Annotated in this window: 50 protein-coding genes, 1 other RNA gene and 2 pseudogenes (1 of these 53 running past the window's edge); 27 read left to right on the forward strand and 26 right to left on the reverse strand. The window is 64.1% G+C overall.

Translation table 11 applies throughout. The features are described from left to right. Positions 1 to 338, reverse strand: the beginning of a protein-coding gene (locus AC0L23_RS02615) for an efflux RND transporter permease subunit (RefSeq protein WP_473356769.1). Its footprint begins 2,767 nt before the window's first position; 338 of the gene's 3,105 nt are visible here — the first part of the coding sequence; the start codon lies at positions 336 to 338; its stop codon lies beyond the left edge, outside the window. A 1,476-nt stretch (positions 339 to 1,814) separates the two neighbouring features. Between AC0L23_RS02615 and AC0L23_RS02620 the strand changes: the two are divergent. Further along, positions 1,815 to 1,975 (forward strand): annotated as a pseudogene (locus tag AC0L23_RS02620) (IS256 family transposase); the annotation flags it as partial. 739 nt (positions 1,976 to 2,714) lie between these two features. Further along, a complete protein-coding gene (locus tag AC0L23_RS02625) occupies positions 2,715 to 4,418 on the forward strand; it encodes a recombinase family protein (RefSeq protein WP_259217620.1) in 1,704 nt (567 codons plus the stop codon). Here the strand turns inward: AC0L23_RS02625 and AC0L23_RS02630 are convergent. The 6 genes and pseudogenes from AC0L23_RS02630 to AC0L23_RS02655 form a co-directional block, all read right to left on the reverse strand. Then, positions 4,400 to 4,480, reverse strand: a pseudogene (locus AC0L23_RS02630) (acyl-CoA thioester hydrolase); the annotation flags it as partial. The gene AC0L23_RS02625 and the pseudogene AC0L23_RS02630 overlap by 19 nt on opposite strands. Before the next feature lie 69 nt (positions 4,481 to 4,549). After that, complete coding sequence (locus AC0L23_RS02635) at positions 4,550 to 5,467, reverse strand: metallophosphoesterase (RefSeq protein ID WP_085351778.1); 918 nt, start codon at positions 5,465 to 5,467, stop codon at positions 4,550 to 4,552. Between the two features lie 128 nt (positions 5,468 to 5,595). Continuing rightward, positions 5,596 to 6,630, reverse strand: a complete 1,035-nt coding sequence (gene ruvB, locus AC0L23_RS02640; protein ID WP_198957650.1) for a Holliday junction branch migration DNA helicase RuvB — start codon at positions 6,628 to 6,630, stop codon at positions 5,596 to 5,598. Between the two features lie 20 nt (positions 6,631 to 6,650). Continuing rightward, positions 6,651 to 7,268, reverse strand: coding sequence for a Holliday junction branch migration protein RuvA (ruvA, locus tag AC0L23_RS02645; protein ID WP_018454590.1), 618 nt, complete (start codon positions 7,266 to 7,268; stop codon positions 6,651 to 6,653). Continuing rightward, a complete protein-coding gene (gene ruvC, locus AC0L23_RS02650) occupies positions 7,265 to 7,792 on the reverse strand; it encodes a crossover junction endodeoxyribonuclease RuvC (protein WP_018454591.1) in 528 nt (175 codons plus the stop codon). Before ruvC ends, ruvA begins: the two co-directional genes overlap by 4 nt. A gap of 71 nt (positions 7,793 to 7,863) precedes the next feature. Next, positions 7,864 to 8,610, reverse strand: coding sequence for a YebC/PmpR family DNA-binding transcriptional regulator (locus AC0L23_RS02655; protein WP_085361596.1), 747 nt, complete (start codon positions 8,608 to 8,610; stop codon positions 7,864 to 7,866). 205 nt (positions 8,611 to 8,815) lie between these two features. Between AC0L23_RS02655 and AC0L23_RS02660 the strand changes: the two genes are divergently transcribed. Both AC0L23_RS02660 and AC0L23_RS02665 read left to right on the forward strand, forming a co-directional pair. Then, positions 8,816 to 10,564, forward strand: coding sequence for a methyl-accepting chemotaxis protein (locus tag AC0L23_RS02660; protein WP_085361597.1), 1,749 nt, complete (start codon positions 8,816 to 8,818; stop codon positions 10,562 to 10,564). Between the two features lie 109 nt (positions 10,565 to 10,673). After that, complete coding sequence (locus tag AC0L23_RS02665; RefSeq protein WP_085361598.1) at positions 10,674 to 12,098, forward strand: methyl-accepting chemotaxis protein; 1,425 nt, start codon at positions 10,674 to 10,676, stop codon at positions 12,096 to 12,098. Between the two features lie 739 nt (positions 12,099 to 12,837). On the opposite strand, the gene AC0L23_RS02670 is transcribed toward AC0L23_RS02665, so the two are convergent. After that, entirely contained in the window at positions 12,838 to 13,227 is a 390-nt protein-coding gene (locus AC0L23_RS02670) for a hypothetical protein (protein WP_240543344.1), read from the reverse strand. Then, positions 13,193 to 13,456: a hypothetical protein gene (locus tag AC0L23_RS02675; protein ID WP_083926371.1), complete on the reverse strand. Its 264-nt coding sequence runs from the start codon at positions 13,454 to 13,456 to the stop codon at positions 13,193 to 13,195. The genes AC0L23_RS02670 and AC0L23_RS02675 overlap by 35 nt, the downstream gene beginning before the upstream one ends. 176 nt (positions 13,457 to 13,632) lie before the next feature. Between AC0L23_RS02675 and AC0L23_RS02680 the strand changes: the two genes are divergently transcribed. From AC0L23_RS02680 to AC0L23_RS02700, 5 genes are all read left to right on the forward strand, one after another. Then, entirely contained in the window at positions 13,633 to 13,968 is a 336-nt protein-coding gene (locus tag AC0L23_RS02680; protein ID WP_083926372.1) for a hypothetical protein, read from the forward strand. Between the two features lie 367 nt (positions 13,969 to 14,335). Further along, positions 14,336 to 16,240, forward strand: a complete 1,905-nt coding sequence (locus AC0L23_RS02685; protein WP_085351773.1) for a sensor histidine kinase — start codon at positions 14,336 to 14,338, stop codon at positions 16,238 to 16,240. Positions 16,241 to 16,675: 435 nt separating this feature from the next. Next, positions 16,676 to 17,140, forward strand: coding sequence for a (2Fe-2S)-binding protein (locus tag AC0L23_RS02690; protein ID WP_018454596.1), 465 nt, complete (start codon positions 16,676 to 16,678; stop codon positions 17,138 to 17,140). A gap of 8 nt (positions 17,141 to 17,148) precedes the next feature. Next, the gene (locus AC0L23_RS02695) at positions 17,149 to 19,326 is read left to right on the forward strand and encodes a xanthine dehydrogenase family protein molybdopterin-binding subunit (RefSeq protein WP_085385092.1); all 2,178 of its coding nucleotides are present in this window, start codon (positions 17,149 to 17,151) and stop codon (positions 19,324 to 19,326) included. After that, a complete protein-coding gene (locus AC0L23_RS02700) occupies positions 19,323 to 20,666 on the forward strand; it encodes a c-type cytochrome (protein WP_085351771.1) in 1,344 nt (447 codons plus the stop codon). Before AC0L23_RS02695 ends, AC0L23_RS02700 begins: the two co-directional genes overlap by 4 nt. A gap of 190 nt (positions 20,667 to 20,856) precedes the next feature. On the opposite strand, the gene AC0L23_RS02705 is transcribed toward AC0L23_RS02700, so the two are convergent. The 5 genes from AC0L23_RS02705 to AC0L23_RS02725 form a co-directional block, all read right to left on the reverse strand. After that, positions 20,857 to 21,681: a TIGR00282 family metallophosphoesterase gene (locus AC0L23_RS02705; protein WP_085385086.1), complete on the reverse strand. Its 825-nt coding sequence runs from the start codon at positions 21,679 to 21,681 to the stop codon at positions 20,857 to 20,859. Beyond that, on the reverse strand, positions 21,659 to 22,255 hold the full coding sequence (locus AC0L23_RS02710) for a 5-formyltetrahydrofolate cyclo-ligase (protein ID WP_085361600.1): 597 nt from the start codon (positions 22,253 to 22,255) through the stop codon (positions 21,659 to 21,661). The genes AC0L23_RS02705 and AC0L23_RS02710 overlap by 23 nt, the downstream gene beginning before the upstream one ends. A 207-nt stretch (positions 22,256 to 22,462) precedes the next feature. Continuing rightward, positions 22,463 to 22,622, reverse strand: a non-coding RNA gene (gene ssrS / locus AC0L23_RS02715) — 6S RNA. 48 nt (positions 22,623 to 22,670) lie between these two features. Next, positions 22,671 to 23,054: a cell division protein ZapA gene (locus AC0L23_RS02720; RefSeq protein WP_007599950.1), complete on the reverse strand. Its 384-nt coding sequence runs from the start codon at positions 23,052 to 23,054 to the stop codon at positions 22,671 to 22,673. Further along, entirely contained in the window at positions 23,051 to 23,371 is a 321-nt protein-coding gene (locus tag AC0L23_RS02725) for a DUF4164 domain-containing protein (RefSeq protein WP_026232773.1), read from the reverse strand. Before AC0L23_RS02725 ends, AC0L23_RS02720 begins: the two co-directional genes overlap by 4 nt. Here AC0L23_RS02725 and AC0L23_RS02730 point away from each other — a divergent pair. The 9 genes from AC0L23_RS02730 to AC0L23_RS02770 all read left to right on the forward strand — a co-directional run bounded on the left by AC0L23_RS02730 (position 23,340) and on the right by AC0L23_RS02770 (position 33,261). Next, on the forward strand, positions 23,340 to 23,498 hold the full coding sequence (locus tag AC0L23_RS02730; protein ID WP_158091727.1) for a hypothetical protein: 159 nt from the start codon (positions 23,340 to 23,342) through the stop codon (positions 23,496 to 23,498). The genes AC0L23_RS02725 and AC0L23_RS02730 overlap by 32 nt on opposite strands. Before the next feature lie 185 nt (positions 23,499 to 23,683). Further along, positions 23,684 to 25,669 (forward strand): transketolase, encoded by a 1,986-nt coding sequence (tkt, locus tag AC0L23_RS02735; RefSeq protein ID WP_085351770.1) that lies wholly within the window; start codon positions 23,684 to 23,686, stop codon positions 25,667 to 25,669. Between the two features lie 147 nt (positions 25,670 to 25,816). Further along, positions 25,817 to 26,824, forward strand: a complete 1,008-nt coding sequence (gene gap / locus AC0L23_RS02740; RefSeq protein WP_085361601.1) for a type I glyceraldehyde-3-phosphate dehydrogenase — start codon at positions 25,817 to 25,819, stop codon at positions 26,822 to 26,824. Positions 26,825 to 26,976: 152 nt separating this feature from the next. After that, a complete protein-coding gene (locus AC0L23_RS02745) occupies positions 26,977 to 28,173 on the forward strand; it encodes a phosphoglycerate kinase (protein WP_085361602.1) in 1,197 nt (398 codons plus the stop codon). Positions 28,174 to 28,240: 67 nt separating this feature from the next. Continuing rightward, entirely contained in the window at positions 28,241 to 29,308 is a 1,068-nt protein-coding gene (fba, locus tag AC0L23_RS02750; RefSeq protein WP_085361603.1) for a class II fructose-bisphosphate aldolase, read from the forward strand. Positions 29,309 to 29,583: 275 nt separating this feature from the next. Then, entirely contained in the window at positions 29,584 to 30,609 is a 1,026-nt protein-coding gene (locus AC0L23_RS02755; RefSeq protein ID WP_085361604.1) for a class I fructose-bisphosphate aldolase, read from the forward strand. A 3-nt stretch (positions 30,610 to 30,612) separates the two neighbouring features. Then, positions 30,613 to 31,287 (forward strand): thiamine phosphate synthase, encoded by a 675-nt coding sequence (locus AC0L23_RS02760; RefSeq protein ID WP_018454607.1) that lies wholly within the window; start codon positions 30,613 to 30,615, stop codon positions 31,285 to 31,287. Between the two features lie 8 nt (positions 31,288 to 31,295). Beyond that, entirely contained in the window at positions 31,296 to 32,390 is a 1,095-nt protein-coding gene (locus AC0L23_RS02765) for a tetratricopeptide repeat protein (protein ID WP_018454608.1), read from the forward strand. Positions 32,391 to 32,475: 85 nt separating this feature from the next. After that, positions 32,476 to 33,261 (forward strand): inositol monophosphatase family protein, encoded by a 786-nt coding sequence (locus AC0L23_RS02770; protein ID WP_018454609.1) that lies wholly within the window; start codon positions 32,476 to 32,478, stop codon positions 33,259 to 33,261. A 33-nt stretch (positions 33,262 to 33,294) separates the two neighbouring features. Here the strand turns inward: AC0L23_RS02770 and AC0L23_RS02775 are convergent, their stop codons facing one another. The 4 genes from AC0L23_RS02775 to AC0L23_RS02790 all read right to left on the reverse strand — a co-directional run bounded on the left by AC0L23_RS02775 (position 33,295) and on the right by AC0L23_RS02790 (position 40,303). Continuing rightward, positions 33,295 to 34,434 carry an AAA family ATPase gene (locus AC0L23_RS02775; protein ID WP_085361605.1) on the reverse strand — a complete coding sequence of 380 codons (1,140 nt, stop codon included), beginning with the start codon at positions 34,432 to 34,434 and terminating at the stop codon, positions 33,295 to 33,297. A gap of 262 nt (positions 34,435 to 34,696) precedes the next feature. After that, positions 34,697 to 37,852 (reverse strand): multidrug efflux RND transporter permease subunit, encoded by a 3,156-nt coding sequence (locus AC0L23_RS02780; protein WP_473356770.1) that lies wholly within the window; start codon positions 37,850 to 37,852, stop codon positions 34,697 to 34,699. 6 nt (positions 37,853 to 37,858) lie between these two features. Further along, positions 37,859 to 39,052 (reverse strand): efflux RND transporter periplasmic adaptor subunit, encoded by a 1,194-nt coding sequence (locus AC0L23_RS02785; RefSeq protein WP_085351844.1) that lies wholly within the window; start codon positions 39,050 to 39,052, stop codon positions 37,859 to 37,861. Positions 39,053 to 39,283: 231 nt separating this feature from the next. Then, a complete protein-coding gene (locus AC0L23_RS02790) occupies positions 39,284 to 40,303 on the reverse strand; it encodes an SAM-dependent methyltransferase (protein WP_085385084.1) in 1,020 nt (339 codons plus the stop codon). Between the two features lie 218 nt (positions 40,304 to 40,521). Between AC0L23_RS02790 and AC0L23_RS02795 the strand changes: the two genes are divergently transcribed. The 4 genes from AC0L23_RS02795 to AC0L23_RS02810 all read left to right on the forward strand — a co-directional run bounded on the left by AC0L23_RS02795 (position 40,522) and on the right by AC0L23_RS02810 (position 43,349). Further along, complete coding sequence (locus tag AC0L23_RS02795) at positions 40,522 to 41,541, forward strand: flagellar motor protein MotA (RefSeq protein WP_018454614.1); 1,020 nt, start codon at positions 40,522 to 40,524, stop codon at positions 41,539 to 41,541. A 4-nt stretch (positions 41,542 to 41,545) separates the two neighbouring features. Further along, positions 41,546 to 42,574: a peptidoglycan -binding protein gene (locus AC0L23_RS02800; RefSeq protein ID WP_085361609.1), complete on the forward strand. Its 1,029-nt coding sequence runs from the start codon at positions 41,546 to 41,548 to the stop codon at positions 42,572 to 42,574. Beyond that, positions 42,574 to 43,020: a GNAT family N-acetyltransferase gene (locus tag AC0L23_RS02805; protein WP_085361610.1), complete on the forward strand. Its 447-nt coding sequence runs from the start codon at positions 42,574 to 42,576 to the stop codon at positions 43,018 to 43,020. The genes AC0L23_RS02800 and AC0L23_RS02805 overlap by 1 nt, the downstream gene beginning before the upstream one ends. A gap of 110 nt (positions 43,021 to 43,130) precedes the next feature. Continuing rightward, complete coding sequence (locus tag AC0L23_RS02810; RefSeq protein WP_018454617.1) at positions 43,131 to 43,349, forward strand: hypothetical protein; 219 nt, start codon at positions 43,131 to 43,133, stop codon at positions 43,347 to 43,349. Between the two features lie 15 nt (positions 43,350 to 43,364). Here AC0L23_RS02810 and AC0L23_RS02815 read toward each other — a convergent pair whose 3' ends face one another. From AC0L23_RS02815 to AC0L23_RS02830, 4 genes are all read right to left on the reverse strand, one after another. Beyond that, positions 43,365 to 43,535, reverse strand: a complete 171-nt coding sequence (locus tag AC0L23_RS02815; protein WP_157642917.1) for a hypothetical protein — start codon at positions 43,533 to 43,535, stop codon at positions 43,365 to 43,367. Positions 43,536 to 43,682: 147 nt separating this feature from the next. Further along, entirely contained in the window at positions 43,683 to 43,856 is a 174-nt protein-coding gene (locus tag AC0L23_RS02820; protein ID WP_162847278.1) for a hypothetical protein, read from the reverse strand. A gap of 25 nt (positions 43,857 to 43,881) precedes the next feature. Next, positions 43,882 to 44,091, reverse strand: coding sequence for a hypothetical protein (locus tag AC0L23_RS02825; protein WP_085361611.1), 210 nt, complete (start codon positions 44,089 to 44,091; stop codon positions 43,882 to 43,884). Between the two features lie 413 nt (positions 44,092 to 44,504). Then, positions 44,505 to 46,331: an ABC transporter ATP-binding protein/permease gene (locus AC0L23_RS02830; protein WP_085351760.1), complete on the reverse strand. Its 1,827-nt coding sequence runs from the start codon at positions 46,329 to 46,331 to the stop codon at positions 44,505 to 44,507. Between the two features lie 212 nt (positions 46,332 to 46,543). Here AC0L23_RS02830 and rpmE point away from each other — a divergent pair, with 212 nt between their 5' ends. After that, on the forward strand, positions 46,544 to 46,771 hold the full coding sequence (rpmE, locus tag AC0L23_RS02835) for a 50S ribosomal protein L31 (RefSeq protein WP_018454622.1): 228 nt from the start codon (positions 46,544 to 46,546) through the stop codon (positions 46,769 to 46,771). 88 nt (positions 46,772 to 46,859) lie between these two features. On the opposite strand, the gene rcdA is transcribed toward rpmE, so the two are convergent. Next, complete coding sequence (gene rcdA, locus AC0L23_RS02840) at positions 46,860 to 47,369, reverse strand: protease adaptor protein RcdA (RefSeq protein WP_085361612.1); 510 nt, start codon at positions 47,367 to 47,369, stop codon at positions 46,860 to 46,862. A 532-nt stretch (positions 47,370 to 47,901) separates the two neighbouring features. After that, a complete protein-coding gene (locus AC0L23_RS02845) occupies positions 47,902 to 48,093 on the reverse strand; it encodes a DUF1192 domain-containing protein (protein ID WP_007605502.1) in 192 nt (63 codons plus the stop codon). A 111-nt stretch (positions 48,094 to 48,204) separates the two neighbouring features. On the opposite strand from AC0L23_RS02845, the gene AC0L23_RS02850 reads away from it, so the two are divergent. Both AC0L23_RS02850 and AC0L23_RS02855 read left to right on the forward strand, forming a co-directional pair. After that, complete coding sequence (locus AC0L23_RS02850) at positions 48,205 to 49,203, forward strand: NAD(P)H-quinone oxidoreductase (protein WP_085385083.1); 999 nt, start codon at positions 48,205 to 48,207, stop codon at positions 49,201 to 49,203. Between the two features lie 154 nt (positions 49,204 to 49,357). Then, positions 49,358 to 52,234 (forward strand): EAL domain-containing protein, encoded by a 2,877-nt coding sequence (locus AC0L23_RS02855; RefSeq protein ID WP_026232774.1) that lies wholly within the window; start codon positions 49,358 to 49,360, stop codon positions 52,232 to 52,234. A gap of 12 nt (positions 52,235 to 52,246) precedes the next feature. Here AC0L23_RS02855 and AC0L23_RS02860 read toward each other — a convergent pair whose 3' ends face one another. Next, the gene (locus AC0L23_RS02860; protein WP_018454627.1) at positions 52,247 to 52,516 is read right to left on the reverse strand and encodes a DUF7662 domain-containing protein; all 270 of its coding nucleotides are present in this window, start codon (positions 52,514 to 52,516) and stop codon (positions 52,247 to 52,249) included. A gap of 144 nt (positions 52,517 to 52,660) precedes the next feature. Here AC0L23_RS02860 and AC0L23_RS02865 point away from each other — a divergent pair, with 144 nt between their 5' ends. Next, positions 52,661 to 54,157, forward strand: a complete 1,497-nt coding sequence (locus tag AC0L23_RS02865) for a sensor domain-containing diguanylate cyclase (protein WP_085385082.1) — start codon at positions 52,661 to 52,663, stop codon at positions 54,155 to 54,157. 106 nt (positions 54,158 to 54,263) lie between these two features. Here the strand turns inward: AC0L23_RS02865 and AC0L23_RS02870 are convergent, their stop codons facing one another. Continuing rightward, positions 54,264 to 55,139: a UTP--glucose-1-phosphate uridylyltransferase gene (locus tag AC0L23_RS02870; protein ID WP_085351843.1), complete on the reverse strand. Its 876-nt coding sequence runs from the start codon at positions 55,137 to 55,139 to the stop codon at positions 54,264 to 54,266. A gap of 203 nt (positions 55,140 to 55,342) precedes the next feature. Between AC0L23_RS02870 and AC0L23_RS02875 the strand changes: the two genes are divergently transcribed. Continuing rightward, positions 55,343 to 56,740 (forward strand): lytic murein transglycosylase, encoded by a 1,398-nt coding sequence (locus AC0L23_RS02875; protein WP_198957649.1) that lies wholly within the window; start codon positions 55,343 to 55,345, stop codon positions 56,738 to 56,740. Positions 56,741 to 56,746 lie beyond the last annotated feature (6 nt).

Here is a 56,746-nt window from a genome sequence, read left to right on the forward strand (position 1 = left end):
TTGACCTTGGAGAGCACTTCAGTGAGCGCCTCGTTGGGCTCGAAATTGAGCTTGATATAGACCTGGATCGTCGAGGCACCGAGCACCGAGGAGGACGTAATGTAATCAACGCCTTCGGCCGAAGCGAGCGCTTGCTCAAGGGGCGTGGTGATGAACCCCTGGATCATGTCGGCGGAGGCGCCAGGATAAGAGGTTGTGATATTGACGACCGTGTTGGTCAGCTTAGGATACTGCCGGATTGGCAAAACGGTGGCCGCACCAATGCCGGTCAGCAGGATCAGGAGACTGACGACGATAGACAATATCGGACGTTTGATGAAGAGCTCGGTAAATGCCATCGCGATGCTCGCATTCAAGAGACTGACGGAAATTCGCCAGTAAGCCAGGCTACAGCAACAGTCATCAACGCGGCGACTGTGGCTAGGGGACCTTCTCAGGGTAGAGCCCCATGTTTCTCTTAAGCTAGCAACCGCCCCGGGGGATCCGGCTCGAACCAGTAGAGCTGAGCCTCTGGGCAAAGCCGCAGACAATGTAAAGAGTCAGCTCCGTCGTAGCAGCCGATGTCCAAGATCACTGGGTCCTGCTTCTGGAGGGAGCACACAATGTGCTGATGGACCTCCAACGCGGAAGTGGGCTGACGTATTTCCATTTAACCTCGTCCCACGCCTCAATGGCAGCAATGCCTTGCAGCACACTTATCAACTCAGCTTAGGATTTCGCGCCGCCCCACCCTTCGGACGATCCAGCTTCGACGCTGAAACTACAGACAAGCCGACGGGCAGCTCAACTCTACAGAGGTAAGCCGGGGATATAGAACGGGTTGCATAACCTATACCAACGTTTGTCGACGAGCGACGCCCGCATGAGCCGCGCGAGACTTGTGATGTTGCTCGAGAGCACAGGCGTTTCCCTTCGGTCTTGTGCTTCACGATGAACCGGCCATCTTGGGTCCGCCCGCAAAGTAAGTGAACCCCAGGAAGGCGAAGGTCTCGGCCACCGCTCGCTGCGCGGCTGACGCGGGACGGCCGCGAACCGCGCCCAACTCGATCAACCGGGTTTTGTCCGCATGGAGCGCCGGCCAGTCGCGCCTTGAGGGCCAAGAGCATTTCCTGGGCATCTGCCTTGCTCTCGAAGCCGATGACGAAGTCGTGCGCAAAGCGCACGGTCACAACGCGACCGCGTGCATGGCGACCGCTCCAGTGGTCGACCCAGCGATCGAGGAGGTAATGCAGGAAGATGTTGGAAAGGAGCGGACTGATCCTGCCCTTTGCGGCGTGTGTCCTGCTTCTCGCCGCTCTCACGAACGCTAGCTCGCAGCCGCATCTCGATGAGCTGCAGGATACGAGGATCGGCAATCCTGTGCGCCACCATCCGCAGCAGCCACTCGTGGTCGACCGAATCGAAGACACTGGATATGTCATGATAGCCGGATCCAGGGCATCAAGCTCCATCTGAGGATCCCGCCCCGGCCGGAGGCCGTAGGAGAACCCGAGGAATTCGGGCTCATAGGCGGCGCTCAACACCTCGGCCACCGCGCTTTGGACGATCTTGTCCTCTAGCGGCCGGCACACCGAGAGGCCGCCTACCCCCGTCGGCTTGGGGATGTAGACGCGCCGCACCGGCTGTAGCCGGTAGGGACAGTGTGGACCCGTGCGCAGAGATCGCGGATAGGTCCGTGAGCCCCTCTTCGTACTTTGCCTCCCTTATCGCATCGACCTCCGCGCCGGCCTGCGGGCTTTTGTCGTCGAAACGCCCGAAGCAGAGCGTCTTTCTCGATGTGGTGCAGCAAGGCTGTGAACCGGTTTGGACATATGGTCGGCATGTTCCCCAACGAGGAGGCCATGGTTCGCCTCATTGGAGCGGTCCTGCTCGAACAGAACGACAATGGGCCGTCCAGCGCGCCCGTTACATGACGCTAGAAACCATCGCGCCTTTGAGCGATGATTCGAGCGTCAGCCTTCCGGCCGCCAGCTGACCGGCCCGGCCCTCTTGCCGGCGAACCGGTTGCCCGAGCGCCAGTTACAGCATGCTGAGGAACACGAGTATTTCTGACAGTGCTTTTCGCGCCCTACTGCGGAGCTCACGAAGACGCGATTGCTGGCTCTTGGAGCCTCGACGCAAGAGCGATCGAACAAGCGGAATAAGAAAAGACCCAATCATCGAAGGGTCCTTGGGGTCGGACCACCGCGTCTGGGCTGAACGTTACAGTTCGCCGGGGCTCTGCGGCAGCCACTACAATCTGTGGGGAACCGAGGACGGCTCCTACGCACCGGGCACCCGCACCCGCACCCGCACCCGATAACAAACTTACGCCGCCGACAGTATTTTTACTCCGCTTTGCTTAGCATTTCTGCTCTGGACTACGCGCCTCATCGCCAGGAATGCCCTCACGCACGCTGCGGCACTTGACGAATTTCATTTTCATTCGACGCTGCCGAAGCCAGCATGAGGACGCGTTGCGAGTAATCGCTGCGGCTTGGCCGTAGCGCAGCGCGGAAATTTACGCTAGCTTCCGCTCGCGAGTTTGCAAATGCCTACCCGCATTCGATCTTTCCGAAGACAACGAGCGACCATTCGACCGCTTGCCCCCTCCCATCCTCAGAGCTGGGATAATCCGGACAATGAGGAAATCTGGTTTGAGTTGGCGCGCGCCATCGGACGTCAGATCGCACGGGATGAAAATCATGGCTCGGGGCAGCCGATAGAGGACCGGCATGACGACACCGTCATCGAAGAAAACGGCCGTAATATACGCGCGCTATTCGAGCGACATGCAAAAGGCGAGCTCGATTGACGGTCAGCTGTTACTCTGCCGCAAGGTCGCATTGCGCAACAACCTCGATGTCGTCGGCGAGTTTGTGGATGCCGCAAAATCTGGTCTTACCGAAGGTGCGCGGGACGGCTATCAGCGCTTGCTCAACGGTGTGCGAAGCCGGCAGTTTGACGTAGTCGTCGTTGAGCATTTCGACCGCTTGTCGCGCGATCCCGCAACCATCCAGCGTCTCAAGCAGGTTTTCGAGTTCAACGGCGTTGAGCTGATGGATCAGAAAGGAGTCTACGCGACCGCCACTGACATTAGCATCGCAAGCCTGTACAACACGATTTACAAGCCGCAGCTCGCCGAAAAGGTTCGGCGCGGCCATGACAACGCTGTTGCGAACGGAAGAATTCCGGGCTCATACGCCTATGGTTATCGGCCAAGGCCGGGCGCGCCCGGCGAGCGCGTAATCGATGAGAACGAAGCAAAGATTGTGCTCCGCATCTTCAAAGAATATGCAGCGGGCCGCTCGACCCGAACTATCGCCGCTGACCTCACCCGCGAAGGCGTGCCCTCACCAGGGGCAACTCGTCACAAGAACAAGGCGGGTCGCACCACCTGGAACCATCAGTGCATCACAGGCGGTCGGCATGGTCGCGGCATTATCGGCAACGAACTATACATCGGCGAGATACATTGGAACGTTCGCTCGACAATTCTTAACCCAGAGACGCAGAAGAAACAGAAGCGCCGCAATCCGGCAGAACGCCACATTATCGTCAAAAAGCCAGAGCTGCGGATCGTTCCGCAAGGGCTCTGGGATCTAGCGCAGAAGGTTCGTAGGGTGCGCGCGGTGTCTATGTTCGGACCGACTGGCCAGCCGCGGCGTCGCGCCGTGAGTCCGCGCAACAATGAGCACCCGCTTGCCGGTGTGCTCCGGTGTGGCGTCTGCAATGGCCATATGCGAATCGCTCAATCCTCGCGTAACGGTGCGCCGCGCGCGGCATGCGCGAGCGCGCATCAGCGGGGCACCTGCGAGCACACCCGTAGCTTTGATATGGACGTTCTGCTCGAGGATGCCTCCGAAAAAATCCAGGTGAAATTGCTTTCGCCGAAAGCCATTGAAGAGGCGATGCGTACTTGGAAGGAGGAGCGCAAAAACGATCGGAACAATGGTAGCGAACACAATAAGCTAGAGCGTCGACGCCGCGTATTGACTACCGAGATCGAACGCCTCTCTTATGCCATCGCAAATAGCCGCCGCAAGCCGGACGAATTGCTCAAGCGGATCGATGAGTGCGACCTGGAGCGGGAAAGCGTTGAAGAGCGCTTGCGGCTGCTGGGCGGTGGCGGCGAAAATATAGTTGGCTTCGATCGCCCGAAATTCAGTGACCGATACTCCTCGGAGGTTAGAAGGCTTATCACCGCGCTCAAAACCAATCCGAAGGCGATCGAAACTCGCATTGCCTTCCGCAACTTGATTGAATGCATAGTAGTGCATCCGGTTCGCAAGCGGATGCCCTACGAATATACGCCCTACCTGAACAGCTCCGCGCTTTGCGGAAAGAACCTTTTTCCCGAAAACCGCAGCAAGGAGCGAGAGATCAGCACGTTTGCATACTACGACAATGGCAAGTCAGGGAAATCCGTGTCCTCGTAATAGACGCGGACCTGCATATGGTGGCGGCCGTCGCGGATCTCGCCGTCGAGATGAGCTGTCACGTCGCGAGCCTCTTCGCTTTTCGGTAACCAGCCCGTTTTGCGCAAAAACGGCCGGCTGCGCAAGCGCGGCTAGACCACCGCCGGCCCACGCCCCAGCGTCACCTCGACGATCTCCGGCGGCACGCCGACGCGGAGCGGCATGATGCTGCAACCGAGGCCGCCGGAGATGATGACGTCGCATTTGAGCCGGACATGGCCATAGGCGAGCCGGAGGCCGTGCTGTGGCGGAACCGCCGGCGACCAACCGAGCAGGCGGACCTGGCCGCCATGAGTGTGGCCGGACAGTTGCAGCGCGATGCGGGCGGGCACGCGCGGCGCGATATTGGGCTCATGCGCGAGCAGGATGATCGGCGCGTCGTCGGTGACCTTGGCAAGCGTCGCGTCGAGATCGTCGGCGCCGAAGCGTCCCGTGCTCCGGAAGCGTCGCGCCGGCAGAAAGGCGAGTTGATCGCCAAGGCCGGCGAGCCAGAATGCACGGCCATCCTTGGCGAGCCGCACGACGTCGTTCTCGTAGACGGGAATGCCGGCCGTCTCCAGCGCGCGATGCGCGACCGTCGGCCCGTGTCCAGCCTGCTGGACGATCCTGTCCGCCCAATAGTCATGGTTGCCCATGACGGCATGGACGCCGAGCGGCGCTTTCAGGCCGGCCAGCACCTTGGCCCATTCGCTCGCCGGAATGATGCGCGTGACCTGGTGCAGACCGGCAACATAGTCGCCGAGCAGCACGATGATATCCGCATTCAGCGCATTGGTGCGATCGACGATGGCTTCGATCCGCTCCAGCGACATCCAGGGATCGCAGGCATGGATGTCGGCGATCACGGCGATCTTCAGCGGGAAATCCGCCGGCCATTGCCGCGGGGTTGGATGATAGCGGGTGACGCGAAGCCGCAGCACCGGCTCGACGCCGACGCCATAGGCCGCGGTCGATGCGCCGAGGGCGGACAGTCCGCCGATGGAACGGATGAGGTGACGGCGCGTGATCATGGCAGCCTGATCGTGATGCAGCTTGTTGATGCGACCCTATTGAAGCGGAAATGGGGTGCTTTTGTGCAGACCCTCTGCACGAAATCACCGGAAATTCATGACGGCCCGACCGTCCGTACTTGCGCAGATCAGTCGTCGCTCTCGTCGGTGCCGAACAGGCCGAACTGTGCCGCCGTATCGCGCGATGGCTCGCTGATGCCGAGATGGCGAAAGGCGTGCGAGGTGAGCAGGCGGCCGCGCGGAGTGCGCTGCAGATAGCCGCACTGGATCAGATAGGGCTCGATGATGTCTTCGATCGCATCGCGCGGCTCCGACAGAGCGGCGGCCATCGTCTCGACGCCGACCGGGCCGCCGCCATAGTTCTGCGCGATGGTCGTGAGGTAACGGCGGTCCATCGCGTCGAGGCCGGCGGCATCGACCTCGAGCGCGCTCAGCGCGTGGTCGGCAATCTTGCGATCGATCCTGTCGGCATCGGCCGCCGAAGCAAAATCGCGCACGCGGCGCAGCAGCCGGCCGGCGATACGCGGCGTGCCACGCGCGCGTCGCGCGATCTCGTTGGCGCCATCCGCGCTCATGCCGACGTTGAGCACGCGGGCACCACGGGTGACAATGCTTTCCAGCTCCTCGATGGTGTAGAAATTCAACCGGACCGGAATGCCGAAGCGGTCGCGCAAGGGATTGGTGAGCAGGCCGGCGCGGGTAGTGGCGCCGACGAGGGTGAATTTCGACAGCTCGATCTTCACCGAGCGCGCCGCCGGACCCTCGCCGATGATGAGGTCGAGCTGGAAATCCTCCATCGCGGGATAGAGCACTTCTTCCACCGCCGGGCTCAGGCGATGGATCTCGTCGATGAACAGCACATCGCGCTCTTCGAGATTGGTGAGCAGCGCGGCGAGATCGCCGGCCTTGGCGATCACCGGGCCTGATGTCGCGCGAAAGCCAACGCCGAGTTCCTTGGCCACGATCTGCGCCAGCGTGGTCTTGCCGAGGCCGGGGGGACCGACGAACAGCACGTGATCCAGCGCCTCGCCGCGCTTGCGCGCCGCCTCGATGAAGATGGACAGATTCTTGCGCGCCTGCTGCTGGCCGACGAAGTCGGACAGCGATTGCGGACGCAGCGCAGTGTCGCCGACATCGTCGCTGCGGCGCTCGGGCGTGACCATGCGGTTGGCCTTAGGATCGCTCACTTCGCGAGCTCCTTCAGGCCAAGGCGAATGAGCTGCGCGGTCTCCGCATTCTCACCCGCGCTGCGCGATGCAGATGCAATGGCCGCGGCAGCTTGCGGCTGGCCGTAGCCGAGATTGACCAGCGCGGAGATCGCGTCCGCCACGGGCCGTGGCGCGCGCTGGTCGTCGACGGCGCCGGCGAGGTGCACGACCGCCGGATCGACATTGGCAAAGGCCGGCGCCTTGTCCTTCAACTCGGTGACGATGCGCTCTGCGACTTTGGGGCCGACACCCGGCGTGCGCGCCACCGCAGCCTTGTCGCGCAACGCGATCGCGTTGGCGAGGTCGGACGGCCCAAGCGTGCCGAGCACGGCGAGCGCGACCTTGGCGCCGACGCCCTGCACGGTCTGAAGCAGGCGAAACCATTCGCGCTCCTGATCGCTGCGGAAGCCGAACAGCTTGATCTGATCCTCGCGAACATAGGTCTCGATCGACAGCACGGCGGCCTCGCCCGGCGAGGGCAGATGCTGCAGCGTGCGCGTCGAGCAATGCACCTGATAACCGACCCCGCCGACGTCGAGGATGACGAAATCCTCGCCGTAGGAATCGATCAGGCCCTTGAGCTTGCCGATCATAAGCCTGCCACCTTCAGCCGCAGCGCGGTGCTCTGGCGATGATGGGCATGGGTGATGGCGATGGCGAGCGCGTCGGCGGCGTCCGCGGACGGCGGATCGGCCTTCGGCAGCAAAATCTTGAGCATCATCGCGATCTGCTGCTTGTCGGCGTGGCCGGCGCCGACCACCGTCTTCTTCACCTGGTTCGGCGCGTATTCGGCAACACTGATGCCGAACATCGCAGGCGCGAGCATGGCGACGCCGCGGGCCTGGCCGAGCTTCAGCGTCGCGACGCCGTCCTTATTGACGAAAGTCTGCTCGACCGCGGCTTCCATCGGCTTGTGACTGGACAGGACGGCGGCGAGCCCCTCATGGATCGCGAGCAGCCGGCTCGCCAGCGGCAAATCGTCCGGCGGCTCCACCGAGCCGCAGGCGACGTAGATCAGGCGGTTGCCCTCGGCCTCGATCACGCCCCAGCCGGTGCGGCGCAGGCCAGGGTCGATGCCGATGATGCGAACGGGGCCACGAATCGGGAGCGTCGTCATGAGCCAGTGATAGCGGCTGGCCGCCGTGGGGGAAACAGAAACAGAACGGAAGTAACAGGGGAAGTGCCCCCCTACCCGCCCATCTTCGCCAGCAGCGCGTCCGACACCTCGAAATTGGCGTAGACGTGCTGGACGTCGTCGTGCTCGTTGAGCAGGTCCATCAGCTTGAGCAGCTTCTCGCCCGTCTCGTCGTCGACTGCGACCGTGTTCTGCGGCTTCCAGATCAGCGCGGCCTTGCGCGGCTCGCCGAACTTGGCCTCCAGCGCCTTGGCGACGTCGCGATAGCCTTCGGTCGAGGCGTAGATCTCGTGGCCGCCTTCGCTCGAGATCACGTCGTCGGCGCCGGCCTCGATCGCGGCATCCAGCACCGCATCGTCGGAGGCGATGCTGCGGTCGTATTCGACGATGCCGGTTCGGTCGAACATGAAGGAGACCGAGCCGGTTTCACCGAGATTGCCGCCGGACTTGGTGAAGAAGGAGCGGATGTCGGAAGCCGCGCGGTTGCGATTGTCGGTCAGCGCCTCGACGATGACGGCAACGCCGCCTGGGCCGTAACCCTCGTAGCGGATCTCGTCATAATTCTCGCTGTCGCTGCCGAGCGCCTTCTTGACGGCGCGCTCGATATTGTCCTTCGGCATGTTCTCCTGGCGCGCCGCGGTGATGGCGGCACGCAGGCGCGGGTTCATGTTGGGGTCGGGCGTCCCCAGCTTGGCCGCGACGGTGATTTCCCGTGCCAGCTTGCCGAACAGTTTCGACTTCTGGGCATCCTGCCGCCCCTTGCGGTGCATGATGTTCTTGAATTGGGAATGTCCGGCCATGCGTGATCTTCTCTAGGGACTCGTGCGCCAAGGTGAGCGTGGGAAGCGCGGCCTTATAGGCCGCCACCCCCTTGGAAAGAAAGAGGCTCTACGACTTTAAGGTAACACCGTACGGGCCCGTGCCTAGATGTCAGGCATCGTTAACCCTGATTTCATTCCAGCCTGCGAAAATAGCCTCCGACCGTCCCGCGACAAGAGAGACCTGATGGCATTCGGACTATTTCGGAAGCGTCTGCCGGACATGGCTGCACCTGCGGCTGCCCCGCAGGCTGCGCAGCCGGCGGCCCATTCCGAGCCTGCCGCGGCCGTCGAAAGCGATTCGGCCAAGGAAATCCTGGAACTGCTGGAACTCGAACTGGGCGCCATGATTCGCCAGCTCGAGCGCGCCGCCAATTCGGTGGCCGGCGGCGCCGAGGCGACCGCCACGACACTTGCCGCCATCCGCGACCGCACCGACGCCCTGACCGGCCGGACCAACGCCGCGCAATCGAATGCCTCCACCTTCGCCCATGCCGCCGACAAATTCACCCAGTCGGCGCTGGGCATCGGGGCGCAGGTTCGCGAGGCCGGCAAGCTCGCCGACGAGGCCAGCGCCGCGGCACAGGAAGCCCGCGCCAATGTCGATCGCTTGCGCGAATCCTCGGCCGCCATCGGCAACGTGGTCAATCTGATCGCACAGATCGCGCGGCAGACGACGCTGCTCGCGCTCAACTCGACCATCGAGGCCGCGCGCGCGGGCGCTGCGGGAAGAGGCTTTGCGGTCGTCGCCACCGAGGTCAAGGCACTCGCGGTGCAGACCCAGGGCGCGACGGAGGAAATCACCAAGAAGATCGACGCGCTGCAGCGCGACGCCGCCGGCTCCGCGGATGCGGTGCACCGCATCTCGCAGGCGATTGAGGCCATCCGCCCGGTGTTCGAGACCGTCAACGGCGCGGTCGCCGAACAGAACGCCACCACCAGCGAAGTCTCCGGCAACGCGACCAGCGCGTCGCAGTTCATCATCTCGGTCGGCGACAGCGCAGCCGAGATCGATGCTGCGACCAAGGCGGCCGAGAGCCACGGCGAGAGCGTCGCCAGCGCAGGCAAGGCCGTGACCGCCTTCGCACAGAAACTGAAATCGCGCTGCGCCGTGCTGCTCCGCCAGAGCGAGCACGATGACCGCCGCAAGACCGAGCGGCTGCCCTGCCATCTCAAGCTAAAAACCGCCCGCGGCGTGCTGCCGGTCTACGAGATAGCGATGGACGGCGTGCTGATCGGCGGCGCGGACGCGGGCCGCCTTGCATCGCAAGCCATGGTCGAAGGCACCCTCGAAGGCGTCGGCGCCTGCCGCCTGCGCGTGGTCGAGCAATCCAAGGCCGGTGCCCGCGCGCAATTCGTTAGTCCCAATGACGAGCTCCGCGAGAAGATCGAGGACAGGCTGTGGTCGATCCACGAGGAGAACACGGAGTTTGTCACCCGCGCCATGGAGGCGGGTAACGCGCTGACCGCGATCTTCGAGCAGGCGGTTGCCCGCGGCGAGGTGAAGATCGACGACCTCTTCGACACCGATTATGCCGAAATCGCCGGAACCAATCCGCAGCAGTACCGCACCAGATATCTGGACTGGGCCGACCGCGCGCTGCCGGCGTTCCAGGAAGCCTTTCTGGCGAAGGACCCGCGCATGGCATTCTGCGCCATGGTCGATCGCAACGGCTTCCTGCCGGTGCACAACAGGATCTATTCGCACCCGCAGCGGCCGGGTGATGCCGCCTGGAACACGGCCAACAGCCGCAACCGGCGGATGTTCAACGATCCGGCGGGGTTGGCTGCCGCGCGCAACCTGCGCTCGTATCTGGTGCAGAGCTATGCACGCGACATGGGCAACGGAAATACGGTGATGATGCGCGAGATCGACGTTCCGATCCGCGTGCAAGGCCGGCACTGGGGCGGATTCAGGACGGCCTACAAGCTCTAGTGCGCGCTCAGGCAAGACGCCAAAGCGCGAATCACCTCCTAAGATCGATATTGGAATGGGAATGCCGCGGAGAGCCGGCGAACGGCTCTGACTGGAGGACTCTCAAGACATGTCCGTCGTACAACTTGCAGTACTGGACACTGGCTCCAACCGAACGCTTGCCGAACGGCTGATCGATCAGCTCGCCGACCGCATCGGCGGACTCGGCGTGGAACTCGCTGACATCGCCGGCAACGTCCAGGAAGTCGCAAGCCGCGTCGCGAACCAGTCGGAACGTTTCCACCACCTCCAGGAAACTGCCGAAACGATGGTGTCGGCCAATCACGACATCGCCAATGCGTCACAGGCGGTGCAAACGACCACGTCAGCGGCGGTGGGCGAGATCGCGCAGTCGCGCGGCGCAGTCGATGCCGCGGTGAGCCACATCTCCGAGCTCGTTGCAGCGGTGGAGCGGATCGAGGCGCGCTTGAGCGCCGTCGGCTCCGCGCTGGCACAAGTGGCAAAAGTGTCCGGCTCGATCGAGGCGATCGCAAAGCAGACCAACCTGCTCGCGCTCAACGCCACCATCGAGGCGGCACGCGCCGGCAATGCCGGCCGCGGCTTCGCGGTGGTCGCAAGCGAGGTCAAGAACCTCGCGGAAGCCACCCGCCAGGCCACGCACCAGATCTCCGACACCGTGCGCGATCTCGACGGCCAGATCGAAGGTCTGATCGGCGAGAGCAGCGATGCCTCGCAGCGCGCGAAGACGGCCGGCGAAGGCGCCCAGCGGATCTCCGGCATCATCTCGCGGGTCCAGCAGGGCTTCGCCTCCGTGGAAGCCGAGATCGGCAGCGTCACGCGCGCGGCAACCTCCAATCTCGGACATTGCGACACCGTCATCAGCGAGCTCAACGAGCTCGCCAAGGGCGTCGACCTCTCCTCACGCGATCTCAAGAACGCCGATCAACGCGTGACCAAACTGCTCGACACGTCCGAAGGGCTGATTGCGCTGATCGCCGACAGCGGCGTCGAGACATCGGATGCGCCGCTGATCCGAATTGTCGTCGAGACCGCAAAGCGGATCTCGGACGAGTTCGAAGCCGCCATCGGCCGCGGCGAGATCACGCTCGACCAGTTCATGGACGAGAACTATCGGGAAATCCCCGGCACCGATCCCAAGCAGTACAACACCAACTATGTCGACTTCACAGACCGCGTGCTGCCCCCGATCCAGGACCCGATCCAGAAATCCGATCCCCGCATCGTGTTCTGCGTCGCCTGGGCCAAGGGCGGCTATCTGCCGACGCACAACCCGAACTACCGCCTGCCGCAGGGCAAGGACCCGGTCTGGAATAACGCCAATTGCCGCAACCGCCGCCTGTTCACCGATCGCGCGGTGCAGAAGGCCGCGGCCAACACCAAGCCGTTCCTGCTGCAGACCTATCGCCGCGACATGGGCGGCGGGCAGTTCGTGCTGATGAAGGACCTGTCCTCGCCGATCATGATCCGCGGCAAGCACTGGGGCGCCTTCCGGATGGGCTTTCGGCAGAGCTGAGGGTCGTCGCGACGCGCTTGCGGCGGGCGCATGGCCTCCCTGAATCAAAAACCTCGAAAACAACCCCATGCACAGTAGCCGGGGCGAGTAGAATCAACGGCTTAAGCGCCAGATGAATCCGTCGATCCAGGCGCCTCTGAAGCGCTTGCGCCGTCGGGCAAAACAGGCGTATACTGCTATTATTCCGAAATCTCCACCCCTCCTCCTCTCCCCTCGCGAGAGAAGCCGATTTCCATAGCCCCGCCCCGCTTTCCGTAGACGGCGCTGGCCGCGCGCTGTACGGCCTTCCGGGCCTACGCTTGGGCGGCCCGGTAGCTGTGCTTGGCAATGAACGGACTACTTCTTTTGCTCGGTGGTCGTCGTGGCGGCCGGGGTGCCGTCGCGAGCGTCCCGTCGCTCGTCGCGTCCCGTACGCCTCTCTTGGCGCCGCTCTGTGCGTCCCGTGCGGCGTTCCTGGCGGCGCTCTGTTCGCCCGCTGCGCCGCTCCTGGCGGCGTTCTGTGCCTGACTTCGGCGCGTCCGCTGGCGGCGTGGTAGGCGCGGCGGCTGGCGCAGTGGTTTGAGCAACAGCCTCTGAGGCCGCCAAAATTGAGGACGAAACCACAAGCCCAAACACCCCTGCGTATCCAAGGAAGGTTAGTGCGTTGCGACGACAGACCTGTTTCGGCTCCGAACGTTCATTCATGGTCAGGCTCCCGGTTGCTGCCCCTTAGAGCATGTCACCAGCGTCGGTGGCCTAGTTATTGATCTGGATCAACTTGGTTCGGTGCTTCGAGCCACGTTGGGATTTCGGCCGATGGGATCGACACTCTCGGAAAGTGAGGGATGACAGTCCCTGCACTGACGATCAGTCCGTCGTTGAATTTGGTTCGCGCAAAATCCTTGGCTGCTGCTTCGCTTTCAAACGTGTTGGTTAGCCGCGGATGTCGCCGTCTTGACAGTGTGCCATCCAGCGGCACTTCAAAAGTGACGTACCAAGTGTGTTTCATGCCTAAAGCCGCCCCGTCGGTACGGTGGCCTATCCCCGCCAGACAAAGCAAAGCCGCCACCGGGACGAGGCGATGGCGGCTTCTTCCTGGCTTGCGAAACCGGCCTTTACCGCCTGGCTCCGACACGATTGACGCCACCATTCGCATTGCCGCCGGCGTTATGACGGACTGCGGCGCGCGCCACCGGGCGGGGCCTGAGCACGACGCCTGCCCGAGCAACGCAACCCGCTGGGTAGGCAGTGTATTGGCAATACACGACCGCATTGGCTGGGCCTGGATTGAGCGTGAGACCTGCAAGGCCCAACAGGGCGCTGGCAGCAATCCCGGCAACAGTCGCTGACCTGATCGAAAGATGCTTGCTCGGATGCATGGCGGACCTCTCTCTTGGAACTTGCGCAACTGAGGCTCATCGCCCTTCTCAGGTGCGGCAGAACATAGCGTAGTCGCCGCAGTGGGCGGGTTCGATTGATCTACATCAAGCTCCTGCGCGGAGAGAGCCGCAATCTCGCGAGCGGGGCTTAAGGAATTCATGGAAGGGTTTCTGTCATGCTCCGCTTCATTCTTGCTTCTCTTGCCGCTTTCGTTTTGCTCACCGCCTGCTTGATCCCCGATGATGCCGAGGCTCGGCGCGGCGGAGGTGCCTATCGGGGTGGCGGCGGTTATCGCGGCGGTGCGGTCGCAGTTCGAGGACCGCGAGGCGGCGGCGCTGTTGCGGTGCGCGGCGCAGGCTACCGGGGCTACGGCTACCGGGGCGGCTATCGCGGCTACGGCTATCGGGGCTACGGTGTGGGAGCGGCAGCGGTAGGCGCGGCTGCCGTTGGCACTGCTGCGTACCGCCGCAGTTGCTACGATGCTTACGGAAACTATATTTGCGCCTATTAACCCGTCGACCGCGACTTCCATCGCCTCGCGCTCAAGTCCGCGCCTGATCGAGCGAATAGGCGTGAACGGCGAAGAGCGGGCTTCGGGCTTTAGCCGGGACCGGCTGATAGACGGTGAACGGCTTCGGGCTTCGCATGGCTTGCTCCTGTTGAAGCTCGGGCGAACCCCGAGCTTCAACTTTCAGCCACCGTTAGCGCGTGCAGTAAAACCAAGATTTCGGCTGGAATTCATTGTCCCCGGAATCGTTGCGGTCCGCTGCCGCTGGGTCCAGTCCTGATCGCTCTCCCCGGCCAAGCCGCCGACAGCCGTTTTTCGGCCTATTAAACATTCGGCCGTGCCATTAGGCTCCGGGACCGAGGGGACTAGGATGGCAATGCGGTTTTGCCTGTTCTCACTATCCTGGCGATCCTTTTGCAGGCGGACCTTCGCCGCCCCGCTGGTCGTCGCATTGTTGCTGGCAACACTGGGGCCGGGTCGGGCGGCTGATCCTGAGCCCAAGCGCGTTTTGATGCTGCAATCATTCGGCCTCCGCTTCAAACCGTGGACCGATTTCGCTGAGTTTCTTCGCCCCCAAATGATCAAGCAATCGAAAGTCCCAATCGACTTTCAGGACCACTCGCTGCTAAGCGCCCGTGTGGACGACGACAAGGCGCTCGCACCCTTTATCGGTTACCTCCAAGCATTGTACGGGGCCAAACCTCCCGACCTCATTGTCGCCCTCGGTGCGCCAGCTGCCGAGTTTGTGCAGCGGTATCGCGCTCAGCTTTTCCCCAAGACACCCATGATGTTTACTTCCGTCGAGGCGCGACGGGTCCAATACGACAAGCTGACCGAGTATGACACCGTGGCCGCTGCGGCTCATAATTTTCCTGCCGCCATCGAAACTATTCTGAAGGTGTTGCCCGACACGAAAGTGATCGCCGTCGTGAATGGGGCTTCGCCCAATGAAACATTTTGGCAAGGGGTATTGGAGCGAGAACTCGCACCGTTCAGCGGGCGGGTTGAACTACGATGGTATAACAAGCTGTCATTTGAAGATATCCTGAAAGACGCGGCACATCTTCCACCTCACAGCGCCATCTTCTGGCATCTGATGAGCGTTGATGCGGCGGGTGTTACACATGAGGGCGCTGCCGCATTGCACAGGCTCTCGGCTGCCGCCAATGCTCCCATATTTTCTTATCTTGACGGATTTTTTGATGGCTCGATTGTCGGCGGCTCCATGCATTCGACTGAGAAGGGCATGACTATCGCAGCCGCGGCGGCAATCCGTATTCTAAACGGTGAAAAAGCTGGCGACGTAAAGGTCGCACCCAGCCAATTCGAGCTGCCAAGGTTCGATTGGCGGCAAATGCAGCGGTTCGGGATCAGCGACAGCCACCTGCCGCCCGGCAGCACGGTCTACTTCCGCGAGCCATCGGTGTGGGAACGGTATTTATGGCTGATCGCATCCGTCGTCGCGGTTTTTCTCATACAAGCCGGGCTTATTGCTATCCTGCTACGTGAGCATCGCCGTCGTCAATTCGCCGAAGTACAGTCGCGACAGCGCATGACTGAACTCGCCCACGTTAATCGCTTCGCGACCGCTGGCGAACTGACCGCCTCGATTGCTCACGAGATCAACCAGCCGCTTGGGTCTATTCTGACGAACGCCGAAACCGCAGCCGCGATCCTGCAATCGCAGCGTCCCGATATCGCTGCACTTTCCGATGTCGTTGAACTCAGGGAAATTGTGAACGATATTCTACAGGATGACCGGCGTGCCACCGAGGTCATTCGCAGGATGCGCAGCCTCCTAAAAAAGGCGCCGTTCGAATTGAAGCAACTGGACCTCAATGAGGTTGTGCAAGAGACGGTCAGATTTCTTTTGGCGCTAACCGTCAGCCGAAAATTCGAAATGGTCAACGTGATCACGCCCGATGCGCTACCGATCCTCGGCGACCGCATTCAGCTTCAACAAGTCATTTTGAACCTTGTGCTGAACGGGGTCGAGGCTATGAAGGACACGTCTCACGAAAGCCGCACTATCAGCATCCGGACTGCGCGCGTCGATCAATTCGCCGAGCTATCCGTGTCAGATCGCGGACCCGGCATTCCAGAAGACAAATTGAAACAGGTTTTCGAGCCGTTTTACAGCAGTAAAGCGGAAGGCATGGGCATGGGCTTGTCCATTGCGCGCACCATTATCGAAGCACACAACGGGTTCATATCAGCGAGCAATCGGGAGCATGGCGGTGCCTCGTTCACGATCAGGCTTCCCTTTGTCGCTTGATCCAAAACGGCGCCCGTACGCGGAGACGGACCCCTCACCCGAATGAGCCTGCGTCTACCAGCGTCGCTGCCCTCTCCCACAAGGGGAGAGGGCACAACAATGAGTCGCGGCAATTGATCGCGCCGTCGATCGACTTCCACAATCGCACGACTTTCGTCATCGCATGATTTTGCGCATTCGCACGATCATCTGTGGCCATCAATGACGCTTGTGAGCAAAATGCGTCAGAAAATGACGATTATCATATCAATTAGCCCAAAATTACTGCAGTGATCGCCGCACAAATTCGTGAACGTCATGGCCTGACGCGCTCACTGCGCAAAAATGCATTGCCGGACATGTCGACGCTTCATCGTTTCGCATCGATATGATTATTGTGCGCGCAAATTCGCTGACTAGATCGCCGCAAGCGATCGAGCGAGCAAGGGGATGCATATGGCAACTGTTCTCACCATCAACGGCGAAACGAAATCGTTCGACGCGCCACCTGACATGCCGCTGCTGTGGGTGCTGCGCGACGTCCTTGGGATGACCGGCACCAAGTTCGGCTGCGGCATTGCGCAGTGTGGCGCCTGCACCGTGCACGTCGACGGCAAGGCAGTCCGCTCCTGCGTCTTGCCGGTCAGCGCGGTCGCGAACCGCGCCATCACCACGATCGAGCATGTCGGCAGCACGCCAGCGGGCGCAAAGGTGCAGAAGGCCTGGCTCGATGCCGAAGTGATCCAGTGCGGCTACTGCCAGTCCGGCCAGATCATGTCGGCCGCGGCACTGCTGGCGGCAACGCCCAGCCCTGACGATTCCGACATCGACGCCGCGATGGCCGGCAACATCTGCCGCTGCGGCACCTATGTGCGCATCCGCGAGGCCATCAAGCAAGCCGCCTCCGGCCGTCAGTCGTGAGGTCCGCCATGATCACCGACAAGACTCTTCCTGACGTCTCCCGCCGTGCGGTTCTGACCGGCGGTCTCGCCACCGGCTTCCTGCTCGCCTTCCATCTGCCGCTCCGCGCCGCCGTCAACGAGCCGGAGCAGCCGAAGGACACGACCGACGGCAAATTCGCGCCGAACGCCTTCATCCGGGTCGAAGACACCGGCCGCACCGTGCTCCTGATGCCGCAAGTCGAGATGGGCCAGGGGGTCTATACCTCGATTGCGATGATCCTGGCCGAAGAGCTCGACGCGGATTGGGCAAAGGTTGCGGTGCTGCACGCGCCGCCCAACGACAAGCTCTACGCCAATCCGGCGTTCGGCCTGCAGGCCACGGGTGGTTCGACCTCGATCCGCGCCTGGTGGAATCCGTTGCGCGCCGCCGGCGCCAGCGCGAAGGCGATGCTGGTGCAGGCCGCAGCGGCGCAATGGCAGGTCGAGCCGGCAAGCTGCACGACATCGAAAGGCGAGGTCGTGCATGCCGCAAGCGGCCGCAAGCTCGGCTATGGCGAACTGGCACTGGCCGCACAGGGCCAAACGCCGCCGAAGGACGTCCGGGTGAAGGACCCCAAGGACTTCGTCATCATCGGCCAGCCGCTGAAGCGGCTCGACACGCCGGACAAGGTCAATGGCAAGGTCGTCTACGGCATCGACGCGATCCTGCCCGGCATGAAGATCGCCGCGATCGCCAATTGCCCGGTCTTTGGCGGCAAGGTCGGCAAGGTCGACGACAGCGCGGCGGTCAAAATTGCGGGCGTACGCAAGGTCGTGGTGCTCGAGGATGCGGTCGCGGTGATCGGCGATCACATGTGGGCCGCAAAGAAGGGCCTCGATGCGCTCAAGATCGAGTGGAACGAGGGACCGAACGCGAAGCTCAGCACGAAGGACGTCTGGCAGCATCTGCGCGCCGCCAGCGAGAAGGACGGCGTGGTCGCGAAATCGGTCGGCGACATCGCCAAGGGGCTCGCCAGCGGCGACAGGTTCGAGGCAAGCTTCGAACTGCCGTTCCTTGCGCATGCCTCGATGGAGCCGATCAACGCCACCGTTCACGTCAGGCCGGATGCCTGCGAGATCTGGACCGGCACGCAGATCATGACGCGCGTGCAGTCGGAGGCGGCGAAGGCTGCGGGCCTCCCGGTCGACAAGGTGATTGTCAACCAGCATCTGCTCGGTGGCGGCTTCGGCCGCAAGCTCGAGCCGGATATGGTGGTGGCCGCCGTGAAGATCGCAAAGCAGGTCGACTATCCCGTCAAGGTGATATGGACCCGTGAGGAGGACATCCAGCACGACGTCTACCGTCCGGTCTATCGCGACCAGGTCACGGCGTCGCTGGTCGACGGCAAGGTCGCGGCCTGGAAGTACAAGGTCGCCGGTTCCGCCGTGCTGGCGCGCTGGCTGCCGCCGGCGTTCCAGAAGGGTATCGACATCGACGCGGTCGATGCCGCCGTGGATGCACCCTACGACTTCACCAACTTCCATGTCGAATATGTCCGCGCCGAACCGCCGGCGGTGCCCACCGGCTTCTGGCGCGGCGTCGGTCCGAACAACAACGTGTTTGCGGTCGAATGCGCGATGGACGAGCTCGCGCGCAAGGCCGGCAAGGATCCGGTCGAATTCCGCCGCTCGATGCTGACGAAGAATCCGCGCATGCTCGCGGTGCTCAATCTTGCCGCCGAGAAATCCGGCTGGGGCCAACCGCTGCCACCGCGCGTCGGCCGCGGCGTCTGCGTCCAACCGTCGTTTGCAAGCTTCCTCGCCACCGTGGTGGAAGCGGAGATCGACGATATCGGCGAGATCGCGCTCCGCCGCATCGTCTCGGTGGTCGACACCGGTATCGCGGTCAACCCCGACACGGTGAAGGCGCAGATCGAGGGAGGCCTGGTGTTCGGCCTCACCGCCGCGCTCTATGGCGAGATCACCATCGAGAAGGGCCGCGTGCAGCAGTCGAACTTCCACGACTACCGCATGATGCGCATCAATGAGACACCGAAGATCGAGGTCTTCGTCGTCAGGAGCGGCGAGGCGCCCGGCGGCATCGGTGAGGCCGGTGTCAATGCCGGACCGCCGGCGCTGCGCAACGCTATCTACGCGGCAACCGGCGTTGCGCTGCGGCGCCTGCCAATCGATCGGAAACTGCTGGCTGCGGGGAAAAAGGCATGAGCGGCAAGATGCGTATCCTCACAAGCCTGGTCGTGATCGCCATCGTGCTGGCGGGACTCGGCCTCTGGTTCATCCGCGGCCCCGGCCCGCTCGACTTTGCCGGCGGCACCAAGGTGGCGCTGGCGGATTACCGCGCGGGCAAGCCGGCCGGCGTGCCGGCCAAGCTCGAGAAGGCTGGCATGGTCGAACGCGGCGAATATCTGACGAAGGCGGCCGACTGCATGGTCTGCCACACCAAGCCCGGCGGGACGGACTATTCCGGCGGGCTCGGCTTCAAGCTGCCGTTCGGCACGCTCTATTCCACCAACATCACGCCGGACAAGGACACCGGCATCGGCAATTACAGCGACCAGGATTTTCTCAACGCGGTCCAGCGCGGCAAGCGCCACGACGGCGCCCGGCTCTATCCGGCGATGCCGTACACGTCGTACACCTACATGACCGACGAGGACGTGCTGGCGGTGAAGGCTTATCTGTTCAGCCTGCCTGCGGTGCGTGCGAAGTCGCCGGAGAACACGCTGTCGTTCCCGTTCAACCAGCGCTGGGCGATGATGTTCTGGTCGGCCGTGTTCAATCCGGACACGCGCTTTGCGCCTGATACGTCGAAGAGCCCGGAGTGGAATCGCGGCGCCTATCTCGTGGAGGCGCTGGCGCATTGCGGCGAATGCCATACGCCGCGCAATCTCGGCTTTGCGCTGGACAACCGCAAGAAATTTGCAGGCGCGATCACGGCGGGGTGGCGCGCCTTCAACATCTCCTCCGACAAGGCCACCGGCCTCGGCAATTGGAGCGACGAGGACCTGGTCTCCTATCTGTCGCTCGGCCATGCGCCGGGCCACGGCTCGGCGTCGGGTCCGATGGGCGAAGCGGTCGACCACAGCTTTAGCCAGTTCGCGCCTGAGGACATAAGCAGCATCGTCGCTTATCTGCGCAGCGTGCCGCCGCAGCCCTCGCCCGACTTGCCCGCAATCACCGCGCCCGTCGCACCCGCCTCGCACAAGGACGGCGTCACGGCGGATGCGCGCGGCAAAATGGTGTTCGCCAGCGCCTGCGCCAGTTGCCATGGCTGGAGCGGCGAAAGCCCGGTCTCGCCGATGGCGACGCTGACCGGCACCTGGGCCGTCAACGACCCCGCCGCCACCAACGTCGCGCAAATCGTGCTGTCAGGCACCAAGCGCGACACGCCGGACGGCGCGCTGTCGATGCCGGCGTTCGGCAACGCCTATAGCGACGACGAGATCGCGGCGGTGGCGAACTACGTGACAGCGCGGTTCGGCGCGAAGGGCTCGAAGCTGACGGCGAAGGATGTTGCGGAGTTGCGGGAGCAGACGGCGGAGTAATTCTCGCGCCGACTGACGCTGCACCCTCTCCCCTTGCAGGAGAGGGTGGCTTCGCGAAGCGAAGCCGGGTAAGGGGTTGTCTCCACGCATCCAACTCGCATTTGAATTCGCGGAAGCGACCCCTCATCCGGCGCTTCGCGCCACCTTCTCCCACAAGGGGAGAAGGTGCAGCGGGATCTGCCGCTGCAATTCAGCTCAGCCAGAATTTCGGCGTCGTCGGCTCCAGCCTGCCGCCGGCGCGCACCGGCGCAATACGGAGCGCAAGCCCCGTCTCGTCATCCGTCTCGACCGCAACGCCGCTGAGCGTCGCAGCGCCCGCTGCCGGCTCGAAGCGGCCTGAGGGGATCCCGGAGGTGAACCTGCGCAACGGCTCCTCCTTCTGCATGCCTATGATGGAATCGTAGTCGCCGGTCATGCCGGCATCGGTCATGTAGGCGGTGCCGCCCGACAGGATCTGGTGGTCGGCGGTCGGCACATGGGTGTGGGTGCCGACGACCAGGCTGGCGCGGCCGTCGCAGAAGAAGCCGATGCCCTGCTTCTCGCTGGTCGCCTCGCAATGGAAGTCGACGACGATGGCGTCCGCGGCAATGCCGAGCGGGCAGGCGCCGAGCTCGCGCTCGAGGGCCGCGAAGGGATCGTCGAACGGGGTCATGAAGACGCGGCCCAAAGCGTTGACGACGAGCGCGTGCTTGCCGTTCTTGGTCTCGACCAACGCGGCGCCACGGCCGGGCGTCCCGCGCGGATAGTTCGCCGGCCGCACCAGGCGCTCCGCGCGCTCGATGAACACCAGGGCTTCGCGCTGGTCCCAGGAGTGATTGCCGAGCGTCACCGCGTCGGCGCCGGCGTCGAGAAACTCCTGATAGATCGCTTCCGTGATGCCGAAGCCGCCGGCGGAATTCTCGCCGTTGACGACGACGAAATCGAGCGACCAGTCTTTGACCATGCCGGGCAGATATTCGGCGATGGCATTGCGCCCGGCACGGCCGACGACATCACCCACGAAGAGAATGCGCAACTTCAGAACTCCGGAAATCGAATACGTCCGATTCCGTTAGCACATAATCCAGCGCCACGTCGTGGGCTAGTGCCGGAACCGCCTTGATCTCCTGCGCTGCAAAAGCGAGCCCGATGCCGACGATGGTCTTGGTTTTTCGCAGATGCGCGAAGGTGTGGTCGTAGTGCCCCGCGCCATAGCCGATGCGATGGCCGAGACGATCGAAGGCAGCGAGCGGCGTCAGCATGATGTCGGGAATGACTTCAGCGGCCCCAGGCGACGGCTCGGGAATGCCGAGCGGGCCGAGCATCAGGCGATCGTTCGGATGGAAGATGCGGAAGATCAGCGCCTGGCCGCGCGCAGTGACGCAAGGCAGCGCAAGCCTGGCGCCCTGCTCGGCGAGCTTCTTCAGCAGCGGTATCGGATCGATCTCGCTGCGGATCGGCGAATAGCCCGATACGATGCTGCCAGGCAGAAGCTGGAACGGCAGCCCGCGCTTGGCGAGCTTGGCGGCGGCGGCGATGCGTTTCTTTTCGCTCAGCGCATCGCGCGCCGCGAGGGCTTTGGCACGGAGTTCGGCTTTTGAATTCGACATGCGCGTGTTCCCCCGAGGCAGAACTAGTCCCGCTGTCATCACCCGCGAAGGCGGGCGATCCAGTATCCACAAACGCCACTGCTAGAACCTCAACGCCGCGGCGTACTGGATGCCCCGGTCAAGCCGGGGCATGACACCGAGACTGAACCGCGAGCGTGTCGGGGACGCAATTTCGACGGGTACGAACCAGAAGAAGAAAGACAAAAGTGCGAAGCCGCGAACGCCGTTGAAGCACTCGATCCCGGAGTTCCCTACGAAAGTAGGTGGGCACCATATGTCCGAGCCCACGGGCTCGGCCAGGGACAGTTCCCTAAAGGATCGATAAGGCCCCGGGGATAATGGCTCCTGACGCGCGTCGCAGCCCCGCTCGGGCAATGTAACAACGATGCTGACGAATCGCCAGCCCGGTGAACGATCAGCCGATGGCGATCCCGTTGCCGACGGTCCGGTTCAGGACCTGGGTCGACTTCTCGATGCGCTCGGCGGCAGAGTTCAGTGCGTTCACGACCGCGGTCTGGGTCAACCGGGCGCGCTCGACGGCGGCGTTGCGGAAATCCCGCAATTCGGTCAGCTCCTGCTCCATGGTCCGGATGCGGTTGCCGGCATCGACCAGTTCGTCGCAGACGGTCAGCGCTGCCATCACGGTGAGCCTGGCATCACCGATCTCGCCGAACTTTCCGCGCAGCGACTGGATCCGCGTCTCCAGGCTTTCAGCGAGCTTGAGCAGCCGCACCTCCTGGCCCTCCTCGCAGGCCATGCGGTATTGCCGGCCGTTGATGGTGACGTTGATGTGGCTCATCCGTCCTCTCCGGTATCGAGCACCGAGCGTATCGTGACGATCGCGGAATCCAGCCGATCGGATATCTCGCGGCTGGAGCGCTCGAGCTTGCGCGCCTTCACCAGCGCGCCGTCGAGCTCATCGGCAAGCCGCGAGCGGTCCGCGCCGAGCGCCTGAATCCGCGCCGCGAGCTCGTTCTCGTCGCGATCGGCATCGCGCCGCCGCTCCACCGCGCTTTCGAGCGAGTCGAGCGCCGCCATGAGCCTGCGGGTCGCGATCTCGATCTCGACGGCCGAGGACTCGGTCATGGCAGAGCTGTTGGATACGCGATCGTTCATGCAGTCAGCGGCGGAACCTGTGGCCTTGCCCTTGGGGTTTTCCTTTGGGCTTTTCCTGGGGCTTGCCGTCCGGCAAAAGACTCGGTTCGGCAAGCGGTTAGAAGCAGAAATTTACGTGGCAAGCTAGGGAATCGCAACGCCGCCGCGAAACCTATGCACTGCTAAGCAACTTTTGCGGCCAAACCGGCGTTTGATTGCCTTGGCCTGTCGGAACCGAGATGCTATCCCAGCCGCGACCCCAGCGGCCGAAAGGCTCCTTCCGGCGCGGCCAAATCCAGCCACAAGCGCCTCATTTCAGACGGATTTTCAGACATGACGCAGGTCGATCACAACCGTATGGCCAATGCGATCCGCGGCCTTGCCATGGACGGCGTCGAGAAGGCGAAATCGGGTCATCCGGGCCTGCCGATGGGCGCCGCCGACATGGCGACCGTACTGTTCACCCAATTCCTGAAATTCGACGTCGCCGCGCTGGACTGGCCGGACCGCGACCGCTTCGTGCTTTCGGCCGGGCACGGCTCGATGCTGATCTATTCGCTGCTGTATCTGATCGGCAGCCCCGAGATGACGATCGACCAGCTCAAGAACTTTCGCCAGTTGGGATCGCTGACACCCGGACATCCCGAGCACGGCCACACCAAGGGCATCGAGACCACCACCGGTCCGCTCGGCCAGGGCATTTCCACCGCCGTCGGCATGGCGCTCGCCGAGAAGATGCTCGCCGCCGAGTTCGGCAAGAAGATTGTCGATCACCATACCTATGTGATCGCTTCCGACGGCGATTTGATGGAAGGCGTGTCGCAGGAAGCGATCGCGTTGGCCGGGCACTGGAAGCTCAACAAGCTGATCGTGCTCTATGACGACAACGGCATTTCGATCGACGGCCCGACCTCGCTTTCCGACTCCGTCGACCAGGTGAAGCGGTTCAAGTCGGCGGGCTGGGCCGCCGAAAAGATCGACGGCCACGACCAGGCCGCAATCGCCGCCGCGATCACGCGCGCGCAGAAATCAAACAAGCCGACGCTGATCGCCTGCCGCACCACCATCGGCTTCGGCGCCCCGCATAAGGCCGGCACCAACAAGGTGCACGGCGAAGCGCTCGGCGCCGACGAGCTCAAGGCCGCCAAGGAAAATCTCGGCATTTCGCTGGAGCCGTTCTCGGTGCCCGACGACGTGCTCAAGGCCTGGCGCGCGGCCGGCAGCCGCGGCGCGGCGGCACGACAGGAATGGGAAGCAAGGCTCGGTGAACTCGGCAGCCGCAAGCGCGCCGAGTTCGAGCGTCGCCTGCGCCACGAGCGCCCGGCCGCGCTCGCGAAGGCGGTGCGCGCCTACAAGAAGGAGCTGCTGGAAAAGCCGATGAATGCGGCGACCCGCAAATCCTCCGAAGCCGTGATCGAAGTGATTGCCGGCGCGATGCCGATGGAATTTCTGGCGGGCTCGGCCGACCTCACCGGCTCCAACAACAACAAGGCGAAGTCCGCAACCGCGTTCTCGGCCAAGACGCCGAAGGGCCGCTTCATCCATTACGGCATCCGCGAGCACGGCATGTGCGCGGCGATGAACGGCATCTTCCTGCACGGTGGTTTTGCGCCGAACGGCGCGACCTTCCTGGTGTTCACCGATTATGCGCGGCCCGCGATGCGGCTCGCCGCATTGATGGGGACCGGGGTCGTTTATGTCATGACCCACGATTCCATCGGCCTCGGCGAAGACGGCCCGACCCACCAGCCGGTCGAGCATCTCTCAGCACTTCGCGCCATTCCCAACATGCGCGTGTTCCGTCCGTGCGATTCCATCGAGGTTGCCGAGTGCTGGGAGCTCGCGCTCAACCGCATCGACGGCCCGACGGTGCTGGCGCTGACCCGGCAGAACCTGCCGCAACTGCGCACCACCGCACCGAACGAGAGCCCCTGCCGGTTTGGTGCCTACGAGCTGGTGGCCGCCCAGGGCGAAGCCAAGGCGACGCTGTTTGCCTCGGGCTCCGAAGTGGAGATGGCGGTGGCTGCGCAGAAGCAGCTCGCCGAGCGCGGCATTCCGACCCGGGTGGTTTCGGTTCCCTCGCTCGAGCTCCTGCTAGCGCAACCAAAGGAGCGCCGCGACGAGATCATCGGCAATGCCCCCATCAAGGTCGCGATCGAGGCCGCCGTGCGCTGGGGCTGGGACGCCGTGATCGGCCAGGATGGCGAGTTCATCGGCATGCACTCCTTCGGCGCCAGCGCCCCTCTCAACAAGGTATTCCAGCACTTTGGCATTACCGCCGAGGCCGCGGTTAACGCCGTTCTGAAACGCGTTTCCTGAGAGTTGAGATTGCCGAAAAAAAGGACTACCTAACTTCCCATATGATCAAGCCCCGCCCGGCCGAACCGGGCGTCCGCCCTAAAAAAACCCTCGCAGGCGCGCTAGCGCGTTGTGCGGGATGACAACGGTCATTGAAGGAGACGAAACATGGTAGTCCGCGTCGGAATCAACGGTTTTGGCCGTATCGGCCGCAACATCCTGCGGGCCATCGCCGAGTCCGGCCGCAAGGACATCGAGGTCGTCGGCATCAACGACCTCGGCCCGGTCGAGACCAACGCCCATCTGCTTCGCTTCGACAGCGTCCATGGCCGCTTCCCCGGCACCGTGACCGTCGATGGCGACACGATCAGCCTCGGCGGCAACAAGATCAAGGTGACCGCCGAGCGCGATCCCTCGAAGCTGCCCTGGAAAGATCTCGGCATCGACATCGCGATGGAATGCACCGGCATCTTCACCTCGAAGGACAAGGCCTCCGCGCATCTGACTGCCGGCGCCAAGCGCGTTCTCGTTTCTGCGCCCGCCGACGGCGCCGACGCCACCATCGTCTACGGCGTCAACCACGACACGCTGACCCGGGAACATCTGGTCGTCTCCAACGGCTCCTGCACCACCAACTGTCTTGCGCCGATCGCCAAGGTGCTGAACGACCTCGTCGGCATCGAGACCGGCTTCATGACCACGATCCACGCCTATACCGGCGACCAGCCGACTCTCGACACCATGCACAAGGATCTCTATCGCGGCCGCGCGGCTGCGATGTCGATGATCCCGACCTCGACCGGCGCCGCCAAGGCGATCGGCCTCGTGCTGCCGGAACTGAAGGGCAAGCTCGACGGCGTCGCGATCCGCGTGCCGACCCCGAACGTCTCGGTCGTCGATCTCAAGATCGTGGCCAAGCGCGCCACCGATCCGAAGGAAATCAACGAGGCGATGAAGCGTGCCTCCGAGCAGCAGCTCAAGGGCATTCTCGGCTACACCACCGCGCCGAACGTCTCGATCGACTTCAACCACGACCCGCACTCCTCGACATTCCACATGGACCAGACCAAGGTGCAGAACGGCACGCTGGTGCGCGTGATGTCCTGGTACGACAACGAGTGGGGCTTCTCGAATCGTATGGCGGATACCGCCGTCGCGATGTCGAAGGTGATCTAACTCCGCTCTCGTGTCCCGGACGCGACGTAGCGTGAAGCGCTGCGTCGCAGAGCCGGGGCCCGTTTAACTAACCGCGGGACTCGCCGCAATTTGGGTCCCGGTTCTGCACGGCGGCACTACGCGCCGCAGTGCGCCCGGGACAAGGGCCTCCGATGACGAACAAATTCCGTACCCTCGACGACGTCGATGTGAAGGGCAAGCGCGTGCTGCTGCGTGTTGACCTCAACGTGCCCATGGAGAACGGCCGCGTCAGCGACGCGACCCGGCTCGAGCGCGTCGCGCCGACCATCACCGAAATCTCCGACAAGGGCGGCAAGGTCATCCTGCTCGCGCATTTCGGCCGGCCGAAAGGGCGCGATGCCAAGGACTCGCTCAAGCCCGTGGCCGAGGCGCTGTCGAAGGTCGTGAAGAAGACCGTCGCCTTCGCCGACGACTGCATCGGCGAGCCCGCGGTCAAGGCCGTTGCCGGCTTGAAGGACGGTGACATCCTCTGTCTCGAAAACACCCGCTTCCACAAAGAGGAAGAGAAGAACGATCCGGCCTTTGTCGCGGAGCTCGCAAAACTCGGCGACATCTGGGTCAATGACGCGTTCTCGGCCGCGCACCGCGCCCACGCCTCGACCGAAGGCCTCGGCCACAAGCTGCCCGCCTATGCCGGCCGCACCATGCAGGCCGAATTGGTCGCGCTGGAGAAGGCGCTGGGCTCACCGACCAAGCCTGTCATCGCTATCATCGGCGGCGCCAAGGTCTCGACCAAGATCGACCTGCTCGAAAACCTCGTGACTAAGGTCGACGCGCTCGTGATCGGCGGCGGCATGGCCAACACCTTCCTGCACGCCCAAGGCGTCGGCATCGGCAAGTCGCTGGCCGAGAAGGATCTCGCCGCGACCGCGTTGCGCATCATGGAAAAGGCCGAAGCCGCCAACTGCGCCATCATCCTGCCGGTCGACGCTACCGTCGCCTATCATTTCGCGGCCAACGCGCCGTCGCACGCCTATGGCCTCGACGCGATCCCGGCCGACGGCATGATCCTCGACGTCGGTCCGCAGTCGATCGCACGTGTCCATGCCGCCATCGACGATGCGGCGACGCTGGTCTGGAACGGACCGCTTGGTGCGTTCGAGATGCAGCCGTTCGACCGCGGCACGATGTCCGCCGCCAAGCATGCCGCCGAGCGCACCAAGGCCAAGAAGCTGGTCTCGATTGCGGGCGGCGGCGACACCGTGGCAGCCCTCAACCAGGCCCATGTGGCCGGTCAGTTCACCTATGTCTCGACCGCCGGTGGCGCATTTCTTGAATGGATGGAAGGCAAGCCCCTGCCCGGCGTCGAAGTTCTGCGCACCAAGTAATCGGTCGGCAAGTCGTCAGCCGCCTTCAAGCAGTGGCCTTGCAGGCCCAAACGGGAGAAAAACACAGATGGCTCGGATCACGTTGCGTCAATTGCTCGACCATGCGGCGGAGAACGATTACGGCGTCCCGGCCTTCAACATCAACAACATGGAGCAGGCGCTGGCGATCATGGACGCGGCCAACCAGGTCGACGCGCCCGTCATCATCCAGGCCTCGCGCGGTGCGCGCTCCTACGCCAACGACGTCATGCTCAAGCACATGATGGACGCGGTGACCGAGATCTACCCGCACATCCCGGTCTGCGTGCATCTCGACCACGGCAACGAGCCGGCCACCTGCATGACCGCGATCCAGGCCGGCTTCACCTCGGTGATGATGGACGGCTCGCTCAAGGCCGACGGCAAGACCCCCGGTGACTGGGGCTACAATGTCGGCGTCACCAAGACCGTAACCGACATGGCCCATCTCGGCGGCATCTCGGTCGAGGGCGAGCTTGGCGTGCTCGGCTCGCTCGAGACCGGCATGGGCGACAAGGAAGACGGCCACGGCGCCGAGGGCAAGCTCAGCCACGACCAACTCCTGACCAATCCGGATGAAGCCGTGAAGTTCGTCCAGGAGACCCAGGTCGACGCGCTCGCGATCGCGATGGGGACGTCTCACGGTGCCTACAAATTCACCCGCAAACCCGACGGCGACATCCTCGCCATGAACGTGATCGAGGAGATCCACCGCAAGCTGCCGAACGTGCATCTCGTCATGCACGGCTCCTCCTCGGTGCCGCAGGACCTCCAGGACATCATCAACGCCTATGGCGGCAAGATGAAGCCGACCTGGGGCGTGCCTGTTGCCGAGATCCAGCGCGGCATCAAGAACGGCGTGCGCAAGATCAACATCGACACCGACAACCGCATGGCGATGACCGGCCAGATCCGGAAAGTGCTCAAGGACAATCCCGAAGAGTTCGATCCGCGCAAGTACCTGAAGCCCGCGATGGAAGCGATGACCAGGCTGTGCAAGCAGCGGCTCCAGGAATTCAATACCGCGGGCCAAGCCTCCAAGATCAAGAAGGTGCTGACCACGGCCGAGATGGCCAAGCGCTACGCCAAGGGCGAGCTCGCCCCGAAGGTGGCGTAAGCTGCTCTATCCTTCCCCTCTCCCCGCCCTTCGCGGGGAGAGGGTTGGGGTGAGGGGCTCTCTCGGCAGATGAGATGACTGGGGGACCTGTACCCCCCTCACCCGGATCGCAAGGGCGATCCGACCTCTCCCCGCAAGCGGGGCGAGGTGAAGAGTCGCCCGGCCGGCCCAACGCTGCCCCAGCCCTTACCCTGCGACGAACGTTAACTCGGCATTTGCCCGAGAACGGTCTATTTTCACCGGCAAGGGCAGAATCGTTTTGGGAGGACATCTCGATGAATCTGACTGAGCTGAACAGGATCGCGACCGCCCTGGTCGCGCCCGGCAAGGGCATCCTTGCCGCCGACGAATCCTCCGGCACCATCAAGAAGCGTTTCGACGCGATCGGCGTGGAATCGACCGAAGAGAACCGCCGCGACTATCGCGAGATGCTGTTCCGCTCGAACGAAGCCATGAGCCGCTACATCTCCGGCGTCATCCTCTATGACGAGACGATCTGGCAGAACGCGAAGGACGGCACGCCCCTGGTCAAGCTGATCGAGAGCAGCGGCGCCATCCCCGGGATCAAGGTCGACGAAGGCACCCAAGCCCTGCCGATGTGTCCGGGCGAGCTCGTCACCGTCGGGCTCGACAAGCTCGCCGAACGGCTGAAGAAATATCACGAGCGCGGCGCACGCTTCGCCAAATGGCGCGCGGTGATCGACATCGGCAGTGGCATCCCTTCCATGACTGCGATCAGCGTCAACGCCCACGCGCTGGCGCGCTACGCAGCGCTGTGCCAGGCCGCGCAGATCGTGCCGATCGTCGAACCCGAAGTGTTGATGGACGGCGATCACGACATCGATCGCTGCTATGAGGTGACGAGCCGTGTGCTCAACAAGACGTTTCAGGAATTGCGCGTGCAGCGCGTCGCGCTCGAGGGCATGGTGCTGAAGCCGAACATGGCCATCTCCGGCAAGAAGTGCGCGAAGCAGGCTTCCGTCGAGGAGGTTGCGGAGAAGACGATATGGCTGCTCAAGGCATGCGTGCCCGCGGTGGTGCCCGGCATCGCCTTCCTCTCCGGCGGCCAGTCGGATGAAGAGGCAACGGCGCATCTCAACGCCATGCACAAGCTCGGCCCGCTGCCCTGGGGCCTGACCTTCTCCTATGGTCGCGCACTCCAGGCCGCGCCGCAGAAGGCCTGGTCGGGCAAGGCCGAGAACGTCGCGGCCGGACAAAGCGCATTCAGTCACCGCGCGCGCATGAACGGCCTCGCCTGCAAAGGCGAATGGCAAAGCAGCCTGGAACAGAAAGCGGCCTAGATCTTGTCGAACAAATCTCCTCCGCCGCGCCCGGCGCCGCGCCTTTATCTCGCGACGCCTGTCGTCGACGATCCCGCTTCGCTCCTGGCCGAGCTGCCCGGCCTGCTCGCCGCCGCCGATGTCGCGGCCGTGCTGCTGCGGCTGAAGCAGACCGATCAGCGCACCATGATCTCGCGGATCAAGGCCTTGGCGCCGCCGGCTCAGAAAGCGGGCGCGGCGCTGCTTGTCGATGGCCATCCTGAGCTCGTCGCACGCGGCGGCGCCGACGGCGCGCATCTGCCCGGCATCGCCGCGCTGAAAGAGGCGCTGCCATCGCTGAAGCCGGATCGCATCGCGGGCGTTGGCGGGCTGACAACGCGGCACCATTCCATGGATGCGGGCGAGATTGGCGCGGATTACGTGCTGTTCGGCGAACCCGACGCAAAGGGCCAGCGGCCGTCGTCGCAAGCGATCGCTGAGCGGCTGGACTGGTGGGCCGAGCTGTTCGAACCGCCCTGCGTCGGCTTTGCCATCTCGCTGGAGGAGGCCCACGAATTCGCCGCCAGCGGCGCCGATTTCGTGCTGGTGGGCGACTTCATCTGGGCCGATCCGCGCGGACCCAAGGCTGCGCTGATCGAGGCCGACGCTGCGATCAAGAAGGCTCATGCGACTGCGCTTGCAGACCAGGAGCACGGCTAGCGCCCGACATGAAGCTCCCGCGCATCATCATGCTGGCCACGCTGCTGCTGACGGCGCCCGCGGCCGCGCAGCTCCAGATCACGCCGCCGGTGGCAACGCCGGGCGCTTCGGCCGAGAAAACCAAAGACAAGCCGAAGGCCACGCCGCACACCATCACCAAGAAGAAGGAAGCGCCGCCGGCACCCAAACCTTCAGCCTCCCCCAAACCTTCCGCGTCCCCAAAGCCTGCTCCGGCCGCGACCGTGATTCCGGCGCCGCCGACCGACAACCCCAACGTCGATCTGGTGTACGGCGCCTATCAGCGCGGCCAGTACAAGACCGCCTTCGAACTCGCCACGGCCCGTGCCGAAACCGGCGATGCCAAAGCGATGACCATGCTGGGTGAGCTCTATTCCAACGCCATGGGCATCCGACGCGACTACACCAAGGCGCTGCAATGGTACAAGCGCGCCTCCGACGCCGGCGACCGCGAAGCGATGTTCGCGCTCGCCATGCTCAGGATGACCGGCCGCGGCGGCCCGGTCGACAAAAATGAGGCGGTCAAGCTGATGGCGTCCGCCGCCAAGCTCGGCGAACCCAAGGCGGCCTATAATCTCGCGCTGCTCTATCTCGACGGCCAGACCCTGCCGCAGGACGTCAAGCGCTCCGCCGAGCTGCTGCGCCAGGCGGCTGATGCCGGCCTGCCCGAGGCGCAATACGCGCTCGCGACCTTCTACAAGGAAGGCACTGGCGTGCCGAAGGATTTGGAACGGGCGGTGCGTCTGCTCCAGGTCGCCACGCTGACCGACAATGTCGATGCCGAGGTCGAATACGCCATTGCGCTGTTCAACGGCACAGGCACGCCGAAGAACCAGCCGGCGGCCGTCGCCCTGCTCCGCAAGGCGTCCCGCCAGGGCAGCGCGATCGCGCAGAACCGGCTGGCCTGGGTGCTGATCAACGGCATGGGCACGGCCGTGGACAAGGTCGAGGGCTTCAAATGGCATCTGGTGGCCAAGACCTCCGGCAAGGGCGATCCGGAGCTGGACAAGCAATTGTCCGATTTGCCGGCCGAGGACCGGGCCAAGGCCGAGGCCGCCGCCAGGAAATGGCTCGGGGCCAAATGACTTGACGTTGAGGCCCCCGCAGGGCACCCCATCCCTCAAACAGGCGCGATTTCGCGCCATTTCCCCCGATCAAGACCGGAAGCTCATGCTGTATTCCGCAACTATCAACGTCATGGTCAAGGCCGCGCGCCGCGCCGGCCGCAGCCTCAAGCGCGATCTCGGCGAGATCGAGCATCTCCAGGTCTCGCTGAAAGGACCGGCGAATTTCGTCTCGCTGGCCGACAAGCGCGCCGAGGAGATCCTCTACCAGGACCTCGCCAAGGCGCGGCCCGGCTACGGCTTCATCGGCGAGGAAGGCGGAACACGCGAGGGCTCCGACAAGAGCCATACCTGGATCGTCGATCCGCTCGACGGCACCACCAACTTCCTGCACGGCATCCCGCAATTCGCGATCTCGATCGGGCTTTCGCGCGAGGGCACGATCATCGCCGGCGTGATCTACAATCCCGCCAATGACGAGCTCTACATCGCCGAGCGCGGCAAGGGCGCCTTCCTCAACGACCAGCGGCTGCGCGTAGCCGGCCGCCGTCAGCTCAACGAATGCGTGGTGGCCTGCGGCCTGCCTCATATCGGCCGCGGCGACCACGAGGAATTCCGTCGCGAGATGACCGCGATGCAGGAGCGCGTCGCCGGCCTGCGCCGCTTCGGCGCCGCCTCGCTCGACTTGGCCTTCGTCGCCGCCGGCCGCCTCGACGGCTACTGGGAGCGCAATTTGCAATCCTGGGACATCGCGGCGGGCCTGATCATGCTGCGCGAAGCGGGCGGAACGATCACCGACATCGATACGCCGGGCGACGCGCTGGTGACAGGCAATGTCGTGTGCGGGAATGAATACGTGCACGGGGAACTGGTGAAGATCTTGCGGAAGTAGGCCGCAGCAGCACGACGGCTCGATCGACGACGGTTAGGAATCGTCGTCCTCATCGTCCTCGTCGGCTTCGTCGTCGCGATATTCACCGCCGATGGTCAGGCCCTCGATCGCCGTGGCGCCTTTCGACTTGATCACCCGGCGGAGCGGGACCGAACTCTCGCTTCGCAGTGCGTCCATCAACTGTTCCGAATGGGTGACAATCCAGATGTCGGCGCGGCGCGATGCCTTGGCGATGAGCCGGGCCAGCGGCGCAAGCAGCGACGGATGCAGGCTGGTCTCGGGTTCGTTCAGCGCAATGAACGGCGGCAGCCGATAGCCCATGAATACCGCGAGCAGGCAGATGTATTTCAGCGTCCCGTCGGATAGTTCATGAGCCCTGAACGGCCGCGGCATATCCGGCAATTGCAGATCGAATTCACACCTGCCATTTTCTTCCCATGCGCGGAGTTCGGCACCCGGGAATGCATCCTGGATCGCGTCCTGCAGGTCGTTGGCGTCTTCCCGAATGACATAGAGGGTCGCCAGGGTGGCAGCCAGATCGATGCCATCGGCGCTGAGCGAGGGCGTTGCGATCGCCAGACAAGGCTTTCGTATCGGTGACGCCGGATCAGTGCGAAAGTCATGATAGAATCGCCAGCCCAGCATTGCATTTCTGATCAGGTCGATTTCCGGGCATTGCTTGCCATCGGAAAAAGCCGCAAGCGCGGTCTCTGACGGCAGCACCGCATCCTTGTGAGCGTTCCAGGCGCCACTCTCGCCGCGGACGCTGATGAGCGAGTTTATCCGCTCCATCAGCTTGACCGTGCGTTTGCCGCGCGTCGTTTCGATCGTTTCGGCCTTGATCATCGGCTCGCCGGAAAATGCCGCCTGAAGCGGGCTGGGAAATCCGAGCTCGATGGAATATCTCATGCCGTCGAATGTCGCCGACAGCCGCAGCCGCCCGTCTTCGCCTCGCTTGCGTATGCCGGACCAGCAGACCGAATTCAAACCGCCTTCATCGGCGATCGTGCGGGTGATCTGACCGGTCGCCGCGTCGCGCAACAGCGACAAGGACTTGTAGAGATTGGACTTGCCGACTCCATTTTCGCCGACGAACACCGACAGGGGATGGATGGGTATGGAGAGCCGCCGAATGGAGCGATAGTTCGAGATCGCAATGTCGGTCGGACGCATCACATGCTCTCAATCGGCGGGCTATCTCCGCATTCGCAGTAAGGTGCGAATACGATGTTTCAATCCAGGGGTGCAGTCTGGATTGAGGCCTCCGAGAAATCAAGCCGACCGATCCGGCGTTCAATGGCCGACTCTCACCAGCGCAAACCCGACGGTCATCATCCGCGAAGGCGGATGATCCAGTATTCCAGAGACGCCGCTCGGATACGGAAAGGCCGCGGGGTACGGCATGCCCCGCCTGCGCGGGGCATGACACCTCACCTTACAGCTTGGCCGGCGCCGGCGGCCCGTACATCTCGCCCTGCTTCGCCGCCTTCTCCCGATCCCCGCCCAGCACGCGCTGCACCGAGACGAAGAACACCGGCACCATCAGCAGCGCCAGGATCACTACCGCGATCATGCCGCCCATCACGACACTGCCGAGCGCCTGCTGGCTGGCGCCGCCGGCGCCATGGGCGATGGCCATCGGCAGCACGCCGCAGATGAAGGCAAGGCCGGTCATCAGGATCGGGCGGAAGCGCAGGCGGCAGGCCTCGATGGTGGCGTCCACCAGCGGCTTGCCTTCTTTTCGAAGATCCTTGGCGAACTCGATGATCAAGATCGCGTCCTTGGCCGCAAGGCCAATGATGGTGATCAGGCCGACGGTGAAATAGACGTCGTTGGGCAGGCCGCGCAGCATCGCTGCGACCACGGCGCCGACGATGCCGAGCGGCACGGTGAGCAGCACCGCGAGCGGAATGGTCCAGCTCTCGTAGAGCGCGGCCAGGCACAGGAACACCACGAATACCGAGAGCCCGAGCAGGAACGGCGCCTGCGAGCCCGACAGCTTCTCCTGGAGCGACTGTCCGGTCCATTCATAGCCGAAGCCGCGCGGCAGCTTGCCGGCGAGCCGTTCCATCTCGGCGATGGCATCGCCTGAAGTGAAGCCGGGTTTCGCCTCGCCGGAGATGCGCACCGCCGGATAGTAGTTGAAGCCGGCGATCTGCGTCGGTCCGCGCGCCCATTCCACGGTGGTAAAGGACGAGAATGGCACGAGCTGGCCGCGGCTGTTCTTGACGTTGTAGTTGAGGATGTCCTCGGTCCGCATGCGGTCGCGGGCATCGGCCTGCACCACGACACGCTGCATGCGGCCGCGGTTCGGGAAGTCGTTGATGTAGTTCGAGCCGAGATTGGTCGAGATCGTATTGTTGATGTCCTCGAAGGTGACGCCGAAGGCGCCCGCCTTTTCGCGGTCGATCACGAGATTGACCACGCCGGCCTCGGGCAGGCCTTCGACATAGACCTTCTGAAGCACAGCGCTCGCATTGGCCTCCGCGATCAACTGATCGGCGGCGCGCATCAAGGCCGGATAACCCTTCTGGCCGCGGTCCTGGAGACGGAACGAGAAGCCCGAGGAGTTGCCGAGATTGTCGATCGGCGGCGGCTGCAGCGCGGAAATTTTTTTTGCGTCGCGGATCGACGACGACAAATCGCGGTTGATGTCGGCGACGATCGCGGCCGCAGAATCCTTCGGCCCGCGTTCCGACCAGTCCTTCAGGGTGATGAAGGCCTGCGCGGTGTTCATGCCCTGGCCGGAGAAGCTGAAGCCGGTGAGGAAGGTGACGTTGTCGACGCCCGGACGCTGCGCCAGGTATTTTTCCACTTTCTCGATCACCGCCTCGGTCCGGCCGTAGGACGAGTCCGACGGCGTCTGCACGTCGGTGGTGACGAAGCCCTGGTCGTCGACGGGCAGGAAGCCGCCGGGCAGATTGACGAAGGCCCAGGACAGGCCGGCGAGCAGCGCGACATAGACCAGCATCAAGCGGCCGGTGCGCTTCAGCGAGAAGCCGACGGTGCGGGAATATCCCTCCTTGCTGCCGTCGAGCATGCGGTTGAACCAGCCGAACACGCCCTTCTTGGCATGGCCATGACCGGCCGCGACGGGCTTGAGCAGCGTCGCACACAGTGCCGGCGTCAGCGACAGCGCGAGGAAGGCCGAGAAGCCGATCGCGGCGACCATGGTCACGGAGAACTGGCGGTAGATGATGCCGACCGAGCCCGGGAAGAACGCCATCGGCACGAACACGGCCATCAAGACCAGCGTGATACCGATGATGGCGCCGGTGATCTGCGACATCGCTTTCCGGGTCGCTTCCTTGGGCGGCAGGCCCTCCTCGGCCATGATGCGCTCGACGTTCTCGACTACGACGATGGCATCGTCGACGAGGATGCCGACGGCGAGCACCATGCCGAACATCGAGAGCATGTTGATGGAATAGCCGGCGAGCAGCAGCGTGGTACAGGCGCCCAGCAGCGCCACCGGCACCACGATGGTCGGAATGATGGTGTAGCGGATGTTCTGCAGGAACAGGAACATCACCACGAACACCAGCACGATGGCTTCGACCAGCGTCGACAACACCTTCTTGATCGAGGCCTCGACCACGGGCGTGATGTTGTATGGAATCTCGTAGCCGATATTGGCCGGGAAGAAGCGAGACAGCTCCTTCATCTTCTCTTCGACGGCGCTCGCGGTCGCCAGCGCATTGCCGGTCGGCGACATCAGCACGGAAAGACCGGCGGTCGGCTTGCCATCGAGACGGGTGTTGAACTGGTAGCTGAGGCCGCCGACCTCGATCCGCGCGACATCGCGCAGCCGCACGGTCGAGCCGTCGGCATTGGCGCGCAGGATGATGGTGCCGAATTCATCCGGGGACGAGAGCTGGCCCTTGACCAGCACCAGCGCGGAGGTGCGCTGGGTCGAGGTCGACGGCTCGGCGCCGATGCTGCCGGAAGCGACCTGCGCGTTCTGCGCGGCAATGGCCTTGTTGACGTCGTCGGCGGTCAGACCATAGCCGACCAGCTTTGCCGGATCGACCCAGACGCGCAGGCTGCGTTCGGTCGAATACAGCGTGGCGCGTCCGACGCCGGGGATGCGGCGGATCTCGCCGAGCACGTTCCGGATCATGAAGTCGCCGAGGCCGACTTCATCCAGGCTGCCGTCGGTCGAGTTCAGCGTGATGATCTGGAGCACCGCGCTGGAGGCCTCCTCGATCAGAATGCCCTGCTGGATCACCGCGCGCGGCAGCCGCGCCTCGACGCGCTTGATGCGGTTCTGCACCTCGACCGAGGCGGCGCTGGTATCGGTGCCCGGCACGAAATTGGCGATGATCTCGACCTGGCCGAGCGAGTCGCTGGTCGATTCGAAATTGAGGATGCCGGAGGCGCCGTTGAGCTCCTCCTCGATCAGCCGCGTGACGCTGTTGTAGAGGTTCTCGGGCGAGGCACCGGGATAGCTGGTCGAGATCGAGATCGAGGGCGGCGCGATGATCGGGTACTGCGCGATCGGCAACAGCGGAATCGAAATTGCGCCGACCAGACAGATGAACAGCGCGACGACCCAGGCGAAGATCGGCCTGTCGATGAAGAAGCTCGCCATGGTCTATTACCGCATCAGCTTCTGGGCGTGCCGGTTGTCGGCGGTCGCATCCGCTTCCGACCAGGATTGCGGCTTGACCTTGTCGCCGGCGGCGAACTTCTGGAAGCCTTCGACCACGACCTTGTCGCCAGCCTTCAGGCCGTCGGTGACGAACCAGATGCCGTCCTGCACCGAACCGGTGCGCACCGGCTGCACCGAGATGCGATTGTCGTCCTTGACGACGAACACCTCGCTGCCGCCGCCGCCATTGCGCTGAATCGCCTGCTGCGGCACGGCGATCGCATCGCTATCGAGACCCTGGTCGATGCGGACGCGGACATACATGCCCGGCAGCAGCTCGCGCTTCGGATTGCGGAACTCACCACGCAAGGTCACCTGACCGGTATTGGCGTCGACCTTGGCATCCGAAAACAGCAACTTGCCGTCGAGCGAGTAGAGGGTGTTGTCGTCGAGCACGAGATGCACCTTGGCGGCGTCGGGCGCGATGCGCTCGAGGTCACCGCTCTCGAAGGCGCGGCGGAGCTGGTTGAGCTCGTTCACCGACTGGGTGAAGTCGGCGTAGATCGGATCGAGCTGCTGAATGGTGGCCAGATTGGTCTCGTTCTGAACCGCGAGCGCGCCCTCGCTGACCAGGGCGGCACCGACGACGCCGTCGATCGGCGCGCGTACGGTGGCATAGTCGAGATTGAGCTTTGCGCGCGCGAGATCGGCCTTGCGGCCCTCGACCTCGGCATGGGCCTGGCGCTCGGCCGCGATCGCCTTCTCGTTCTCGGCTTCGGGCGCGGCGCGCTGGCTGGTGAGCGTGGCGATGCGGCGCGCCTGCTGCTGGGACTGCATCAACGCGGCCTCGGCCTTGGCGACCGCAGCCTCGTTGGCCATCACCTCGACCTCGAACGGACGCGGATCGATCCGATACAGTGGATCGCCGGCCTTCACCTCGCTGCCCTGCCGGAACAGGCGCTCGACCACGATGCCGGACACGCGCGGCCGCACGTCGGAGACGCGCGTCGGCGCAATGCGGCCCGGCAGCTCGCGCACCACGGCACGCGGCTGCGGCTTGACGATGACGATGCTGACGTCGGGGTCGTTGGGCTGGGCGGCTGAAATGGCGGAGCTGGATTCGTCGCAGCCCGCCAACAGCGGCGTAAAGGCCGCGAGCATCATTGCAACGCATGCCGATCGCGCGCGAAGTCCTGACATGAAATGGGGTGCCCCGATATTGTTGAAACCGATCACGCTCGGCGCGAGGCCCGTTCTGGGCCATAGCACGCGGCTGATGCGGTCAAAATAGAGCGGACGTGCTGCGACGCAACGCACCTTGCGGGCGGCCCAATGTCACACGGCCTAGGGTGCTGAGTTCACGGCGTTTTTCGCGTCTCACCCGATTGTGAGTCCGGTTCCATCACCGCGTGCTGCGTCAGAAGACCGCAATTACCCCGCCGCCTTCATCCGGTAGTGGCTGACGCCCCACTCGGTTCCGTCGGCATAGCCGAACAGGCCCGAGGTCGCGAGAAAGAACCAGCGCCAGCGTCGCATTCGCTGGGCGGTCTCCTCGCCATGGATGTTGCGTAAGGCCGCCTCGACGGCGTCGCGATGCGCGTCGAAATTTGCGAGCCAGTCGTTGGCGGTGCGCTGATAGTGCGTGCCGCTCCAGCACCATTCCTTCTCGACGGTGAAAATATCGTCGAATTGCCTGACGAGGTGATGGCTCGGCATCAGCCCGCCCGTGGAGACGCGCTGCGCGATCCAGTCGTCGCGATCGGCCCGGTCGAACAGGTGAGAGCCGGAGCGATGGGCGACGATGTGCATGAAGAACCGCCCCTCCGGCGCGAGCCATGATCGCAAGCGCGTCATCAGCTTGCGCCAGTTCATCACGTGCTCGAACATCTCGACCGACACGATGCGGTCGAATTGCCCGTCGGGCGCGAACACGTTGATGTCGGCGCAGATCACCCGCAGGTTGAGGAGACCGCGCAGCCGCGCCTCTTCCTCGATATGGGCGCGCTGCGCCTGCGAGCTCGACACCGCCGTCACCTTGGCGTGCGGAAACTGCCGCGCCATCCACAGCGACAGCGAGCCCCAGCCGCAGCCGAGCTCGAGGATGGTCTGACCATCGGCGAGAGCGGCATGCTCGGCGGTCTGGCGCTGCGCCTCCTCCTCGGCCTCCCGCAAGGTGGTCGCGTCGGTCTTGTAGAAGCAGCAGGAGTATTTGCGGTTGGGACCGAGCACCTTCGCAAAGAACGAAGCGGGCACCTCGTCGTGCTCGGCATCCGCGTCCTCGGCGATCGGCCGCAGCATCATCCGCCCGGCGAAGGCGGCATCGTCCGCCCCGCCCAGCGCGGACAGGCGCGTCACCGTGCGCGAGCACAGGCGCTGGATCGCCGCGCGGATCACGACATCAGGCAACGGCACCCGTTCGGCAGTCCCGATGATCGCGGACACGACGCTCATGCGACGACTCCGTCTTGGGCGGCGGGTTTTGGCGCCAGGGGAAAAAGTGCGACTTGAACCTGTGGAATGCCGACGATTTGCAAAGTACGTCCTTACCAAAGCCCGGTTTCAGCTTTGGGTTCCCCAGCTCTGCCCGAAATCGGCGCATCCGGCGCTTTTTTTGGGCTGGCGCTGTGCCATAGTGCGCCCCGCAAGCAAGTTAACGGATGATACCGGCCATGCCGCCAGGCGCCTCGCCCCGCTCCTCCCTCGACATCGAATACACCAAGCTTTCCTCGCCCAGCGTCTTTCTGGTGCGGATGCTGGTCTTCCTGGTGCTCTGCACCCTGGTGGGCGTGGTGCTCTATAAGCAGATCATCCAGGCCTTCTTCGCCAATCCCGGCCTCAATGCCCTGATCGGCGGCGTGCTGTTCATCGGCATCATCCTGGCCTTCCGCCAGGTGATCCGGCTGTATCCCGAAGTCTCCTGGGTCAACAATTTCCGCATCGCCGATCCCGGCCTTGCGCCCGCCCGCCACCCCAAGCTGCTGGCGCCGATGGCGATGATCCTCGGCGGCGAGCGCACCGGGCGGATGTCGATCACCCAGACCACCATGCGGCACCTGCTCGATTCGATCGCGACCCGCCTCGACGAGGCCCGCGACATCTCCCGCTACATGACCGGGCTGCTGGTCTTCCTCGGCCTGCTCGGCACCTTCTGGGGCCTGATCGAAACGGTCGGCTCGGTCGGCAAGGTGATCGACGGGCTCAAGGTCGGCGGAGATTCCGGCGCCCTGTTCGACACGCTGAAGGAGGGGCTGGCCGCCCCACTCGGCGGCATGGGCATCTCGTTCTCGAGCTCGCTGTTCGGCCTCGCCGGCTCGCTGATCCTGGGCTTCCTCGACCTGCAATCGAGCCAGGCGCAGAACCGTTTCTACACCGACCTCGAAGACTGGCTTGCCACCACCGTGCGCGAATATGGCAGCGGCGAGGTGGCTGTTGCCGGCACTGGCGGTGGCATTGCCAGCGGCGAGCTTCAGGCCGTCGTCGAGCGCTTACGCTCCGTGCTCGAGGAAGGCAGCGGCAGCCGCGGCACCACCGCGGCGATGGCGAGCCTCGCCGAAGCCATCCAGGCGCTGGTCTCGCATATGCGGACCGAGCAGCAGATGATCCGCGAATGGGCCGACGGCCAGGGCGAGCAGAACCGCGAGATCCGGCGCCTGCTGGAGCGCATCGCGCGTCAGCCCGAGAAGGGTTAGCGACATGGCACTGGCGCGCGGTCGCCGCGGCGATACCTCCTTCAACTACTGGCCCGGCTTCGTCGACGCGCTGTCGACGCTGGTGCTGTCGATCGTGTTCCTGCTGTCGGTGTTCCTGGTCGTGCAGTTCTTCCTGTCGCAGGAGGTCACCGGCAAGGACAAGGCGCTGGAGCAGCTCAACGCCAAGATCGCGCAGCTCAACGAATTACTGTCGCTGGAGAAGCTCGGCAAGCTCACGCTCGACGACCAGGTCTCGTCGCTGAAGGCCGGCCTCGCTTCGGCCGAGAGCGAGCGCGACCGCATCAAGGGCCTCTATGAGGGGCTCGCCGCGGCCGGCAACGATGCGCAAGGCAAGTCCTCCGAGCTCGGCAAGGCGCTGGATTCCGAGAAGGCGGTTTCGGCCCGGGCGCTGGCGCAGATCGAGGTGCTGAACCAGCAGATCAGCGCGCTGCGGCGGCAATTGGCCGCGCTGGAAGAGGCGCTCGACGTTAGCGAGAAGCGCGACAAGGAATCGCAAAATCGCATCGCCGACCTGGGCTCTCGCCTGAATGTCGCCCTGGCGCAGCGCGTGCAGGAATTGTCGCGCTATCGCTCGGAATTCTTCGGCCGCCTGCGCGCCATCCTCGGCAACCGCCCCGACATCCGCATCGTCGGCGATCGCTTCGTATTCCAGTCCGAAGTTTTCTTCGACACCGGACAGGCGGTGCTGCTGCCCGAAGGCCGCGCCGAGCTCGACACGCTCGCAACCGCGCTGATCGATCTCGACAAGAAAATCCCGAACGAGATCCCCTGGGTGCTGCGTGTCGACGGCCATACCGACGTGCGCCCAGTCAACGGTCCGAACTTCAAGTCGAACTGGGACCTCTCGGCCGCGCGCTCGATCTCCGTGGTGCAGTACCTGATCTCGCTCGGCGTGTCGGCCCAGCGCCTGGTCGCCGCCGGCTTCGGCGAATTCCAGCCGCTCGACACGGCCAACACCGAGGAAGCCTACAAGCGCAACCGCCGCATCGAGCTGAAGCTGACGGAGCGGTAGTGAGCGCCCTCCACCTCCGCCCTTACCGTCCCGAGGACGAGGCCGCCTCGATTGACCTGTGGCATCGCACCTGGCAGCAGGCCTATCCGCAGATCGACTTCGCGGCCCGCCTGGACTGGTGGCGCGAGCGCTGGCGCAAGGAGCTGGTGCCGAAGGCTTCGATCGTGGTCGCGGAGCAGGACGGCGCGCTGACCGGCTTCGTCACCATCGACGGCGACGGTTATCTCGACCAGCTCGTGGTCGATCCCGCGCACTGGGGCTCGGACGCGGCGCGGCTGCTGGTGGATGAGGCCAAGCGCCTGTCACCGGCGGGCGTGACACTGCTTGTCAACAAGGACAACAGCCGCGCCATCCGCTTCTACGAGCGCAACGGCTTCGCGCATGCCGGCGACGAGGTGAACCCGACCTCGGGACGTCCGGTGCTGAAGATGATTTGGCAACCTTAGATTCTGGCGATCTTGATTCTGGACGCGTGACGGCCGTCACGTCGGGATCCCAGGACGTCAGCTAGTCGTTGTGCCCGCAAGTTGCGCCGGCAAGCGGATGGAGATGACCGATGAAATTGAGCGATCTGGCCAAGGGGTCTTCGGTCCTGCTCGGCGTCATCGTCGCCGGATATGTTTCGACGAGCTATGTCGACCAGCACCTCGCCACGCCGGTCAAGACGACGAGTGCTCCGACGAATGGCCTTGGGCCATCGGCCTGCGTTGATGAGGACGGGAGCTGGAAGAACTGGCCATGGCCGAACGTGCCGGCGCTGTCGCCGAAGTGCTGATAAGCAGTGCTGCCGTCAACTCGCCGCGGTGCGCTCTCGGCTCAAGCGGAGTTCAAGCTCGAACTGCCAGCTTTCGGCTTGGCGGATCGCGCGTTGGCTGTCTTCGCGAAGCCGGATCGACTCATCGATCGCTCGCTGCGCCCGCTCCAAAAGTTCGTGGGTTTCCTTGCTGAATGGCGGGGCCATGAGGCGCACTCCCATTGAGGCGGGAGCACAAATCATCTCTCAGGCACCGACGCCTACGGACGAGCCTTTGGCCGGCGATACCTGATTAGGCGCCACATCCGGGGGAACTGCAAGGTTCATCCACTCGGCTCAGGGGCGCGGGCTGCCCTATCCGAAATTCCGGAAGCCCACGATGGGCAATCCGAAACTCAGCACAACGATGACGCCGCTACCAGCGACAACAAGCAGCGCCGCTTTCCACCCCGCAAGGCCGCGCTTTTGCTGTCGAATAGCGAACAGGATGAGGAGGATGAACAGTACCGGACCGATCAGAACAATCATTCACAACACCGTCCACTCCGTCAGCTCAACGAACAACGCCTGCCGCATCGTTCTTGCTAGGAATCACCCAATCGATTGCGAGCAGGCAACTTTCGACGACAATGAAGGCGGCCAGACCGCCGAGCCAACCGAAGAAGACCACGGAAAAGGTAGCAAGCAAGAGCGCGCAGAAGACGTCGGCGACAAGCTTGCCGTTGCGCTCGCCTCGGGTCTGGTCGGCTGTCGAATAAGGCATTTGGCTTCTCCTGGGTCGGCCCGAACCCTAGCTTCAGCAGCCGCGGCCGTCCACTCCCTCCGCGCGCGCCAACGCTGTCCGAAATTCCTGAAGCCAACGACGAGCATTCCGAAACTCATCAAAACGACGACGCCCATGTTCTGCGACAGCCAGCAGCGCCGCTTCCATCGATCACCTTACGATGTGGCCGATTCGAATCGCGCAGCCGATCAGATCGACAAATGTCCGCTATCGACCCGGCTACGAAGGGAGACCACGTGGTGCGACGCTCTCGCCAAAAGCTCCGCTGTCATTCCCCGCGGAGGCGGGGAATCCAGTACGCCGCGGCTTATCGCTTGATCACTTCCGTCTCGATCGCCCGCCTGCGCGGGGGATGACAGCCTGAATGAAGCGGCAGTCCAGACTACCTCGCCTCACGCCCCCTCGAACTGCAACCTCGCCAGCCTGGCATAGAGCCCGTTCGCAGCGACGAGCTCCGCATGCGTGCCCTGCTCGACGATCCGGCCCTGGTCCATCACCAGGATGCGGTCGCACGACAAGACGGTTGCGAGGCGGTGCGCGATGACGAGCGTGGTGCGGTGGCGCATCAGCTCTTCCAGCGCGGTCTGCACCAGCGTCTCGCTTTCGGCATCGAGCGCGGAGGTGGCTTCATCGAGCAGCAGCAGCGGCGCATCGCGCAGGATCGCACGCGCAATCGCGATGCGCTGGCGCTGGCCGCCGGACAGCGTCACGCCGCGCTCGCCGAGCGGGGTGTCGAAACCTTCGGGCAGACGGCGGATGAACTCGGCGGCGTGCGCGAGCTCGGCCGCGCGCTCGACCTCGGCATCGGTGGCATCGGGTCGGCCGAAGCGGATGTTGTCGCGGGCACTGGCCGCGAACACGTTGGATTCCTGCGGCACCAGCGCGATACGCGAACGGAATTCGCGGGGATCGGCGGATTTGACCGGCACGCCGTCGAGCGAGATCGCGCCGCTGCGCGGATCGTAGAAGCGCAACAAGAGATGAAAGATCGTGCTCTTGCCGGCGCCGGACGGACCGACGATCGCGACTTTCTCGCCGGGACGCACGGCGAACGACACGGCATCGAGCACATTGACGTCGCGCCGCGCCGGATAGGCGAAGCTGACATGGTCGAAGCCGACTTCGCCGCGCGCCGGCACCGGCAGCGCGCGCGGCGAAGCGGGCGCCGTGATGTCGGGCTGCACATGCAGGATCTCGAACAGGCGCTCGGCAGCGCCTGATGCCGCCGAGATCTCGCCCCAGACTTCGCTGAGCTGGCCGAGGCCGGCCGCGGCGAAGGCCGCATAGAGCACGAACTGGCCGAGCCGGCCCGGCGTGATGGTGCCGGTCAGCACGTCGTGCGAGCCGATCCAGAGGATCGCGACCACGCTTGCGAACACGATGAAGATGATGATGGCGGTGAGCACGGCACGGGCCTGCGTGGAGGTGCGCGCGGCTTCATAGGCCTGCTCGACCTCGCCGCCGAAGCGCTTCTCGGCGAGGCTCTCGCTGGTATAGGCCTGCACGGTACGGATCGCACCGACCAGCTCGCTCGCATAGGCGGAGGCCTCGGCCAGCGTGTCCTGCGCATTGCGCGACAGACGGCGCACCCAGCGCCCGAAGGCGACCAGCGGCAGCACGATCAGGGGAATGGCGAGCAGCACGAAGCCCGACAGCCGCGGGCTGGTGATCACCATCATCGCCGCGGCACCGAAGAACATCATCAGATTGCGCAGCGCGATCGAGACCGAGGCGCCGACGGAGGATTTGATCTGGGTGGTGTCGGCGGTGAGGCGCGACACCAGCTCGCCGCTGCGCGCGGAATCGAAGAAGGCCGGCGACAGCGACAGCAGATGGGCGAAGACGTCACGCCTGAGATCGGCGACGATGCGCTCGCCGATCGTCATCACGAGGTAGTAGCGCGCGGCACTCGCCAGCGCGAGCACGGCGACGACGGCGATCATCACCGAGAAGTAGCTGTTGATCAGCTCGATGCCCTCAGGCGTCAGGCCGAAATCGATCATCCTGCGCACCGCGACCGGCACCAGCAGGGTGGTCAGTGCCGCGATCGTCAGCGCGACGAAGGCCAGCGCCGCCCGGCCGCGATAGCGGGCGACATAGGGCGCGAGCGCCAACAGCGGCCGCAGCTTCGCGCGGCTCTTCGCCGGCGCCTCGATCAGGTCGGCCTCGATCGACGGGGCTTCCGCGGACCCGGTTTCAAGCCGTTCTACTGCGCTCATGAGATCCGACCAAAAGACAAAGAGAGGTGCTCCGCTCCAGATAGGCCGGGCGAGCGGGAGTGGCAAATCCGGGATGTCCCTTAGGGGGCCGCCCGGTCCCCTACTAAGGCCCTGCAATGGCTTGTTTTACAGGGCCTCGTGGGGTATAGACCGCGCCAAATCCGTCATTCGATAGCCACTCAAGTGAGGCGCCGGGGCGCCGAGGAATTGCCATGAAAGCCGAAATTCACCCGAACTATCATACGATTAAGGTCGTGATGACCGACGGAACCGAGTACCTGACCCGCTCCACCTGGGGCAAGGAAGGCGACACGCTGAACCTCGACATCGACCCCAAGTCGCACCCGGCCTGGACCGGCGGCAACGCGCAGCTGCTGGATCGCGGCGGCCGCGTCTCGCGCTTCCAGAAGAAGTTTTCGGGCTTTCTCAAAAAGGATTGATCCGGCCCCTCGAGGCTGGAGACGAAAACGCCCCCGGAGAGCCGGGGGCGTTTTTTGTTTTGGGGGCGCTCGTCGCAGTGACGGGAGCTTACCGCTCGAACGCCGCCTTCAACGCGTTGAGATGCGGCACCAGCGGGTTGCCGATCGAGGAATGATCGACCGGCGGGGTGTGGATGGTGGTGTCCAGGCGGCGCACGCGAGTCTGGAGGCTCATCGAGCGATGGATCAGATCCTGGAGCTGCGACGGCAGCTTCTCGATGGTGTCGGTGGGACCGGGATCGGCGGCGGAGAGCTTGACCTTGGTCTTTTCGCGATTGGCCTGGCCCAGCGTCATCTCGCCTTCCTTCACGGCGCGATGCAGCAGCAGCCACGAGGCGAGCTGCATCAGGCGGGTGGTCAGGCGCATGCTCTCGGTCGCATAGGTGAGGCTGACGGCACGATCGAGCGCCTTGGCCTCGGAGCGGCCGGCGCCATCGAGATAGGCGGCGGTCTCCTCGACCAGGTCCATGCCCTCACGGAACAGAACGCCGAACGCCGCAGAATTGGTGAACCGCTCGCTGAGTTGAACGAGAGCGCCTTCGGCTTGCAAACGTTCCATGGTTAACGCCCCTTACGCAACTGTCTGACTGCCCGGCTTTGGCACCGGCTTATGATGAACAAATCATTGCGCGGGCCGGACGCCGAGTCCAGTGACAAGCGCGGATATGGTTTCCGCGGGTCTTTGCCCGGAATTCAACCGGTGCGAGACGAAAAAAAGCGGAGCTGGGCGCAAAAAAAAGAGCCGCCGGAAAACCGGCGGCTTTGAAAGTTGATAACAGGGAGGCGTCAAACAGAGTGGACAGGAGCCACTCGGTGTCCAAACAAGGACAGTTCCCAGTCATAAACTCGAAAGCTTAATGTGGAGTAAACGAGCGATTATCTTGAGGGTTCGTTAGCCATGTCGGTCAGTGGCGAGTGAGCTGCGGAACAAACTCTCCCCGTCGCCCCGGCCTAGTGCGCAATTGCGCACGGGGGGCCCTTAGCCACAGGGAAAAGTCGTCGCGCGAGCCGGCAACTCCGAGTCTTCGGAAAACTGCTCGCACGGCGTATGGGTCCCGGCCTCCGCCGGGACGACAGCTATTGTTTCGAGCCTACTTCTTGAAAACGCTGTTGGCCGCATCGCGCGAGGCGCGTTTCTTTGTTGCGGCTTCTTCCAATCTTGCGATCTCGCCCTTGAGCAGCGCGATGCGCTCGGTCAGTTCTTCCACCGACAACAGTGAGAGATCCTGTCCGATGTCATGGCTGATCTTCTTGCGCGGGCGGTCGTCGTCTTCCATCGCCATCCTGGTTCCTCCTGCGTTCGCCTCACAAGCGGCTGAGGCGGTTGCCAGCCTGCACCCCGCTGGCTAAGCAATGGCCTCGTTCCATCCCGCACCTTTGCTCAAGGACACATCATGGACAAGCTGCCCGCGCAAATGACCGTGGTCGCCATCTCGAAACCCGGCGGACCGGAAGTGCTGGTGCCGGAACAACGGGCGCTGCCGCAGCCCGGCCCCGACGAGATCCTAGTCAAGGTGCAGGCCGCCGGCGTCAACCGGCCCGACGTCGCGCAGCGCTCCGGCGCCTATCCGCCGCCGCCCGGCGCCAGCGACCTGCCCGGCCTCGAAATCGCCGGCGAAGTGGTGGCCGTCGGCAGCAACGCCAAGCGGCACAAGATCGGTGACAAGGTGATGTCGCTGGTCGCCGGTGGCGGTTATGCGCAGTACTGCATCGCGCAGGACGGTCAGGCGATGAGCGTGCCGCCGTCGCTGTCGATCAAGGAAGCCGGCGCACTGCCGGAAACACTGATGACGGTCTGGCACAATGTGTTCGAGCGCGGCGCCCTGAAGGCCGGCGAGACGCTGCTGATCCACGGCGGCTCTTCCGGCATCGGCACCATGGCGATCCAGCTCGCAAAAGCTTTCGACGCCAAGGTGATCGTCACCGTGGGATCGCAGGACAAGATCGATGCCTGCCTCAAGCTCGGCGCGGATCGTGCCATCAACTACAAGACCGAAGACTTCGTCGCCGTGGTCAAGGCGGAGACCAACAATGCCGGCGCCAATCTGATCCTCGACATGGTCGCCGGCGACTATGTCGATCGCAACTATGACGCCGCAGCGCTCGACGGCCGCATCGTGCAGATCGCGACCCTCAACGGGCCCAAGGTCACCGTCAACATCGCCAAGGTGATGGTGAAGCGCCTGACCCATACCGGCTCGACGCTGCGCCCCCGTAGTAATGCGGACAAGGCGGCGATGGTGGCCGCGATCGAGGCGAAAGTGATGCCGCTTTTGCGCGAAGGCCGCGTCAAGCCGCTGATGGACAGCACTTTCCCGCTGGAAAAGGCATCCGACGCGCACCGGCGGATGGAAACCTCGGCACATATTGGCAAAATTGTGTTGGAGGTCTAGGCCAACGGCCCACAGGGCAAGCCGGAAACCCTTTGATTTTCCTTGCTTTCGTGGCATCTATCGCGACGCACCGAACCACCTTGTTCCGTTCGGAAAACGCCGTGCACCGAAGAGCCTGCACCGAAGAGTTTGCGTCGAACGCGGAGAACTGACCTTGCGTCTGATCAGGTGCCTCGCGCCCATAGCGCTGGGCCTCATGATTCTCGTCTGCGCGTTCCCGGCGCGCGCGCTGGACGCTGTCAGCGTCCGCGGTGACGCGCCCGCGATCGACCTCACCGGCGTGCTCGAGCATCAGCGCAGCGACGCCGACCGCATCCAGGTCTCGACCGCGCCCGGCACCGACGGCATCGTCCGCCGCATCGAGGTGCGCGCCCGCGAAGGCGGCCAGAACTGGGTGGTGTTCGCGCTCGCCAACAACACCGACGACCAGCTCGACCGCCTGATCGTCGCCCCGCATTACCGTATCGTCTCCTCGGGGCTGCTGTGGCCCGACCTCGGGCTGTCGCGCATCGCGACCATCACGCCCTCGACCGGCGACCGGCCGGAGCGGCAGGAGAGCCCGACCGCCGACGTCTTCCGCGTCACCCTCGATCCCGGCGCGGTCGTCACCTTCGTCGCGGAGCTGCGCACCGACAAGCTGCCGCAGCTCTATCTGTGGGAGCCGGAATCCTACAAGGACAAGGTCAACTCGTTCACGCTGTACCAGGGCATCGTGATCGGCATCTCCGGCTTGCTGGCGCTGGTGCTGACAATCCTGTTCGTGGTCAAGGGCAGCATCATGTTCCCGGCCGCCGCGGCGCTGGCCTGGGCGGTGTTGGTCTATATCGGCGTCGATTTCGGCTTCTGGGGCAAGGTGCTCGACATGTCGAACAACGCCGAGCGCATCTGGCGCGCGGCGGGTGAGGCGATCCTGGCGGCGACGCTGCTGGTGTTCCTGTTCGCCTATCTCAATCTCAGTCGATGGCACGTGCGCTATTCCCACATCACCGTGGGCTGGCTCGCGTTCCTGGGATCACTGGTGGCGCTGGCCCTGTTCGACCCTGCGGTGGCCTCCGGCATCGCGCGCATATCGCTGGTGCTGATTGCCTTCGCCGGCTTCGCGCTGATCGTCTATCTCTCCACCCACGGCTTCGACCGCGCTGTGCTGCTGATCCCGACCTGGTTCCTGCTGGTGGTCTGGGTGGTCGCGGCCGGCATGACGGTCGCAGGCTCCGTCACCAACGACATCGTCGGCCCTGCGCTGCTCGGCGGCCTCGTGCTGATCGTGATGCTGATCGGCTTCACGGTGATGCAGCATGCGTTCGCCGGCGGCGGCGCCACCACCGGCGTCGTCTCCGACATCGAGCGCCGCGCGCTGGCGCTGGCCGGTTCCGGCGATTTGATCTGGGACTGGGACGTGTCCGCCGACAAGGTCTTTACCAGCCCTGAGACCGAGGCCCTGCTCGGCCTCAAGCGCGGCACGCTGGAAGGCCCGGCCGCCTCCTGGCTCGAAGTGCTGCACCCGCTCGACCAGGACCGTTTCCGCGCCGCGCTCGACAGCGTGCTCGACCAGCGCCGCGGCCGCTTGGTGCAGGATTTCCGCCTGCGCACGCCGGACGGTCACTTCATGTGGTTCGCGCTGAAGGCGCGCCCGGTGGTCGGCTCCGACGGCGAGGTCTCGCGCGTGGTCGGCACCCTCACCGACGTCACCGAGCTGCGCAACGCCGAGGAGCGCCTGCTGCACGATTCGGTGCATGACAATCTCACCGGCCTGCCCAACCGCAAGCTGTTCATGGACCGGCTCGGCGCCGTCGCGCATTTCGCCAAGACCATGCCGACGCTGCGGCCGACGCTGATGGTGATCGACCTCGACCGCTTCAAGCAGGTCAACGATTCCGTCGGCATCGCGGTCGGCGATTCCATCCTGCTGACGCTGGCCCGCCGCCTCACCCGCATCCTGAAGCCGCAGGATACACTGGCGCGGCTCGCCGGCGACCAGTTCGGCTTGATCCTGCTCTCGGAGCAGGACCCCGCCCGCATCACCGCCTTCGCCGAGACCATCCGCAAGACCATCCGCGCGCCGATCGCCTTCAACGAACGCGAGATCTTTCTCACGGCCTCGATCGGCCTCGCCTTGTCCGATCCGCAAGTTCAGCTCACGGACGAGATCATCAAGGACGCCGAGCTCGCGATGTATCACTCCAAGCGCATCGGCGGCGACCGCATCGACGTCTACAAGTCCGCGATGCGCGCGCGAAAAACCGACCGGCTGACGCTGGAGAGCGAACTGCGCCGCGCCATCGAGCGGCAGGAGCTCACGATCCTGTACCAGCCGATCGTGCGGCTTGAAGACCGTTCGGTCGCCGGCTTCGAGGCGCTGGTGCGCTGGGATCATCCCAAGCTCGGACGCATGGCGCCCTCGGAATTCATCACCATCGCGGAAGAGACTGGCCTGATCATCGACCTTGGCATGTTCGTGCTCGACCAGACCGCCAAGCAGCTCTCGATCTGGCAGCGCGCGATGCGCTCGCGCGAGCCGATCTTCGCATCGGTCAACGTCTCCTCGCGGCAATTGCTGCGCCACGATCTGATCCACGACATCCGCACCGTGCTGTCGCGCTCCTCGGTCGCGCGCGGCACGCTGAAGCTGGAGCTGACGGAATCGCTGGTGATGGAGAATCCGGAGCACGCGGCGCAGATGCTGACGCGCATCCGCGAACTCGGCACCGGGCTGTCGCTCGACGATTTCGGCACCGGCCATTCGTCACTGGCCTATCTGCAGCGCTTCCCGTTCGACACCATCAAGATCGACCAGTCCTTCGTGCGCACCACCAACCGCGGCACCCGCCCGGTGATCCTGAAGTCCATCATCGCGCTCGCGCACGACCTCGGCATGGACGTGGTCGCCGAAGGTGCCGAGACCGATTCCGACGCGGTCGAGCTCTACCAGATGGGCTGCGAATACGCGCAAGGGTTTGCCTTTGGCGAACCCATGGATGCCGACGCCGCGATGCGCCTGCTCACGGAAGTGCGCCTGGAAGCGGCGAGCTAGCTTCCCTTCGCCTCACCCAGGCCTGCGCCGGTCACTCTTCAGCTTGGTGAACCGCACGCTCGCACCGTCCGGCATCCGCATCGCCTTGAAACCCGCGGCGAGGCAGGCTTCGCGTTGCGGCATCTGGATATCCGGGCTGCGCAGGCTGTCCCACCATGAGGCACGATTCGCCGCGCGCGGCAGGGCCGCGCCGATAATCTCTTCGATCTGTTCATAGGTCAGCACGAATTCCGCCTGCTTCTGCCGCATCAGATAATCGCGCAACGCGTCGTAGTCGTTCACCGCTGTCCTCTTCGCTGGTCGAAGCTCCGCTTTGCCCAAAAACGTGAGCCGCGGAAACCAATTTTTAACTCATTCCGGCAGCGCCGTCCCGGCTTAAACACTACTCAAGCTTTCGGGCGCATTCACTGGTGTCGGGAGCAAACGATGTTGTCTCGATGGCGCGACGTCACGGCCCGCCGGCCATGGCGGCTTTCGGCGAAGCTGCTGATCATCTCGTCCGTGGTGACGGTGATCGGCTTTTCCGCCATTTGCGTCAACGTCATGCTGGACATGCGCCGCGGCGAGGAGGCGCTCGCCCGCCAGACGCTGGAAAACCTGGCGACGACCATCGAGTCCGACGTCAGCCGCAACATCGAGATCTACGATCTGGCCCTTAAGGCGGTCGCCAGCAACATGCTGCTGCCGGAAATCGCCACGGTCTCGAAGCCGATCCGTCACCTCATCCTGTTCGACCATTCGACCACGGCGAGGCATTTCGGCGCGATCCAGGTGTTCGACGCCGACGGCCGGTTGACCATTGACGCCTCGACGCTCGATCCCGTTGTCGTGAACCGGGGCGACGAGGATTACTTCAAGGCCCATCGGGACAATCCGCAAGCCGGGCTCTTCATCAGCCGTCCCATGCTGTTCCGCGGCGCTTATTCGATCGTGCTGAGCCGGCGCATCAGCGACACCGACGGCGGCTTCCTCGGCGTCGTCGCCGGCTCGATCCGCTTCAGCTATTTCCACGAATTGTTCGAGCGGCTGAGCCTCGATCCCGACGATACCATCACCGTGCTCAGGCGCGACCGTACCGTCATGATGCGGCGGCCGTTTGATCTCGACGTGATCGGCACGAATCTGGCCGACCGGCCGGTCTGGAAGGCCGAAAATCTGAAGGTCGGCAGCGCATTCGCCGGACAGGGGCCGATCGACGGCACGCCGCGGCTCTATGTCCGCAGCGGTGGGACCAGCCCGCTATTCGTGGTGGCAGGTAAGCCACTGAACACCGTGTTCGAGCTCTGGCAGAGGGAAGCCTACCGCATCGGCGCCGTGGTCGTGGCGCTCAGCCTGTTCATGCTGGCATCGACGCTGGTGCTCGCGCGCGAGATCGGCCGGCGCGCCGAGGCCGAGCGCAAGCTCGAGCAGATGGCGACGACCGACGCGCTCACCGGTCTGAAGAACCGCCGCAAGTTCGACCAGGTGATCGACGTCGAATGGCGCCGCGCGATGCGGCAGCAGACGCCGATCGCGCTGTTGATGATCGATGCCGATCACTTCAAGGCCTACAACGACACGTTCGGCCACCAGGCCGGCGACCAGGTGCTGGTCGGCATCGCCATCTGCATTTCCGATTCGGTGAGCCGCGCCGGCGACTGCGCCGCGCGCTATGGCGGTGAGGAATTCGCCGTGCTGCTGCCGGGCACCTCGGTCACGGACGCCCTCCTGGTGGCCGAGAAGATCCGCGCCAAGGTGCAGGGATGGTCCGACGACCACACGAGCTCCACGGTGTCCTGCGGCATCGCGAGCCTCGTTCCCACCACCGGCATGGACTGGCCGATCCTGGTCGCCGCCGCCGACAAGGCGCTCTACGCCGCAAAAGCCGGCGGCCGCAACCAGTCGGTGGTCGCAAGCTTGCCGAAGCTGTCGCTAGTGGCGTGAGGGTTTCGTTTCGTCATTGCGAGCGAAGCGAAGCAATCCAGACTGTCTCCGCGAAGACAGCCTGGATTGCTTCGTCGCTTCGCTCCTCGCAATGACGATCGGAGCGCTACTGCCCCAAATACTTCTTCATTTCCGCAATGAGCCCGTCACGCAGCTCCGGCCGCTTCAGTCCGTAGGCGATGTTGGCGCGGAGGAAGCCGGGCTTGGAGCCGCAATCATGGCGCTCGCCCTCGAACTCGACGCCGTAGAAGCTTTGCGATCTGGCGAGGCCGATCATGGCATCGGTGAGCTGGATCTCTCCGCCGGCGCCGCGCTCCTGGGTCTCCAGGATCTTGAAGATCTCCGGCTGCAGGATGTAGCGGCCGGTGATCGAGAGGTTGGAGGGCGCGGTGCCCTTGGCCGGCTTCTCGACCATGCCGTCGACCTCGAACATCTTGCCGGTGCGTTTGCCGACGCCGCAGATGCCGTATTGATGGGTCAGATGGTCGGGCACCGCCTCGACCGCGATGACGTTGGATTTTTCGCCGAGCTTGCTGGCGGTGTCGATCATCTGCTTCAGGCAGCCGGGCGAATTGAGCACGAGTTCGTCCGGCAGCACGACCGCGAACGGTTCGTTGCCGACGATGTCGCGTGCGCACCAGACCGCGTGACCGAGGCCGAGCGGCGCCTGCTGGCGGGTGAAGCTGACGGCGCCGGCCTCCGGCTGGTTCTGCGCCAGAACGTCCTGCTCGGTCTTCTTGCCGCGCGCGGCCAGCGTCGCATCGAGCTCGAACATCCGGTCGAAATGATCTTCGATGACATTTTTGTTGCGGCCGGTGACAAAGATGAAGTGCTCGATGCCGGCTTCCCGGGCCTCGTCATAGACGTACTGGATCAGCGGCTTGTCGACGATCGTCAGCATTTCCTTCGGCATCGCCTTGGTGGCGGGCAGGACGCGGGTGCCGAGGCCGGCAACGGGAAATACGGCTTTGCGGATTTTCATGGGATTGATCGAATACCTGAGGAACACGTGAAGGGAGCAATGGCATCTTGCTAGCTTGTTTGCAGCCGCCAACAAAGGCGGATGTGGGGCCTCATCCTCACAGAGTTAAGAAAAAGGCCACCATCAAAATTTCACCTTTGTTAAGCTGTTGGCAACCGTAACCAGGCCTCCTGAGGGCGGATTTTGGCCGGACAGGTGTGGACATGATGCAATCAATGGCAGGGCTGGCAAAACGGGGCGGGTCCGTGACCGGTGCGACGATGATTGCGACCGCCCTGCTGTTCCCACTTCCCGCCAGCGCGCAGGCTCAGAACGGTTTGTCCAATCTGTTCGGCGGTATTTTCTCCGGCCCGAACCAGGCGCCTTCGCCAGCAGCGCCCGGGCCCAGCGGCGCTCAAACGGGAGTTCAACCTTGGACCGGCGAGGATGGCGCCTCCGGGCATCCGCTGATGACAGCCGCCGCGATCCGAGAGGCCGCGGGTAACTTCAACAATTGCGTCGCAGGCATGTGGCCCGATGCCGCACGGCGCAACATCACGCAGGAAGATTTCCAGCGCTTCACGGCAGGCCTCGCGCCCGATCTGCGCATCATGGACCTGATGGATTCGCAGCCCGAGTTCACCAAGTCGATTTGGGATTATCTCGACATCCTCGTGAACGACAACCGCCTCGCCAAGGGCCGCGAGGTCCTGGCCAAATACAAGGCGCAGTTCGAGGCCACCGAAAAAGCCACCGGCGTCGATCGTTATGTCATCGCCTCGATCTGGGGCATCGAGTCCAACTACTCGACGCAGATGGGCGACCGCAGCGTGCTGCAATCGACCGCGACGCTCGCCTGCATCGGCCGCCGCCAGGCTTACTTCAAGGACGAATTCCTCTCCGCGCTGGAGATCCTCAACCGCGGCGATCTCAGGCCCGAACAATTGCGCGGCTCCTGGGCCGGCGCCTTCGGCCCGACCCAGTTCATGCCGACCGCATTCAAGCGCTTTGCCGTGGACGGCGACGGCGACGGCCGGCGTGACGTCGTCGACAATCCCTCCGACCTGATTGCGTCGACCGCCAACAATCTGAAGAAGGACGGCTGGCAGGCCGGCCAGACCTGGGGCTACGAGGTCGTGGTGCCCCAAGGCTTCAACTACATGCTGGCCGACCGCGCCAAGGCGATGACGGTAGCGCAGTGGGAGAAGCTCGGCCTCAAGCGCCCGACCAACCAGCCCTTCCCGCATCCAGCCGAGAAGGCCTATCTGCTGGCGCCGGCCGGTGCCCAAGGGCCCGGCTTCCTGATGCTGCAGAACTTCCGGGTCATCATGAAGTACAACCCGGCCGAGGCCTATGCGCTGGCGATTGGCCATTTCGCCGATCGCCTCCGCGGCGGCCAGCCGTTCGTTCAGCCCTGGCCGCGGCAGGAACGGGAGCTGTCCCGGACCGAGCGGCTGGAACTCCAGCAGCTGCTGGCCCAGCGCGGCTTCTACAAGGGCACCCCGGACGGCCAGTTCGGCGGCCAGACCCGGGAAGCCCTGCGCAACTTCCAGGCCTCGATCGGGGTCCCCGCGGACGGATTTGCCTCCTCTGATGCGCTGAATCGGCTGCGCGGGCAATAAAATCGC

It is taken from the genome of Bradyrhizobium sp. MI1.4, assembly GCF_055811315.1.

Excerpts from the sequence above, each read along its gene's own strand:
- AC0L23_RS02625 (WP_259217620.1), top strand. The coding sequence starts at position 2,715 with ATGACGACACCGTCATCGAAGAAAACGGCCGTAATATACGCGCGCTAT.
- AC0L23_RS02635 (WP_085351778.1), bottom strand. The coding sequence starts at position 5,467 with ATGATCACGCGCCGTCACCTCATCCGTTCCATCGGCGGACTGTCCGCC.
- ruvB (WP_198957650.1), bottom strand. The coding sequence starts at position 6,630 with ATGGTCACGCCCGAGCGCCGCAGCGACGATGTCGGCGACACTGCGCTG.
- ruvA (WP_018454590.1), bottom strand. The coding sequence starts at position 7,268 with ATGATCGGCAAGCTCAAGGGCCTGATCGATTCCTACGGCGAGGATTTC.
- ruvC (WP_018454591.1), bottom strand. The coding sequence starts at position 7,792 with ATGACGACGCTCCCGATTCGTGGCCCCGTTCGCATCATCGGCATCGAC.
- AC0L23_RS02655 (WP_085361596.1), bottom strand. The coding sequence starts at position 8,610 with ATGGCCGGACATTCCCAATTCAAGAACATCATGCACCGCAAGGGGCGG.
- AC0L23_RS02660 (WP_085361597.1), top strand. The coding sequence starts at position 8,816 with ATGGCATTCGGACTATTTCGGAAGCGTCTGCCGGACATGGCTGCACCT.
- AC0L23_RS02665 (WP_085361598.1), top strand. The coding sequence starts at position 10,674 with ATGTCCGTCGTACAACTTGCAGTACTGGACACTGGCTCCAACCGAACG.
- AC0L23_RS02670 (WP_240543344.1), bottom strand. The coding sequence starts at position 13,227 with ATGGTGGCGTCAATCGTGTCGGAGCCAGGCGGTAAAGGCCGGTTTCGC.
- AC0L23_RS02675 (WP_083926371.1), bottom strand. The coding sequence starts at position 13,456 with ATGCATCCGAGCAAGCATCTTTCGATCAGGTCAGCGACTGTTGCCGGG.
- AC0L23_RS02680 (WP_083926372.1), top strand. The coding sequence starts at position 13,633 with ATGCTCCGCTTCATTCTTGCTTCTCTTGCCGCTTTCGTTTTGCTCACC.
- AC0L23_RS02685 (WP_085351773.1), top strand. The coding sequence starts at position 14,336 with ATGGCAATGCGGTTTTGCCTGTTCTCACTATCCTGGCGATCCTTTTGC.
- AC0L23_RS02690 (WP_018454596.1), top strand. The coding sequence starts at position 16,676 with ATGGCAACTGTTCTCACCATCAACGGCGAAACGAAATCGTTCGACGCG.
- AC0L23_RS02695 (WP_085385092.1), top strand. The coding sequence starts at position 17,149 with ATGATCACCGACAAGACTCTTCCTGACGTCTCCCGCCGTGCGGTTCTG.
- AC0L23_RS02700 (WP_085351771.1), top strand. The coding sequence starts at position 19,323 with ATGAGCGGCAAGATGCGTATCCTCACAAGCCTGGTCGTGATCGCCATC.
- AC0L23_RS02710 (WP_085361600.1), bottom strand. The coding sequence starts at position 22,255 with ATGTCGAATTCAAAAGCCGAACTCCGTGCCAAAGCCCTCGCGGCGCGC.
- AC0L23_RS02720 (WP_007599950.1), bottom strand. The coding sequence starts at position 23,054 with ATGAGCCACATCAACGTCACCATCAACGGCCGGCAATACCGCATGGCC.
- AC0L23_RS02730 (WP_158091727.1), top strand. The coding sequence starts at position 23,340 with ATGGCAGAGCTGTTGGATACGCGATCGTTCATGCAGTCAGCGGCGGAA.
- AC0L23_RS02725 (WP_026232773.1), bottom strand. The coding sequence starts at position 23,371 with ATGAACGATCGCGTATCCAACAGCTCTGCCATGACCGAGTCCTCGGCC.
- tkt (WP_085351770.1), top strand. The coding sequence starts at position 23,684 with ATGACGCAGGTCGATCACAACCGTATGGCCAATGCGATCCGCGGCCTT.
- gap (WP_085361601.1), top strand. The coding sequence starts at position 25,817 with ATGGTAGTCCGCGTCGGAATCAACGGTTTTGGCCGTATCGGCCGCAAC.
- AC0L23_RS02745 (WP_085361602.1), top strand. The coding sequence starts at position 26,977 with ATGACGAACAAATTCCGTACCCTCGACGACGTCGATGTGAAGGGCAAG.
- fba (WP_085361603.1), top strand. The coding sequence starts at position 28,241 with ATGGCTCGGATCACGTTGCGTCAATTGCTCGACCATGCGGCGGAGAAC.
- AC0L23_RS02755 (WP_085361604.1), top strand. The coding sequence starts at position 29,584 with ATGAATCTGACTGAGCTGAACAGGATCGCGACCGCCCTGGTCGCGCCC.
- AC0L23_RS02765 (WP_018454608.1), top strand. The coding sequence starts at position 31,296 with ATGAAGCTCCCGCGCATCATCATGCTGGCCACGCTGCTGCTGACGGCG.
- AC0L23_RS02770 (WP_018454609.1), top strand. The coding sequence starts at position 32,476 with ATGCTGTATTCCGCAACTATCAACGTCATGGTCAAGGCCGCGCGCCGC.
- AC0L23_RS02775 (WP_085361605.1), bottom strand. The coding sequence starts at position 34,434 with ATGCGTCCGACCGACATTGCGATCTCGAACTATCGCTCCATTCGGCGG.
- AC0L23_RS02780 (WP_473356770.1), bottom strand. The coding sequence starts at position 37,852 with ATGGCGAGCTTCTTCATCGACAGGCCGATCTTCGCCTGGGTCGTCGCG.
- AC0L23_RS02785 (WP_085351844.1), bottom strand. The coding sequence starts at position 39,052 with ATGTCAGGACTTCGCGCGCGATCGGCATGCGTTGCAATGATGCTCGCG.
- AC0L23_RS02790 (WP_085385084.1), bottom strand. The coding sequence starts at position 40,303 with ATGAGCGTCGTGTCCGCGATCATCGGGACTGCCGAACGGGTGCCGTTG.
- AC0L23_RS02795 (WP_018454614.1), top strand. The coding sequence starts at position 40,522 with ATGCCGCCAGGCGCCTCGCCCCGCTCCTCCCTCGACATCGAATACACC.
- AC0L23_RS02800 (WP_085361609.1), top strand. The coding sequence starts at position 41,546 with ATGGCACTGGCGCGCGGTCGCCGCGGCGATACCTCCTTCAACTACTGG.
- AC0L23_RS02810 (WP_018454617.1), top strand. The coding sequence starts at position 43,131 with ATGAAATTGAGCGATCTGGCCAAGGGGTCTTCGGTCCTGCTCGGCGTC.
- AC0L23_RS02815 (WP_157642917.1), bottom strand. The coding sequence starts at position 43,535 with ATGGCCCCGCCATTCAGCAAGGAAACCCACGAACTTTTGGAGCGGGCG.
- AC0L23_RS02820 (WP_162847278.1), bottom strand. The coding sequence starts at position 43,856 with ATGATTGTTCTGATCGGTCCGGTACTGTTCATCCTCCTCATCCTGTTC.
- AC0L23_RS02825 (WP_085361611.1), bottom strand. The coding sequence starts at position 44,091 with ATGCCTTATTCGACAGCCGACCAGACCCGAGGCGAGCGCAACGGCAAG.
- AC0L23_RS02830 (WP_085351760.1), bottom strand. The coding sequence starts at position 46,331 with ATGAGCGCAGTAGAACGGCTTGAAACCGGGTCCGCGGAAGCCCCGTCG.
- rpmE (WP_018454622.1), top strand. The coding sequence starts at position 46,544 with ATGAAAGCCGAAATTCACCCGAACTATCATACGATTAAGGTCGTGATG.
- rcdA (WP_085361612.1), bottom strand. The coding sequence starts at position 47,369 with ATGGAACGTTTGCAAGCCGAAGGCGCTCTCGTTCAACTCAGCGAGCGG.
- AC0L23_RS02845 (WP_007605502.1), bottom strand. The coding sequence starts at position 48,093 with ATGGCGATGGAAGACGACGACCGCCCGCGCAAGAAGATCAGCCATGAC.
- AC0L23_RS02850 (WP_085385083.1), top strand. The coding sequence starts at position 48,205 with ATGGACAAGCTGCCCGCGCAAATGACCGTGGTCGCCATCTCGAAACCC.
- AC0L23_RS02865 (WP_085385082.1), top strand. The coding sequence starts at position 52,661 with ATGTTGTCTCGATGGCGCGACGTCACGGCCCGCCGGCCATGGCGGCTT.
- AC0L23_RS02870 (WP_085351843.1), bottom strand. The coding sequence starts at position 55,139 with ATGAAAATCCGCAAAGCCGTATTTCCCGTTGCCGGCCTCGGCACCCGC.
- AC0L23_RS02875 (WP_198957649.1), top strand. The coding sequence starts at position 55,343 with ATGATGCAATCAATGGCAGGGCTGGCAAAACGGGGCGGGTCCGTGACC.